General features: G+C 36.8%; 60 protein-coding genes and 2 pseudogenes (2 of these 62 only partly in view). 56 read left to right on the top strand and 6 right to left on the bottom strand.

The window, feature by feature from the left end; genetic code table 11:
* The 34 genes and pseudogenes from EQJ87_RS01730 to EQJ87_RS01590 form a co-directional block, all read left to right on the top strand.
* Positions 1-331: the 3' portion of a hypothetical protein gene (locus EQJ87_RS01730; protein ID WP_130123057.1), read on the top strand. The gene continues 929 nt to the left of window position 1, outside the view; 331 of the gene's 1,260 nt are visible here — the last part of the coding sequence; the start codon falls outside the window, past its left edge; the stop codon is at positions 329-331.
* The gene (locus tag EQJ87_RS01725) at positions 328-711 is read left to right on the top strand and encodes a hypothetical protein (RefSeq protein ID WP_130123056.1); all 384 of its coding nucleotides are present in this window, start codon (positions 328-330) and stop codon (positions 709-711) included. The genes EQJ87_RS01730 and EQJ87_RS01725 overlap by 4 nt, the downstream gene beginning before the upstream one ends.
* 261 nt (positions 712-972) lie before the next feature.
* Complete coding sequence (locus EQJ87_RS01720; RefSeq protein ID WP_130123055.1) at positions 973-1,422, top strand: helix-turn-helix transcriptional regulator; 450 nt, start codon at positions 973-975, stop codon at positions 1,420-1,422.
* A 16-nt stretch (positions 1,423-1,438) separates the two neighbouring features.
* Complete coding sequence (locus EQJ87_RS01715; protein WP_130123054.1) at positions 1,439-1,924, top strand: hypothetical protein; 486 nt, start codon at positions 1,439-1,441, stop codon at positions 1,922-1,924.
* Between the two features lie 3 nt (positions 1,925-1,927).
* Positions 1,928-2,278 carry a hypothetical protein gene (locus EQJ87_RS01710; protein ID WP_130123053.1) on the top strand — a complete coding sequence of 117 codons (351 nt, stop codon included), beginning with the start codon at positions 1,928-1,930 and terminating at the stop codon, positions 2,276-2,278.
* 2 nt (positions 2,279-2,280) lie between these two features.
* Positions 2,281-2,577, top strand: a complete 297-nt coding sequence (locus EQJ87_RS01705; RefSeq protein ID WP_223804482.1) for a hypothetical protein — start codon at positions 2,281-2,283, stop codon at positions 2,575-2,577.
* Between the two features lie 86 nt (positions 2,578-2,663).
* Positions 2,664-5,224 (top strand): annotated as a pseudogene (locus EQJ87_RS01700) (phage tail protein).
* A 15-nt stretch (positions 5,225-5,239) separates the two neighbouring features.
* Positions 5,240-5,932 carry a phage tail protein gene (locus EQJ87_RS01695; RefSeq protein ID WP_130123051.1) on the top strand — a complete coding sequence of 231 codons (693 nt, stop codon included), beginning with the start codon at positions 5,240-5,242 and terminating at the stop codon, positions 5,930-5,932.
* Positions 5,929-8,376: a phage tail spike protein gene (locus EQJ87_RS01690; protein ID WP_223804479.1), complete on the top strand. Its 2,448-nt coding sequence runs from the start codon at positions 5,929-5,931 to the stop codon at positions 8,374-8,376. Before EQJ87_RS01695 ends, EQJ87_RS01690 begins: the two co-directional genes overlap by 4 nt.
* A 179-nt stretch (positions 8,377-8,555) precedes the next feature.
* A complete protein-coding gene (locus EQJ87_RS11655) occupies positions 8,556-9,065 on the top strand; it encodes a hypothetical protein (protein WP_223804478.1) in 510 nt (169 codons plus the stop codon).
* A 9-nt stretch (positions 9,066-9,074) separates the two neighbouring features.
* The gene (locus EQJ87_RS11490) at positions 9,075-9,242 is read left to right on the top strand and encodes a hypothetical protein (RefSeq protein ID WP_190289021.1); all 168 of its coding nucleotides are present in this window, start codon (positions 9,075-9,077) and stop codon (positions 9,240-9,242) included.
* The gene (locus EQJ87_RS01685; protein ID WP_130123050.1) at positions 9,223-9,645 is read left to right on the top strand and encodes a DUF1617 family protein; all 423 of its coding nucleotides are present in this window, start codon (positions 9,223-9,225) and stop codon (positions 9,643-9,645) included. The genes EQJ87_RS11490 and EQJ87_RS01685 overlap by 20 nt, the downstream gene beginning before the upstream one ends.
* A complete protein-coding gene (locus tag EQJ87_RS01680; RefSeq protein ID WP_130123049.1) occupies positions 9,642-10,037 on the top strand; it encodes a phage holin family protein in 396 nt (131 codons plus the stop codon). The genes EQJ87_RS01685 and EQJ87_RS01680 overlap by 4 nt, the downstream gene beginning before the upstream one ends.
* A 1-nt stretch (position 10,038) precedes the next feature.
* Positions 10,039-10,959 (top strand): peptidoglycan recognition protein family protein, encoded by a 921-nt coding sequence (locus EQJ87_RS01675; RefSeq protein ID WP_130123048.1) that lies wholly within the window; start codon positions 10,039-10,041, stop codon positions 10,957-10,959.
* A gap of 126 nt (positions 10,960-11,085) precedes the next feature.
* Positions 11,086-11,502, top strand: a complete 417-nt coding sequence (locus EQJ87_RS01670; protein WP_130123047.1) for an RNA polymerase subunit sigma-70 — start codon at positions 11,086-11,088, stop codon at positions 11,500-11,502.
* The gene (locus EQJ87_RS11485; protein ID WP_190289020.1) at positions 11,489-11,641 is read left to right on the top strand and encodes an SHOCT domain-containing protein; all 153 of its coding nucleotides are present in this window, start codon (positions 11,489-11,491) and stop codon (positions 11,639-11,641) included. Before EQJ87_RS01670 ends, EQJ87_RS11485 begins: the two co-directional genes overlap by 14 nt.
* 60 nt (positions 11,642-11,701) lie before the next feature.
* Positions 11,702-12,634: a recombinase family protein gene (locus EQJ87_RS01665; protein ID WP_223804477.1), complete on the top strand. Its 933-nt coding sequence runs from the start codon at positions 11,702-11,704 to the stop codon at positions 12,632-12,634.
* Entirely contained in the window at positions 12,631-13,053 is a 423-nt protein-coding gene (locus tag EQJ87_RS11650) for a recombinase zinc ribbon domain-containing protein (protein WP_223804476.1), read from the top strand. Before EQJ87_RS01665 ends, EQJ87_RS11650 begins: the two co-directional genes overlap by 4 nt.
* A pseudogene (locus tag EQJ87_RS11810) lies at positions 13,013-14,587 on the top strand (recombinase family protein). Before EQJ87_RS11650 ends, EQJ87_RS11810 begins: the two are co-directional and overlap by 41 nt.
* Before the next feature lie 174 nt (positions 14,588-14,761).
* Positions 14,762-19,120, top strand: a complete 4,359-nt coding sequence (locus EQJ87_RS01655; RefSeq protein WP_190289019.1) for a DUF4011 domain-containing protein — start codon at positions 14,762-14,764, stop codon at positions 19,118-19,120.
* A gap of 110 nt (positions 19,121-19,230) precedes the next feature.
* On the top strand, positions 19,231-19,416 hold the full coding sequence (locus EQJ87_RS01650) for a hypothetical protein (RefSeq protein WP_130123045.1): 186 nt from the start codon (positions 19,231-19,233) through the stop codon (positions 19,414-19,416).
* Between the two features lie 284 nt (positions 19,417-19,700).
* Entirely contained in the window at positions 19,701-20,378 is a 678-nt protein-coding gene (locus EQJ87_RS01645) for a zeta toxin family protein (protein WP_130123044.1), read from the top strand.
* Entirely contained in the window at positions 20,371-20,535 is a 165-nt protein-coding gene (locus tag EQJ87_RS11480; RefSeq protein ID WP_190289018.1) for a hypothetical protein, read from the top strand. The genes EQJ87_RS01645 and EQJ87_RS11480 overlap by 8 nt, the downstream gene beginning before the upstream one ends.
* 441 nt (positions 20,536-20,976) lie before the next feature.
* Positions 20,977-21,273 carry an ArsR/SmtB family transcription factor gene (locus tag EQJ87_RS01640; RefSeq protein ID WP_130123043.1) on the top strand — a complete coding sequence of 99 codons (297 nt, stop codon included), beginning with the start codon at positions 20,977-20,979 and terminating at the stop codon, positions 21,271-21,273.
* Positions 21,274-21,342: 69 nt separating this feature from the next.
* Entirely contained in the window at positions 21,343-22,152 is an 810-nt protein-coding gene (locus tag EQJ87_RS01635; protein ID WP_223804474.1) for a GlgC family sugar phosphate nucleotidyltransferase, read from the top strand.
* A 9-nt stretch (positions 22,153-22,161) separates the two neighbouring features.
* Entirely contained in the window at positions 22,162-23,385 is a 1,224-nt protein-coding gene (locus tag EQJ87_RS01630) for a glycosyltransferase (RefSeq protein ID WP_130123042.1), read from the top strand.
* Positions 23,386-23,387: 2 nt separating this feature from the next.
* On the top strand, positions 23,388-25,577 hold the full coding sequence (locus tag EQJ87_RS01625; protein WP_190289017.1) for a prenyltransferase/squalene oxidase repeat-containing protein: 2,190 nt from the start codon (positions 23,388-23,390) through the stop codon (positions 25,575-25,577).
* 54 nt (positions 25,578-25,631) lie between these two features.
* Positions 25,632-26,783, top strand: coding sequence for an MFS transporter (locus EQJ87_RS01620; RefSeq protein ID WP_130123040.1), 1,152 nt, complete (start codon positions 25,632-25,634; stop codon positions 26,781-26,783).
* A gap of 184 nt (positions 26,784-26,967) precedes the next feature.
* Entirely contained in the window at positions 26,968-27,423 is a 456-nt protein-coding gene (locus tag EQJ87_RS01615) for a MarR family winged helix-turn-helix transcriptional regulator (RefSeq protein WP_130123039.1), read from the top strand.
* Positions 27,424-27,957, top strand: coding sequence for a GNAT family N-acetyltransferase (locus tag EQJ87_RS01610; protein ID WP_130123038.1), 534 nt, complete (start codon positions 27,424-27,426; stop codon positions 27,955-27,957).
* Positions 27,958-27,975: 18 nt separating this feature from the next.
* A complete protein-coding gene (locus EQJ87_RS01605; protein WP_130123037.1) occupies positions 27,976-28,677 on the top strand; it encodes a B3/B4 domain-containing protein in 702 nt (233 codons plus the stop codon).
* The gene (locus EQJ87_RS01600) at positions 28,649-29,917 is read left to right on the top strand and encodes an MFS transporter (RefSeq protein ID WP_130123036.1); all 1,269 of its coding nucleotides are present in this window, start codon (positions 28,649-28,651) and stop codon (positions 29,915-29,917) included. The genes EQJ87_RS01605 and EQJ87_RS01600 overlap by 29 nt, the downstream gene beginning before the upstream one ends.
* Before the next feature lie 633 nt (positions 29,918-30,550).
* Positions 30,551-30,868 carry a carboxymuconolactone decarboxylase family protein gene (locus EQJ87_RS01595; protein ID WP_130123035.1) on the top strand — a complete coding sequence of 106 codons (318 nt, stop codon included), beginning with the start codon at positions 30,551-30,553 and terminating at the stop codon, positions 30,866-30,868.
* Positions 30,865-31,167: a putative quinol monooxygenase gene (locus tag EQJ87_RS01590; RefSeq protein WP_130123034.1), complete on the top strand. Its 303-nt coding sequence runs from the start codon at positions 30,865-30,867 to the stop codon at positions 31,165-31,167. Before EQJ87_RS01595 ends, EQJ87_RS01590 begins: the two co-directional genes overlap by 4 nt.
* A gap of 212 nt (positions 31,168-31,379) precedes the next feature.
* On the opposite strand, the gene EQJ87_RS01585 is transcribed toward EQJ87_RS01590, so the two are convergent.
* The 4 genes from EQJ87_RS01585 to EQJ87_RS01570 all read right to left on the bottom strand — a co-directional run bounded on the left by EQJ87_RS01585 (position 31,380) and on the right by EQJ87_RS01570 (position 34,809).
* Positions 31,380-32,330: a CorA family divalent cation transporter gene (locus EQJ87_RS01585; protein WP_130123033.1), complete on the bottom strand. Its 951-nt coding sequence runs from the start codon at positions 32,328-32,330 to the stop codon at positions 31,380-31,382.
* Positions 32,331-32,399: 69 nt separating this feature from the next.
* A complete protein-coding gene (locus tag EQJ87_RS01580; RefSeq protein ID WP_130123032.1) occupies positions 32,400-32,951 on the bottom strand; it encodes an Asp23/Gls24 family envelope stress response protein in 552 nt (183 codons plus the stop codon).
* A gap of 21 nt (positions 32,952-32,972) precedes the next feature.
* Complete coding sequence (locus tag EQJ87_RS01575; protein WP_223804473.1) at positions 32,973-33,164, bottom strand: DUF2273 domain-containing protein; 192 nt, start codon at positions 33,162-33,164, stop codon at positions 32,973-32,975.
* A 745-nt stretch (positions 33,165-33,909) separates the two neighbouring features.
* Positions 33,910-34,809: a hexosyltransferase gene (locus EQJ87_RS01570; protein ID WP_190289016.1), complete on the bottom strand. Its 900-nt coding sequence runs from the start codon at positions 34,807-34,809 to the stop codon at positions 33,910-33,912.
* Positions 34,810-35,665: 856 nt separating this feature from the next.
* Here EQJ87_RS01570 and EQJ87_RS01565 point away from each other — a divergent pair.
* Together EQJ87_RS01565 and EQJ87_RS01560 are read left to right on the top strand one after the other, a co-directional pair.
* Positions 35,666-35,872 carry a helix-turn-helix domain-containing protein gene (locus tag EQJ87_RS01565; protein ID WP_130123031.1) on the top strand — a complete coding sequence of 69 codons (207 nt, stop codon included), beginning with the start codon at positions 35,666-35,668 and terminating at the stop codon, positions 35,870-35,872.
* Positions 35,873-36,009: 137 nt separating this feature from the next.
* Entirely contained in the window at positions 36,010-36,867 is an 858-nt protein-coding gene (locus tag EQJ87_RS01560; protein WP_130123030.1) for an aldo/keto reductase, read from the top strand.
* A gap of 110 nt (positions 36,868-36,977) precedes the next feature.
* Here the strand turns inward: EQJ87_RS01560 and EQJ87_RS01555 are convergent, their stop codons facing one another.
* Positions 36,978-37,550, bottom strand: a complete 573-nt coding sequence (locus tag EQJ87_RS01555) for a TetR/AcrR family transcriptional regulator (protein WP_130123029.1) — start codon at positions 37,548-37,550, stop codon at positions 36,978-36,980.
* A gap of 277 nt (positions 37,551-37,827) precedes the next feature.
* Between EQJ87_RS01555 and EQJ87_RS01550 the strand changes: the two genes are divergently transcribed.
* From EQJ87_RS01550 to EQJ87_RS01465, 18 genes are all read left to right on the top strand, one after another.
* The gene (locus EQJ87_RS01550; RefSeq protein ID WP_130123028.1) at positions 37,828-38,319 is read left to right on the top strand and encodes a hypothetical protein; all 492 of its coding nucleotides are present in this window, start codon (positions 37,828-37,830) and stop codon (positions 38,317-38,319) included.
* An 86-nt stretch (positions 38,320-38,405) separates the two neighbouring features.
* Positions 38,406-40,487: a leucine-rich repeat protein gene (locus EQJ87_RS01545; RefSeq protein ID WP_190289015.1), complete on the top strand. Its 2,082-nt coding sequence runs from the start codon at positions 38,406-38,408 to the stop codon at positions 40,485-40,487.
* A gap of 103 nt (positions 40,488-40,590) precedes the next feature.
* Positions 40,591-41,226 carry a hypothetical protein gene (locus EQJ87_RS01540; protein ID WP_130123026.1) on the top strand — a complete coding sequence of 212 codons (636 nt, stop codon included), beginning with the start codon at positions 40,591-40,593 and terminating at the stop codon, positions 41,224-41,226.
* 459 nt (positions 41,227-41,685) lie between these two features.
* Positions 41,686-43,008: a DUF3440 domain-containing protein gene (locus tag EQJ87_RS01535; protein WP_130123025.1), complete on the top strand. Its 1,323-nt coding sequence runs from the start codon at positions 41,686-41,688 to the stop codon at positions 43,006-43,008.
* Positions 42,990-43,526, top strand: coding sequence for an IbrB-like domain-containing protein (locus EQJ87_RS01530; RefSeq protein WP_130123024.1), 537 nt, complete (start codon positions 42,990-42,992; stop codon positions 43,524-43,526). Before EQJ87_RS01535 ends, EQJ87_RS01530 begins: the two co-directional genes overlap by 19 nt.
* A 158-nt stretch (positions 43,527-43,684) precedes the next feature.
* Complete coding sequence (gene rnr, locus EQJ87_RS01525) at positions 43,685-45,715, top strand: ribonuclease R (RefSeq protein WP_130123023.1); 2,031 nt, start codon at positions 43,685-43,687, stop codon at positions 45,713-45,715.
* A 539-nt stretch (positions 45,716-46,254) separates the two neighbouring features.
* Positions 46,255-46,542 carry an LOG family protein gene (locus EQJ87_RS11630; protein WP_223804472.1) on the top strand — a complete coding sequence of 96 codons (288 nt, stop codon included), beginning with the start codon at positions 46,255-46,257 and terminating at the stop codon, positions 46,540-46,542.
* Positions 46,526-46,822: a hypothetical protein gene (locus EQJ87_RS11805; protein ID WP_370449751.1), complete on the top strand. Its 297-nt coding sequence runs from the start codon at positions 46,526-46,528 to the stop codon at positions 46,820-46,822. The genes EQJ87_RS11630 and EQJ87_RS11805 overlap by 17 nt, the downstream gene beginning before the upstream one ends.
* Before the next feature lie 387 nt (positions 46,823-47,209).
* Positions 47,210-48,274 (top strand): histidinol-phosphate transaminase, encoded by a 1,065-nt coding sequence (gene hisC, locus EQJ87_RS01510; RefSeq protein ID WP_130123022.1) that lies wholly within the window; start codon positions 47,210-47,212, stop codon positions 48,272-48,274.
* Between the two features lie 15 nt (positions 48,275-48,289).
* The gene (locus EQJ87_RS01505) at positions 48,290-49,273 is read left to right on the top strand and encodes an ATP phosphoribosyltransferase regulatory subunit (RefSeq protein ID WP_130123021.1); all 984 of its coding nucleotides are present in this window, start codon (positions 48,290-48,292) and stop codon (positions 49,271-49,273) included.
* Positions 49,266-49,898 (top strand): ATP phosphoribosyltransferase, encoded by a 633-nt coding sequence (hisG, locus tag EQJ87_RS01500; RefSeq protein WP_130123020.1) that lies wholly within the window; start codon positions 49,266-49,268, stop codon positions 49,896-49,898. Before EQJ87_RS01505 ends, hisG begins: the two co-directional genes overlap by 8 nt.
* The gene (hisD, locus tag EQJ87_RS01495; protein ID WP_130123019.1) at positions 49,876-51,201 is read left to right on the top strand and encodes a histidinol dehydrogenase; all 1,326 of its coding nucleotides are present in this window, start codon (positions 49,876-49,878) and stop codon (positions 51,199-51,201) included. Before hisG ends, hisD begins: the two co-directional genes overlap by 23 nt.
* Positions 51,202-51,206: 5 nt before the next feature.
* The gene (hisB, locus tag EQJ87_RS01490; RefSeq protein ID WP_130123018.1) at positions 51,207-51,806 is read left to right on the top strand and encodes an imidazoleglycerol-phosphate dehydratase HisB; all 600 of its coding nucleotides are present in this window, start codon (positions 51,207-51,209) and stop codon (positions 51,804-51,806) included.
* Positions 51,807-52,421 (top strand): imidazole glycerol phosphate synthase subunit HisH, encoded by a 615-nt coding sequence (gene hisH / locus EQJ87_RS01485; protein ID WP_130123017.1) that lies wholly within the window; start codon positions 51,807-51,809, stop codon positions 52,419-52,421.
* Positions 52,421-53,137 carry a 1-(5-phosphoribosyl)-5-[(5-phosphoribosylamino)methylideneamino]imidazole-4-carboxamide isomerase gene (gene hisA / locus EQJ87_RS01480; protein ID WP_130123016.1) on the top strand — a complete coding sequence of 239 codons (717 nt, stop codon included), beginning with the start codon at positions 52,421-52,423 and terminating at the stop codon, positions 53,135-53,137. Before hisH ends, hisA begins: the two co-directional genes overlap by 1 nt.
* Positions 53,127-53,888 (top strand): imidazole glycerol phosphate synthase subunit HisF, encoded by a 762-nt coding sequence (gene hisF, locus EQJ87_RS01475; RefSeq protein WP_130123015.1) that lies wholly within the window; start codon positions 53,127-53,129, stop codon positions 53,886-53,888. The genes hisA and hisF overlap by 11 nt, the downstream gene beginning before the upstream one ends.
* 46 nt (positions 53,889-53,934) lie before the next feature.
* The gene (hisIE, locus tag EQJ87_RS01470) at positions 53,935-54,573 is read left to right on the top strand and encodes a bifunctional phosphoribosyl-AMP cyclohydrolase/phosphoribosyl-ATP diphosphatase HisIE (protein ID WP_130123014.1); all 639 of its coding nucleotides are present in this window, start codon (positions 53,935-53,937) and stop codon (positions 54,571-54,573) included.
* On the top strand, positions 54,574-55,368 hold the full coding sequence (locus EQJ87_RS01465) for a histidinol-phosphatase HisJ family protein (RefSeq protein ID WP_130123013.1): 795 nt from the start codon (positions 54,574-54,576) through the stop codon (positions 55,366-55,368). It begins immediately after the preceding gene.
* A gap of 10 nt (positions 55,369-55,378) precedes the next feature.
* Here the strand turns inward: EQJ87_RS01465 and trhO are convergent, their stop codons facing one another.
* On the bottom strand, positions 55,379-56,329 hold the full coding sequence (trhO, locus tag EQJ87_RS01460; RefSeq protein ID WP_130123012.1) for an oxygen-dependent tRNA uridine(34) hydroxylase TrhO: 951 nt from the start codon (positions 56,327-56,329) through the stop codon (positions 55,379-55,381).
* A 242-nt stretch (positions 56,330-56,571) separates the two neighbouring features.
* Between trhO and dprA the strand changes: the two genes are divergently transcribed.
* Both dprA and topA read left to right on the top strand, forming a co-directional pair.
* On the top strand, positions 56,572-57,420 hold the full coding sequence (gene dprA, locus EQJ87_RS01455) for a DNA-processing protein DprA (protein ID WP_130123011.1): 849 nt from the start codon (positions 56,572-56,574) through the stop codon (positions 57,418-57,420).
* Positions 57,421-57,667: 247 nt separating this feature from the next.
* Positions 57,668-57,671, top strand: partial view of a type I DNA topoisomerase gene (gene topA, locus EQJ87_RS01450; protein ID WP_130123010.1) — the 5' end (the start) only. It continues 2,132 nt past the right edge of the window; 4 of the gene's 2,136 nt are visible here — the first part of the coding sequence; it begins with the start codon at positions 57,668-57,670; its stop codon lies beyond the right edge, outside the window.

Genomic DNA, 57,671 nt, shown 5'->3' with positions numbered 1-57,671 from the left:
GACGAATCAGGTGAAAAGAAAGGATATCATCCAAAATCTTAAAGAAACATTTAAGCTCTATGGTATGCCAAAATTATTAGAACTTAGAACGCCAATGAAGAATGCAGCAATGGGAATTCAAGAATTAATTTCTATCTATTATGAGCTGCTACACGAACTAAAAAACTATAAGACAGTTAACATAGCGATACGAACTCAATCTAGCAAATCATCGAAAGAACCTTTAATTTACTCAATGAATGATATTATGAAACTATATAATACGATTAAAGAAATGAAAATAGATTTAAAAATTATGCTAGATATGGTGGACACTATTAGAACAGTATGACTGAAGAACGAAGTGCCAAGATAACTCTTGGTGGAGATGAATATGAGTTGATTCTGACGACAAAGGCAACGAAAGAAATCGCCAGTCACTATGGCGGTCTTGAAAACTTGGGCGAAAAGTTGCTCAAGTCAGAGAACTTTGAACTAGCCCTTGATGAGATTATCTGGCTGATTACGCTCCTAGCCAACCAGTCCATCAAGATTCACAACTTGAAACACACGGACGACAAGAAGGAAGAACTCACGACTGAGTATGTGGAGTTGTTGACTTCACCACTTGAGTTAGCTGAATACAAATCAGCGATTACGGAAGCAATGTTCAAAGGAACGGCTCGTAACATCGAAAGTCAGCTTGAGGCAAAAAACAAAGCAGGCGAGTAAGTGATGTCGAAACATTTACTCGCCTATATTATTACGGAACAGTTCAAATGGGCATGACACCAGATGACTTTTGGTTCTGCCCACTGGGACTGTTTTTAGACTTATGGGAATGCCATAAGCAGTTCACTGGTATAAGCAAACCCAAAGTCGAGATGTTCATTGATGATATTATTTCTAACGACACTTAACTTTACTCGGTAAAATTATTTGACAAAGTTAAATTTGTGTGATATATTGTATTTGTAAGTTGGAGGTGAGCTAATGGAAAACAAGAAAAATGAACGCCAATTACAAATTAATAGATTGCAGCAAAATTTATCTTCAATTCGAAAGATAGCTGGCTGGAGTGCCGAAACACTTGGCAATAAGATAGGTGTTACCAAGCAAACAATTAGCAATCTTGAGAATAAAAAAACACCCATGACGTTTACTCAGTATATTGCAATTCGTGCTATATTAGATGCAGAAATCGAAACTAATAAGGATAATGAAGCTCTACCAAAGGTGATCTCAATACTTTTGGATAGCGTGGACAGTATTGATGATAATGAGTATAAAGAGGTACAAAAATCAGTTGAAACTGTTGCTGCAACGGCATCTGGTGGAGTTGCAAGTTCTGCTTTATTGGGATTATTAGGTGCGATTTCTCCGCTTGCAGTCTCCCTTATTGGAACAGCAACATTAGTAAATTGGAAGAAATTATTGAAATAGTTAGGAGGTATTTTTTATGGGAGTACCAGAAGGACATCCGTTTTTTGGAAATCAGTATACTGATGGTGGTTATCAGCCGGGAAGTTTTTCTTATACCTTTGAACCGTTAATGGAAAAGGCAATCGATTCAGTGCAACCGATTGCTAAAAAGGTAGTTGAAAAACCTGTTAAGTTACATCGTGATTCATTAACCCATACAAAAAATAAAGCACTGAAACTAGTTAAGAATGATAAAGGAAAAGGTGCTATTATTATTGCTGGCATTACTATTGTTGTGACCGGTGTTAGTTTTATAGCTTATAAACTGTCGCATAGGAAGAAAACCCAAAATATCAAGATAGAAAATGTTGGAGTTTGTAGTCACTGTGGAAAACCACTTTTGAATTCAAGGTTTTATCCCGAGGATGAAAATAATGGCATTGATGCTTACATTCAGTGCAAATTCTGTGGCGAGAAGAACTATGCACATTATAATGAAATAAAAAATCTCTCGGAGGAATAGATTATGGATGAATTAGTAAAGAAACTTGCTGGTTTTGGAATTCCTGCAATAATTTTGCTTGTTGCAATGAGTGCAACAGGTCTTGTTGGGGCGGCAGCACTTACAGCAGCACTTGCTGCATTGGGGCCTTTTGGCATGATCGGCGGCATTGCTCTGCTCGGTGCGATTGGACTATCAGCAGATAAAATTGCAGAATTTGGTTATGAAAAAATAACTGTTCTAGTTATTAAGGAACAACTTAAGACATTTTCAAAAGAAAATATGATTCAAAAAGTTAGTAAATACCCAATTTCAAAGGGGATGAAGCTCAAGATTATAGACTATATTGAGCATACTAACGTGACAGGAGAATAATTATGGGATTATTTGATTTGTTTAAAACAAAAAAAGATGAATTATCGTGGGAAGATGAAAATACTTATAAGGGTGAGACGCCAAATTGCCCCAACTGTGGTACATCACTTACAAAGCGATATGTATTTAGTGAAATGTATTGTGAGAACTGTCGTTACGGATTAGATGATATTCCAAATGATATGGAAGATGAGTCAATTGATGTTTGCGATGCTGCTTTGATTTGGCAGTCAAATGGCAAAGATGAAGACTACACATTTGGTTATTCAGAAGCTGAATTAGAGGCTGCTTTAAGATAGTAGTCATATGATTGGAGAAGATAAGCATTTAGCAAATGAGCTAAGTGCTTTTTTCATGCCCAAAACCTGAGAGGAGGTGAATTTTTATGGCGGATAACTTTGGTCTAAAGATTGGGATTGACGGGGAAAAAGAGTTCAAAAATTCCCTCCGTGACATCAACCAATCTTTCAAGGTACTGGGTTCAGAAATGAAACTGGTATCGTCTGAATTTGATAAAAACGACAAAAGCATTCAGGCAGTTTCTGCCAGAAATGCCGTCCTCAATAAATCCATTGATGCACAAAAGGAGAAGATTTCGACTCTTGAAAGTGCGTTACAAAATGCCTCCGATAGCTTTGGCGAGAATGACAAGAGAACACAGAACTGGGCTATTCAACTCAACATGCCAAGGCACAGCTGAACGGTATGGAACGTGAACTTGCGACCAATGAGAATGCAATCGGCTCAATGGGGCAAGAAGAAATGGATGCCACGAAAGAAACCGAGAACCTTGGCGATGAACTGAAAGACACAGCTGATGAGGCTGAGAAGTCTGGAGGGAAGTTTGAGAAGTTCGGTGGTGTCCTTAAAGGCATTGGGGCTGCAATGGGAGCCGTTGCACTTGCTGCGGGTGCTGCCGCAATTGAATTAGGGAAACAAGTGGTATCAGCTTATGCCGACTATGAACAATTAGTCGGTGGGGTTGATACCCTTTTTGGTGACGCCTCAAAGACGGTTCAAAAAGCAGCGGATAATGCTTTCAAGACTGCGGGGATGTCCGCCAACGAATACATGGAAACCGTCACTGGTTTCTCAGCCGCCTTGATTTCATCTCTCGGTGGGGATACCAAGAAAGCCGCTAGTGTTGCGGACCAGGCTGTGACAGATATGAGCGACAACGCCAACAAGATGGGGACGGACATCGAGTCCATTCAGAACGCCTATCAAGGTTTCGCTAAACAAAATTATGGGATGTTGGACAACTTGAAGTTAGGTTTTGGGGGAACGAAGTCCGAGATGGAGCGTTTACTCCAAGAGGCAGAAAAGATTTCAGGTGTGAAATACGATATTTCAAATTTCGCTGATGTCACTGAAGCTATTCACGTCATTCAAACAGAAATGGGCATCACAGGAACAACAGCCAAAGAGGCAACAGAAACCATTAGTGGTTCGATTGATGGAATGCAGTCTGCCATCTCAAATCTGATGGCGGGACTAGGAAATGCCAATGCCGATATTGGTTTACTTATCGGAAATGTAGTCGAGGCTTTTCAAAATGTCCTCAAAAACATTATCCCAGTGATTCAAAATATCGTTTCAGCCTTGCCAGCGGTCATTGATGCCGTGATTGGAACCATTGGCCAGTTGTTACCAACTTTACTTGAATCTGTGACTTCATTGTTTTCTCAAGTCTTGCAGACGATATTAGGACTTTTGCCGACACTCATTCCAGTAGTGGTGCAAGCCGTCTTAACGATTGTGCAGACTTTGATTGAGAATCTTCCGTTGCTTATTAATGCTGCTTTCCAATTAGTAACGACACTGGTTCAAGGGTTTGGCGAGGCTTTGCCTGAACTGATTCCGATTACCATTCAAGCGATTATCACCATTGTGAATGGACTGATTGAAAATCTGCCCCTACTACTTGATGCAGCCCTACAACTCATCATGGGTCTGGCTCAAGGCTTGATTTCAGCATTACCGATTTTGATAGGATCCTTACCACAAATCATCACTGGTATCGTGAACTTTATCATCAGTTCCATTCCAGTCATTATTCAAACAGGAATTCAGCTCTTGACCTCATTGGTATCAGCATTGCCTGACATTATCAACGCTATCGTGAAAGCTATCCCCGTGATTATCCAAAACATCATCAATGCGGTGATTGGGGCAATTCCTCAGTTGATTGATGCAGGTATCAAACTACTCGTTGCCTTGATTGGTGCTTTACCACAAATCATCACAACCATTGCGAATGCCCTACCTCAGATTATTAACGCTATTACAGGCACGTTAGTCGGTAACATCGACAAGATTATTCTTGCTGGGGTCAAGCTCCTTGTAGCCCTAGTTCAAAACTTACCTGCCATTATTTCAGCAGTTGTCAAGGTTGTACCTCAAATTATCACGGGTCTCGTGAACGCTTTTGGTCAGTACATTTCGACAATGGGGAATATCGGACTTAACCTCATCAAGGGCTTGTGGAATGGTATCGCTGATGCCGCAGGCTGGTTCCGTAACAAGATTTCAGGTTTCTTTGGTGGAGTGGTTGATAGTATCAAGGACTTCTTTGGTATCCACTCACCATCAACCTTGTTTCGGGATGAAATCGGGAAGAACATGGCTCTTGGGATTGGTGTTGGTTTCGATAAGGAAATGACAGGCGTGGCGAAAACCATGCAAGATGCTGTTCCAACGGAACTTGATATGCCAAGCTTTGATATTGATACAGGCATCCATACAGCAATCGATAGCACCTTCTCCATGCTTGATTTAGGAGCCAAGGTGGATGCACTTACAAACATCACGACTGAAATGTTTCCAGCCTTGCTTAAAGCGATGGACATCAAGATTACCCTTGATGATGGAACATTGGTAGGTCGCCTGGCTCCTGAAATTGATAAGAGCTTGGCGGTTTTGAAACGTAGAAAATATGCTTATTAGATTGGGGGTGATAGCTTGAACGCATTTATTTTAGACGGAACAATCAATTCACGGACGGATTTGGGCTTGCGAATTACGCAAGTCCCAGTCATTCCGACAACAGAACGAGTGATTGAAAATATTGAGGTGGATGGACGAGAGGGAGATTTGACCTTACTTAAAGGTTGGAAGGATATGACGTTTTCTTTGAAAGCAGTTATCTGGGCAAAGGATGTCTGGAATGTGTGGCGAACCATCTCTCCACAAATCTTGAATGCCAAGACTATCAGCTTTTCAAGTGATCCGTCTGTTTACTATAAAATGAAAACCATTCAGGCGAGTGGGCTAACTCAAGTGCTTTCCACCATGTGGGAGTTTGAACTTGAGATAACCTGCTCGCCATTTCGCTATAAAGCAAATGTTCCACTCATCAACCGAACCTCATCAGGTACGGTGACGAATAGTGGGAATGTCTACTCATTGCCTCGAATCAAGGTATTCGGGAGTGGGACGAGGACGTTGACCATAAATGGGAAGCCTATCGTGCTGAGCTTGCAGACGGAGTATCTGATACTCAATAGCGAGTTGAAGGAATGCTTTTATGGGGACGTGGCAGCGAATAATTTGATGACAGGTGATTTTCCTGAATTTCGAGTGGGCAGCAATACGGTCACCCTTGGCACGGGCATCACAAAAGTAGAAATTGAACCGAGGTGGCGCTATTTATGATTACTCTTTATAACAAAACGGAGACCACATTCAGCCACAACGGCTTAGGTGTGCTTGACGAAAATATGATCAGTCCAGTCGTTCATGAAGAGCTGAATGGGCTTTTTTCTTTGGCGTTTGATTATCCGATTCATGCAGTGCATAGTACGGAACTCATGCCTGAAATGCTTGTCAAAGTACCTGTTCCAGAACTATCCGAACAGCTTTTTCGGATTGCGGAACGCACCGATGAAAACAACGGCTTACTGCATATTGTCGCCTACCATATCTTTTACGATTTGGCGAAAAATCTCATTGAGGATACGTTTGTCGTCAATAAAACTGGCACGCAAGCACTCAGCCAAATCCTAAATAGTACGCAGTTCACGCACCGCTTTACTGGCACATCTAACATCACAGCGGTCAATAATGCCAGAATAGTACGGCTCAACCCTGCAGAAGTCTTGCTGGATGCAGACTTAGACAACGGCTTTCAAGCAAGGTGGAGTGGCGAAATTGTTCGGGATAATTTTGCGATTGCCATGCTTACCAAACGTGGCTCGGACAATGGCGTACAAATCCGAGATAAGAAAAACCTCACAGGCTATCAGTCAGACGTAGATTATTCGTCAGTCGTGACACGCATCATGCCAGAGGGCTATGATGGTTTATTCTTGCCTGAAAAGTATGTCGATAGTCCGCTTATCAACCATTACGTCAGTCCAAAAATTAAAGTCATCAAATACGACAAAGTTAAAGTTGGCGAGGAGGAAGGGGAGTTCAAAACCAAAGAACTCGCTTACGCAGAACTTCGGAGACTCGCCAATTTAGAGTATAGCCAAAACAATCTCGACAAACCAATAGCGACTTATGAGGTAACCTTCGCACCACTTGAAAAAACGGAAGAATACAAGAATTTTTCCGCACTTGAAACGGTCAATCTAGGAGACGTGGTGTCGGTCATTCATGAAACAGATGGCTTCAACGTGTCTGCTCGCGTGGTGGCTTACCAATACGATCCTTTGATGCAAGGCTACATTTCCGTAACCCTTGGCAACACCACGCCAAAGTTTACAGATATCGGCAAAGACATCAAAAAAGTAGAAACGATCTCTAAACAGGCACAAGATGATGCTAACTATGCCCTGACAAGTGCCAACGGCAAGAACACCAACTTTTACGGGACAATCACACCAAACAATCCCAAACTAGGAGACGTGTGGTACAAGGAAAATGGCGACAAGCTAGAGATGTGGGTCTATGAAACACGTGACGGCATTACCCAGTGGTTTCCACTTCTGACCGATTTGACGCAAGAAGAAGTCAAACAAGCTGTGGCACAAGCCGAACGTGAGGCAAATGAGGCACTGGATAATGCCAATACTGCCTTTGACAAAGCGGTCAACGCCTTAAACCAATCAACAAGGACCGCCGCCCAAGTCGAAACGCTAGAAACCAAAGTCACGCAGAACACGGACAAAATCACGATCACCGCAAGCGGATTGTCAAAACTAGAAGGACGAGTCACAACTGCCGAGACAAGCATTACGGTTCAAGCAGGTCAAATCGCAACCAAAGCAACACAAACCAGTGTCGACAGTTTAACAGGTCGAGTGACAACGGCTGAAAGTAAAATCACGCAAACCGCAGACACGCTTCTTGCGACCATTTCCGAAACCCATGATGCGATTGGTACACCTTTCAAGGTCAAATCTTGGCAACAAGGAACACTCTCAACAACTGACGGTTCAGAACAAGCTGCCACCAACTACTTGCGGAGTGATTATATTGCGGTCAATACAGGCGACAAATTTATCGCCCAACTCATAGACGGGACGAGCTTGACCATGTACTACCATTATTACAAAACTCAAGCACCAAGCTATATTGGTTATGTACCAACAGCTACTCAGTATGTAGAAAGTTTGGCGATTGGGTCGTACACATCTTCGACAATTGCGGCGTATTTACTCTCAAAGGATATTGTAAACTTGTCAATCACGGCTAGTGTTTTGACCAACCCTTATTCAAGTTCAACGGACTATTTGACGATTTACAAAATCCCTTTAGCAGGTAAAGTTGCACCAAGCGTTATCACATGGAACGGGCGAAAAGATACGTCAGACAGTACGGTTTGGCTTTTCACGGGTTCATCTTGGATCAAACTGGGGGATGTCACGGCAACCGCAAACACGGTTCACTCTTGGCGAATTCCAGCAAGTGTTCAAGCTACGATCACTGAGAATGTTTATATTGCCTTCTTCTCTATCAAAAATGGGAGTTACGCAGGGATTTATAACGCCACAACCACACCTTATACACTCAGCCCCACAGGGACAGTGGACTATGTGCAAATCTCCTATACGAGTTCATCAGCGAGTGTCACAGTACCAACGAACGCCACCATGATGCGTGTGCGAAAATCGCAAGTCTCGATGCCGCGAAGATTACCACAGGCACACTAAGTGCTGCACGCATTGCGGCGAGTTCCATTACCGCAGATAAATTAGCTGCCAATATCCTCACAGCCATTACGGCAAGTAGCTCTATACGAATTACAGGCACCACCATTGGTTACTATGACGGCAATACTCTCGTCACACGGATTGACTCGCAAGGGATTACGATTAACCGTGAGGGGACATTGGTTGGGACGATTGGGGCGAACAATATCACAGGACACACAGATTGGAAAGGACTGGACTTTGACCTTGCTTACGGTGCGCAATACATGACGTGGGCACATCAAGACACCTCCGGTGGGACAAATAATATCAAACTCGCATGGTATGCCAAGAAACTTCAAAACGGCATGAGTAAAGGATTCCACTTTGATGACATTGTCTATTTTCAAGATAAAATCGGCGTGTGTTATTCAGACGGCACAGAACGCCATGTAAGACTGACTACAACCACCATTGGCAGTAGCTATGAAACCATTCAGTCAGGAGGTGGAAAGGCTGGGATTGTTTTTGCGGGCTCAAACCTATTTTTCTGTGATGATGACGTTTATGTGGATTTCGGGATTATCCGAGAAATTTGTAAGAAGTTAGCTGGGCGAACGATTGTCTTACCCAGTGCCATTGATAGCACAGGCAAGGTAACCAGTTGGTACGCAGCGCAAGCCTTTAATACGTGGACACAGTACAGTTAGGAGGAGACAATGGAAGAACACCCCAACAAAGCACTCACAAAAGAACACTTTGAACCAGAACCACCGATACAGATTGATGTGGATATGGTGGAACTTTTAGTATTAGTCGTGGACGATTTATGCGTTCAGGTCGGCGAATTAAAGGAGAAATTGAACGATGACCAAACTAAAAAATGAACGGTTGGTAGCGACACTTGATTTTTTAACACAAGTTGAACTGCCACCCAAAGCAAGCCGTGTGCGCACCAAACTCATCAAACGGCTACAAGTCAAGATTGACGAGTTGTACAAAGATGAGATTGAGCTGCTCGAGAAATTCGGTATGAAAGATGAAAACGGAACACTTGTACAACACGAGGGTTCTTTTTCTTTGGTCGAAGCAACAGCAGAAACCTATCATCAAGAAAAACAGGCACTCTTACAAGAAGCAATCAGTCTTGATGTGGCGGAAATTAAAGACAAGTTTCCAATCTTGATAGAAACCTTGGAAAACAGCGAGGTCAGCTATTCAGGCAATCAAGCTGAATTGCTTGATTTCATCTTAGAACAATTAGAAAACGAAATGGAGGAAGTAAAATGAACTTATGGCATTGGATACAAGTCAGTTTAACCACACTAGGCGGAGCGTTGGGTTGGTTTTTTGGTAACCACGAAACCATCTACGTCTTACTCGCCTTTATCGTGGTGGACTACATCACAGGCGTGCTGCTAGCGATTGTGCGAAAAGAACTCTCAAGCAGCATTGGCTCAAAAGGGATTGTCAAGAAAATCATGATTTTTCTGCTAGTCGGGATTGCCCATATCATCGACATTTATTTTGTCGGTGATCATGGCGTGATTTGCACGGCAGTGATTTTCTTTTACGTCTCAAATGAGGGGATTTCAATTTTAGAAAACGCAGTGAACTTGGGGCTACCAGTCCCAGAAAAACTGCGAGACATTTTGGCAAATTTAGCCAAGGAGGACAAATAAAATGGGTATCAGTAATCTAGCAACTAAATACGGCTTTCAAAGTTTCCCGCATTACAGCGAGGGACGAAGCGGAGCAACAATAAATAAAATCGTTCTGCATCACATGGCAGGGACAAATTATGACATTGTGCCAGGCATCTGGCAAACGAGAGAGGCATCTGCACATTACGGCATTGGCAAGAACGGCGAAATCAGAGCCTACGTGGATGAGAACAACACCGCATGGCACGCAGGCAATTGGAACGCTAACATCTCAAGTATCGGCATTGAACATTGTAATCTGACGGGCGACCCAACTTGGCAGGTGGCGCAGGCAACGATTGAAGCAAGTGCCAAGCTTTGTGCGGATATTGCCAAACGTCACGGCTTAGGCACTTTGGTTATGGGTAAGAATCTCTTTGTCCATTCCGATTTTTCAGCGACCTCATGCCCTGGTCCCTACTTGAAACCACGAGTGCAAGAAATCTGTAACAAGGCAAATGCGATAAATAATGGGACTTCCGCACCACAACCAACAAGTGGGCTTTATCGTGTCCGAAAGACATGGGCAGATGCCAAAAGTCAAAAAGGAGCCTTTAAAGATTTAACCAATGCCAAAAAATGTGCCGATAGCAATTCAGGCTACGCCGTCTTTGACGAGAAAGACAATAAAATCTATCCGTCCAGTTCGTCAACCCCAGCACCAGCAACCCCTACAAAACGCTTGACGGTTCAAATCAACGGACTCAACGTACGAAACAAGCCAAGTCTCGCAGGAGCAGTTGTGGGCACCTACAACAAAGGGGCAACCTGGACATTGCCAAAAGCAGAGCAGTTCACGATTTCAGATGACTGGGTCTGGGCGAGAGCACCGATTGGTTACTGTGCAGTTGGGCGGAATACTGGCAAAGAAGAAAGTGATGATTATATTTTCATCAGCTAAATTAAACTCCTACAAGTGTGATTCACGTCATGCTTGTAGGAGTTTTTTTGTTTTACGGCAAAAAAATATTAATAGGGGGTTTATTTTTGACGATTTTCTTTGCCTGTAACTTAGGAGGCGATGAAAATGAATCAAGAACAGAAAAACGAAATCATCCGATTACGGCAACAAGGCTTTGGCTATAAAAAGATATCTATACATCTAAGTGTATCGGTAGATGCGGTCAAGTATTACTGCAAGAAACAAGGACTGACAGGTGTAAGAGCCGCACCCCATAACATGAGCATAAACGCCTGTCGAGAATGTCATCAACCGCTTGAACAAAAAGAAAAACGAAAATTTCAAGCATTCTGTAGTCCAATCTGTCGGTTAAATTGGTGGCGAAAGAATCGATCCAAAGGCAATTTAAAAAGAGGCAAGCCCATCATCTGTCCGTGTTGCGAGAAAACAGTCAAGGTAAGTGAAAAATCAATACGCAAGTACTGCAGTCATGAATGCTACATCAAAGAACGATTCGGAGGAAAAACAGATGAACGATCGTAATGAATTACTCTATGAATTGAGTATATCAACAACAAAACAGCTCCTTGAAAATCAACTGATTTCAAAAAAGGAATACCGCCAAATCAAGGAGTTTCTCATTCAAAAATACCAGCCCATTATTCCGCAATTACTGAGGTAAATACTTGCTATTTAAGGCCTTTAGAGTGATAGATAGACGTATGAAAGGAGGAGATTCATCGTGAAAAAGATACAAAAAATCAAGGCGACTAGACCTGTCATCAAGAAACGACTACGGGTTGCCGCCTACGCACGAGTCTCCGCAGACAAAGGCAGAACGCCACATTCCTTGTCTGCTCAAATCAGCTATTACTCAGCCTACATTCAGAAAAACCCTGAATGGGAATATGCAGGTGTCTACTCAGATAATGGCATATCAGGTGGTTCAGTCAGTGCGAGAACATCATTTAAGCAAATGCTTCAAGATTGCGAAGACGGAAAAATCGATGTGATATTGACGAAGAACATCTCAAGGTTTGCAAGAAACACAGTCGACCTACTTGAAACGGTTCGGCATCTCAAAACATTAGGGGTAGAGGTAGTATTTGAAAAAGAAAACATCCGCTCCATGTCTGGTGACGGAGAATTGATGCTCTCGATTCTTGCCTCATTTGCCCAAGAAGAAATCCAAAGTATGAGTAAAAACATCAAATGGAGCATTCAAAAACGCTACAAAAAAGGCAAGCCCAATGCAAGAATTAATCTGTATGGCTATCGCTGGCAAGGGGATGACCTTGTTGTAGTGCCTAAAGAGGCTAAGGTAGTACAAGAAATCTATGCCAATTACTTCAAGCAAATCTCGGCAGAGAAAACAGCCAAAATGCTAACAGCACGAGGCATTAAAGGATTTACAGGTGGAGATTTCAAAGGCGAATCAGTTCGAAGTATATTACTTAACGTGACCTATACAGGAAATCTACTGCTTCAAAAAGAGTTTGTCGTCGATCCCTTGACGAAAAAGTCAAAACGGAACAATGGAGAGTTACCCCAATATTTGGTGGAAAATCATCATGAGGCAATCATCTCACTTGAGACTTTTCAAGCAGTCCAAGAAGAACGAGCCGACAAGCACAAGGAGTCACATCGAATTGGAGCATCAACACGAGTTGCTTGACGAGTAACATTCGTTGTGGCTGTTGTGGTTATAATTATCAAAGGCGAATTAGCAGTGCGAAGAAGCCTTATCATTTTTGGAGCTGTCGAACGAAGCAAAACAAAGGAGCAAAATTTTGTCCCTCCAAAAACATCAAGGAATGGCAAATCAAAGAAATAGCCTCAGATGTATTAGGTTTAGCAGACTTTGACGAGGAGCAATTCTCAAAAGAAATCGATCATATTCTTACAACAGAATTTCAACTAGACTTTGTTTTTCAAAATGGCAAAGTGGTGCAGCGTACATTTGAGAGACACGAAAACCCCAGAAAAGTAGAATGGACAGATGAAATGCGACAAGCACTAAGCAAAAAATTAAAAGGAAGGAAGCGAGAAAAACGTGAGCAAAAAAGTAACCACGATACCCGCAACGATAAGTAAGTTCAACCAAACGGCAATCACGCAGATGAAAAAGCGAAGAGTGGCTGCCTACGCTCGTGTGTCAACCGAGCAAGAAGAACAGCAAACAAGCTACGAGGCGCAGATTGATTACTACACGACCTACATCCAAGGTCGGGAAGATTGGGACTTTGCAGGAATGTATTCAGATGAAGGCATTACCGCAACCAACACGAAAAAGCGGATTGGCTTTCAGAAGATGATCACAGATGCCTTAGACGGTAAAATTGATTTAATCGTGACGAAATCCGTAAGCAGGTTCGCCAGAAATACCGTAGATAGCTTAACGACCGTTCGACAACTCAAAGAAAAAGGTGTGGAGATATTTTTTGAGAAAGAAAACATTTGGACGCTAGATTCAAAAGGCGAACTCCTCATCACGATTATGTCGAGTCTGGCTCAAGAAGAGTCACGTTCCATTAGTGAAAACGTGAGTTGGGGACACAGGAAACGATTCGCAGACGGAAAAGTGACCGTTCCGTTCAAACGATTCTTAGGCTATGACATGGGGCCAGACAGGAACCTAGTCGTAAACCCAGAACAAGCCAAAATCGTCAAACGCATTTATGCCTTGTTCTTAAAAGGGAAACCTTATTATGCCATAGCGAAACTCTTAACCGAAGAAAACGTTCCAAAAGCGAATCATGACGGGACACCTTGGAACGCAGGTCACATCAAAAGTATTCTGACAAACGAGAAGTACAAGGGAGATGCCTTACTGCAGAAATACTACACGGTCGATTTCTTGACCAACGAGAAGAAATAAAACGCTGGGGAGATTACCCAGTACTACGTCAAAGCCAACCATGAGGCAATCATCGATCCAGCGATTTGGGACACCGTGCAAAACAAAGTTGCTCTAAGAACGAAAGGGAAGAATCGTCTCAGTAGTGTTCGTACCTTTTCAAGCAAGATTAAGTGTTGCAAATGTGGGTCATGGTACGGCAGCAAGGTATGGCATTCGAACTCGAAATACCGAAGAGTTGTCTGGCAATGTAATCACAAGTATGAAGGCATTGGGAAATGCCAAACGCCACACAAAACAGATGATGAGATAAAAGAGATTTTTGTAGCAGCAGTCAATAAACTGCTAGACGTCCGAGAAGAAATTATTTCAAACTTCAAGGAGATGAAAGAACTACTATTTGGCATAACAGAATTGAGCCTTGAACAAGAAATACTCGAAACTCAAGTGAACGATTTCGCAGAAACCATTAACGCAGCGATTGAAGAAAATGCACGAGTCGCACTTGACCAAGTGGAATACGAGAAACGATACAACGGTTTAGTAAAACAGTTTGAAGATGCTAACGCAAAGCTAGAAGCAGTCAAAGACGAAATTCTAAAGCGAAACGTCAAGCGAGAAAACATTGAACGTTTCATTTCTGAAATCAAAAAGGTTGGCATGGTAACCGAGTATAATGAGGAACAATTTCAAAACTTGGTGGAGTGCATAACGGTTGGGCAGGAGGACGTGATTGTGCGGTTTAAGGACGGGAGTGAAGTGAGCGTTTGAAATAACGAATCGTCTAACCCTAGCGGTTAGGCGTTATTATTTTAAGCAATATAGTGATATGTGATATAATTATAACAACAGTTACATAGGGAAAGGGTTGGCTATTGGAAAATGGATATTACCCAGTTTCTTCTGTAAAAGTATCGAGGAATGAGGAAAAGGCGGGGGTTAATAATGTCAAAAGGAATGTCTTCAGGTCTGTTTGAGGAAAAGTTTAAATTATGGAATAAGAAACTACTGGATTTATCAAAACGGAATCGTTTATTGAATTATAAGCAAAGAAAGACGGGCACTTTTAAAATTGATGGTAATGTTGAATGCTTGTTCGATACGCTTGTTAATGGTGATGGCTTTTTTTATGACGTAACTCCAAATTTATCGTTAGATGAAGAACAAAATCAATTCATAAAGGATCGGACAAGGAAACTTGAATATATTCGTAAGCAAGTAAAGTCTGCTGAAGATGAGATGGGATTTAATATTGGATATGCTGCTTTTGGACTGTTGCAGTGGGCGGAGGATGATAGTTTTGGCAAACAATTAGAGTCTCCTTTAATACTAGTTCCTATTCGCATACAAAGAGAAAACTTGTCATCCCCAATAGTAGTAAGTCTGAAAGAAGATGAAGAAATATCTATTAATCCGGTAATTATTAAGAAGGTACTTGATGATTTCGGAGTTTCGATTGATGAGAACTTTACATTCTCATCAATCTCGGAAGTTTTTTTATATGTGGAAGCAATCATAAAAAAACTCGGGTGGACAATTTCTGAGACGGTCATTATAGACACTTTCAACTTCCAGAATTTAGTCATCCAAAAAGACTTAGAAGCCAATAAAGAAAATATCCATGCTAATCCATTTATTAAGGCACTAGCCGAAGAAATAGATGCTGAAGTAGAAAAATTATTTGATGAGTATAACAAAGAAATTGATCTAAAAAACGAGGACTCAAGAGAACGCCTACAAATACTAGATGCTGATTCGAGTCAGCAAGAGGCAATAAGTAGAGCAAGACGAGGAGATAGTTTTGTTCTCCAAGGACCTCCAGGAACAGGAAAATCTCAAACTATTTCGAATATCATAGCAGAACAACTCGGTATGGGAAGAAAGGTTCTTTTTGTCTCTGAAAAACAAGCAGCACTTGAAGTTGTTTATCATAAATTGCAACAAAAGGGGCTATCTGAGTTTATACTAACCTTGCATAACACAAAACAGAAAAAGGGGGACATTAGGAATCAACTTCAAAGCTCCCTGCAACTATCTGAACAGTTATATCGCTTTAAAGATGAAAATTTATCGATATACAATAATTTGAATAATGAAGCGAACCAACTAAATGAGTATGACGGAATCGTACACGATGAGAACAATAGCGTAAAAAAATCTTTTTATTTTTTGCATGGAAAACTCGCAAATGTTCTTGAAGAACAAGATTTGCTCTTTGATGTGGATAATTCAACATTGAAATTGACTTATGATTCGATGACACAACTTTTTCAAAAAGTTGATGAGCTTGGAAAATCTTATATTTCAGATACATTCAGACATAAAGAAAACGGTTGGAAAGAATTTAGAGGGGATCCGACTTATACGAAAATTACTTCAATTTCCGAATTATTTACTAAAATAAGTAAAACGATTGTTGGAAATGAAGAGTTGGAAAAAGATATTCAAACAATCCTATCAAATAAATTTAGTGATGAAGATATACAAGTTAGCATTGAGCAGTTTCGAGACTTGATTTTAAAAAAAGATGGATATTTCCCTTCAAAATGGATATCGTTAAATTTGCCAGAAGTAATTTCAGAACTTGAGAAAGTACTATCAAAACACAAGAAAAAGAAAGGACTAAAAAAATCAATATCCGATAATGAGCATAGGGTTAAGGATATTTTTGAAGATGAATTCCTCAATACTGAAAATGTTGACCAATTAGTTAAAGTTCTAAAGTATGAATATAAGTCGATGTTTAAACGACTTTTTTCGAGTGAGTATAAGGATATTTTTACAAGGAATAAGAGATTGACCAAAGAATTGAAATTAAGTTACGAACAATTAATCAGCAATGTTGAAAAATTGTCTGTAATTAAAAACGAAAAATCTGAAGTGGATATTCTGAATGCCGAAATCCTTTTGCTAGAAAGAAATTTAGCAAAAAAATTAGGGACTTCCGATGAGATTGATTCAGATCTTTTAGTGCAATGGTTAAAATGGAATAATTGGCTTTTAGAAATCAAAAGAGTAATATTCAGAGATGGTTGGTATGTACCTCTTGAAAAAGTTGAGATGATTATTGATGGATCCATTTCAATCGATTGGATAAGCCTTATGGAGTTAGTAAAGGAACGACTTGAGAATAAAAAGAATTTATTGAAGTTGAAAGATGTGTTCTCAGATGATTTCCCGAACATTAAAAAGGATCAAAAATCAATTCTTGCCTTTATTGACAACCTAGATTTTAACTTGCGCGAAGAGTTCTTCACACATAAACGTATTAAGCAAGAATTGCTTGGTAGTTATGGATTAAATGATTTTGTTTCTAAACTAGAGAAGACAGCAATCCCGTCAAGTAAGGTTCTCCCAATTTTTTTGAAGCGGTATATTCTTCTTGTTCTTGAGAATAGCCCTAATTACTCTAAAATAAGCACCTTGTCAACTAAGGAGTTGTCTACGAGAATTGCGAAATTCAAACGGGAAGACAAAAATACTTTTTCTTTGGCACGTGATCGAATTTTTAAGGAACTGGTTGATAGGTTACCTAGCGTTAATGAGAATGTGAAGGTCACTGGTGGAGAAATTTCAATATTGAAGAAGGAGATAGCAAAAAAATCTAGATTAATGCCTACTCGGAAATTGATTCAAAATTTGCCGACTTTGCTACCAAGGCTAAAGCCCTGTATCATGATGTCGCCAATTACAGTGAGCACTTATTTTGCATCTAATAAAGAGTGGGAGTTTGATTTGGTTATTTTTGATGAGGCATCACAAGTAAAGCCGGAATATGCAGTTGCTGCAATTAGCCGTGGGAAACAAATCATTGTTGCTGGGGATAGTAAACAAATGCCTCCTACTTCGTTCTTTGATTCATCTAGTGAAAATGATGAATTATCTGAGGATGAGGTTGATGTTCAAGATTTAGAGTCTATTCTGGATGAACTGAGCGTAAAAATACCAGAGACCTATTTGAATTGGCATTATCGTAGTAAAGATGAGTCGCTAATTACGTTTTCAAACCATAAATTCTATAATAATCGTCTTTACACATTCCCGACTGACAATTCTGATGTTCATAGTAATGTTAAGTTTACTTACGTTCAGAATGGTCTTTGGGAATCGAAATCAGGCAATTCTATAGAAGCTGCTGAAGTTGCAAAAGCGGTGATGGATATCGCTTCCAATTGTCCGAACAAATCACTCGGTGTAGTAGCGTTTGGTATGAGTCAAGCACGAATTATCGAAGAAAAAATACTTCAATTAAGAGAAGAGCATCCTGAGCTTGAAAGCTTTTTTGATGAAAATAGTCCTGAGCCATTTTTCGTAAAAAACCTTGAAAATGTTCAAGGCGATGAGAGAGATGTCATTATTTTAAGTATAGGATATGGAAAAGGCCCAAACGGTAAGATAAGAATGAATTTTGGGCCTTTGACTCAAACAGGTGGTGAAAGAAGGCTTAATGTAGCAGTTTCACGTGCAAGAGAGACTATGAATGTTATTTCAAGTATGAAGGGCACTGATATTTCAGTAGAGGGAACTACTAATGAGAATCGTTTAATGTTTCGAGATTTTCTCGAGTTTGCAGAAAAAGGGGTTGGAGCACTAATTGGTTACGATCTTTTTGATGAAGAATCCATTACTGAGTTTGATTCTGACTTTGAAGAGAACGTGTATGATTATTTGAAAAACAAAGGATATAATGTCCATACACAAGTTGGTTCTTCTGGGTACCGCATTGATATGGCAGTAGTCCATCCAAAAATTCCTGGAAGATATGTGCTAGCTGTCGAATGTGATGGAGCTGCTTACCACTCTTCAAGAACAGCCCGAGATAGAGACCGTTTGAGACAAGAAATATTAGAATCAAAAGGCTGGAATTTTTATAGAGTTTGGTCGACAACATGGATTCATGACAATACAAACGAAAAAAACAACCTTATAAATGCAATCGAGCAAGCTATTGAAAATTATTCTGATTTAGATGAACCCGAGTTGGCGTCAAATTCTGTTGAAGAAGAAGTCTCCAATTTAATCATGGTCTCAGCTTTCGAAGAAGAAAGTGCTCTTCCGTTCTTTTATGGAGATGTCTATGACTTCAAAGCCAATATTACAGGGTTATCAGATATAATCATGATAGTTGCTAAAAAATATGTGGGATATAAAACAATCGATTTAATGCGACACATAAACAAGGAAGTCTTTGATAAAACACGCCTAACACAAGGTTATAAGTGTGTATATATGCAAGCATTCGATTATCTGGTAAAAGAAGGAAAGGTAGATGTCTCTGGAGACTTGATTCAATCAGTGGATTAAAATAATATCAACGTCTAACCCCAGTGGTTAGGCGTTTTTTTGTACCCAAAACCCAATTTTACATAGTGTGAAACGACCAAAACCCAATTTGTTATTGTATCAAAGACAGTATGAAAATAGAAGCAACGTATAAAAGAGAAAAGGATAACTTAGAAGGAGATGAAGTAATTATTGAATGGTTTAGTTTGAAATGTGAGGGGGATTTGGCACAAAATTTGGATGATTTCCAAATCGAGACGGTGGAACATTACAGCTATACAAAAAAACTAGAGATCGTAAAACAAAAATGGAAATAATATTACCTCGAACTCCTTGCTAAGCGGTCTTTTTTCATGCTTGTTATTTTTAATAAAATTATTGAACTGTGTTTTCATATTAATCATAAGCATTTTTCTTTATGGTATAATAAAGTGGATGGAAAAAATTTTAAGCATGTAGATTTTTTATAAAATTCACGACTGACATATAGCAATTACTTTCCCTATATTTGAATACCGTACTTAATATAGGGCTTAAATTTTTAGCTCATGTTCTAAAAATATGTTAAGATAGGTATATCAAGAGATCAGGAGGGAGATAGATGGTTGAGCAGATTGATTTTCATTTGGAGTACGCAAAAAAACATAAAGATAATTTTATAGCTGATATTGTAGAAGATAAAAAGAAGCTTGAAGATAAAACTGCCGTATTTATGGCTGGAAGTCCTGGTGCCGGAAAAAGTGAAGTCGCAAGCTCTATTTCATCTATTTATCCTGATTATGTTGTAATTGATGCAGATTATTTTCGTTCAAAGTTTCCTGGTTATAATGGAAGCAACTCAAGTGAATTTCAAAAAGCAGCTTCATGGCTGGTAGAGCAATCGTTTAAATATATGGTTGAAAATGAGTACTCTTTTATTCTAGATGCAACTTTTGCTTTGATTAGCTCGAACAACAATATTAAGCGTGTCATAAAAAATAATTTTAAACCAATAATATTTTATGTTTATCAAAAACCTTTGATTGCATGGGATTTTACTAAAAAGCGAGAGAAAGTAGAAGGACGAGTTGTACCAAAACAAACGTTTATTAATGCTTTTTTTAAATCAAGAGAAAATATTATCAAAGCGAAGGCAAAGTATCCTGAAGTTGAGTTAAACATTGTGTTAAAAGACTTTAATAATAATATTTCTGATGTTCATTTTGATGCAGAAAATATTGAACTTGTTATCGCTCAGGAATATACTCGTGAAGAATTGGAGGAAAAAATTAATGACTGAAAAAGAAAAAGTGCAAGAAATAGCTAATAAGTATGGTTCGAGTTTAGGAAAACTCTCAAATGAAGCTACGGCTAAGGAAGTTAAAACTGTTTTTAAATTTTTCGCAGATGAAGCAAATCGTAAGCAACGAGAATTAGTTGGATTGAAAAACAAATAATAATTTGAAAAGCCTTGGAAGAGTATTTCATTCCCATTCTAAAAAATAGCTTGCCTATACTTGTCAAAACCCAATGCTCATAGTGCGCTCATAATATGAAAAGGTACGATAATAGTGGCGACAAACGTTGAACCACTAAGCGTTCAGGGCTTTTTTCTGTGAAATAAATCAGATGAAATTTACAATGATAGTTGTGAAACTACCTCCTAGTTTGTGAAAAATTGCCTATAATTGCCGAATAAAATACCCTTTTACCACTCCAAGAGGATGCCTCAAATTAGCCAAATGCCCTTTTTAGAGGATGCGGAAAAACAACAAAAGAGGATGAGTTATATTGATTTCTCATTTCTAACAACAATGGAATATAAATTAGTTTCATCTATTATAGAAGTATGAATAAATTATCTTGAAGAATCAAGATAAAAGTAGTAAAATAATACAATGACTATTGAACTATCAAAAAAAGCAGAAGATGAAATAAGAAGTAAAATTTTTAAAGCTTTATCAGAGCCTATACGTCTTGAAATTATCCGATTTCTTATCAAAAAAGGGACGGAAGTGAGTTGTGGAGAAATAGGCGATAATGTCAATTTAACCAAATCTGCGGCTTCTTATCACTTCAAAACTTTGAGAGAAGCAGGATTGACTTTTACTCGAAAAGAATCAAGAGAAAAATATGTTTCAATTAACCATGAACTTTTCGATCGGTATTTGGAAGGTTTCCTAGATTCACTATAAATCTAGTATTATCTTTTATATAATAGTTCAAAAGTCGTTGAACAATCGTACTAATATGAGGAAGTAATTATGAACCAGCTTATTGATGAAAATGTTGAGTGCCGTAAAAGTATTTTGGGAAATGATATTTGGATACGAGCAGAAACAAAGCTAAATCGTTCAACCATTGGCGATGATGTTTTTATCAATTTTAGGTGTCAGATTCAAGATGCTATCATCGGGGACCATACTCAAATTGCCTCTAATACAAAAATAAAATCAGCTATTATTGGGAATAATTGCTGGATTGGTTCGGATAGTTGTATCTATGGAAAAGTACATGTTGGCAATAATGTGGTTATCGGTGCTCATACCGTTGTTTCACAATACATCCCTGACAACTCAGTAGTGTACGGAAGAGATAAACTTGAAATTAAAGAAAGAAATTTTGAAAATAATGGTTTCCCAGATTTCAAACTCGCTTTAGAGAAAAATTTGAAATTGAAAAATTTAGGCAGTTACTTAAGAGAAGATGAATCGGGAAATTATATTTCTGCTGATTTCATCGGCCAGCCAAGCAAAATAGGTTATGGAAATATTTTGATTGGTAATAGCGTAACGAACGGTTTCATCAAATTTGGGAAAAACGTTAAAATTGGCAATGGAAATATTTTGGAAGGTGCAGGACAGATAGAAATTGGAAATAATTCATGGATTGGAAATAATGTGCATATTGTTTCTAATAGCCATGATTATCACTATTCAAAGCTCCCTATGACTTTTGCACCTGTCATTATTGGAAGTAGTGTGGTTATTAAGGATTCGGCGATTATTTTAGCAGGAGTAACAATTCCTGATAATACAATCGTTGATAAATCACAATTTGTTAGAAAATTTTAGAGGCTGGTTATGAAAAAGATTTTATTAGCCCCAAATCCCACAGGGACGGGGCACAATATGAGAATGCTTACGATTGCTAAAAAACTCAAAACAATAGATCCAAAGCTTGAAATTACGGTTTTACTTGGCTCAAGGCAAGATGTTTTTACTACATTATTTCAAGAAGCAGACATAAAAGTTGTTGATTTAAACCCAACAGGGATTATAGACTTCTCTCAAAGCTCTCATTTGGAAAAGAATTTGAACTGGGATTCTATGATTTCAAAATATTTTGTTCCTACATTTTTTAATGGTGATAAAATTCTTCATTATTTACAACTGATTGATGAACAAGAAGCTGATCTTTTAATTAGTGATTATAATATTAACGCTTCATTTGCAGCAGTTATGGCAGGGATTAAGACTGTTTTTGTAACAGAACGGCACAATTTTACATTAGTGGATGTTAAAATAGAAGATTTGATTTTAGGAGGCTTTACTGTTAATCAGGAAGAGATACGCTCCGCTCAAAAGGATTTGAATCGTTTATTTAAGTGGTTGGTAAAAAGCACAGATTTGATTATCACGGATAAATTATTTTTAGATTCCTTTGAAAGTGATAAATATTTACAGAGTAATCTTGAAAAAGTACATTTTACAGGTTCGATGTATCTAGAAGAACAAAGTAAAGAAAAGACATTAGATTTTGATTATTTAAAAATTGATAAAACTCTTCCTTATATAGTCGCAACTGTTAGTAGCACTACCATGTTAGCAGAAAATAAAAATAAAAATTTTGAATTTTATGAGGAAACTTTTAAAGTATTAAAAAAAGCTGTGCCTGAACTTCAAATGGTTTTGATTGGTGCCTCAGAGAAACCGCAAAAAGCAGGTGGTCTTATTAAATTGCCATACATTCCAAATTGGAAGGAGTTAATTCAAAATTCTGCTTTGCTCATATCGCATCCAGGTTGGATTACAGTAACTGAAGTTGCTTATTTAAATATCCCTACTATTTTTTATCTATCTAGTTTTATGGAATACCATGAGTTAGAAGCATATAAACGCTTAGAGGAAGTGGGAACTCCTGTATTTTCGGGTTATGATATTCCAGAATTTTGTGCTTTGATAAAAAAAGTTTTGAGCCAACAGGTTGATTTTATTGCAGCTTATCAAAAACTGACTCCAACACATAATGGCTTGACTGAGGCCGCTGAACTTATCATGAAGTTGATTGTAAATGGAGGTGAATGAAGATGGTTTATATTTTAAAAACTCTTTCGGATTACATCAAAAATAATCTTTATGATGAGTATTACGGAGCATTTTATAGTGTTGTTAATCGGGACAAACAGGATATTGTGACAGAAGATAAAACACTTCTTGATGTTTCTTTAGGTCTTCTCGCCTTTTCAAAGCAAAATGATAAAAAGATGGTTTTAACGTTGTTGAAAGATATGGAACAATTCCAAGACAAAGAAAATGGAGGATTCTATGAAATTCTTGATGGAACAAATATTAAGCAAGAGATAGGGATAGTAAAAACAATTTTCATACAAGCTCTTGCTCAATTTGCACGTTACGTTGCAGCTAGAGGTTTAGAAGATAAAATTTTGGTAAAAACTTCTTCTGAAGCAATCGAAAGAATAAGTAAACAATATATCATTAAAAACAAAGCAACTATATTAAGTCAGGATTGGAATGATGCTATTGATACCTCTATTAAGTTATTAGATGTTTCTCTTTTACTTTATATCTTAAATCAAATTGGAAGAACAGATTTGGGCAGTATATTTATTGATTTTCTCAAAGCCTTTATTGATCCTGAAAAAGGGGCATATTCTAAAATCAACGGAGATGGCACCCCTATGTTTTTTGCAGGAAAAAAGCTCCTAGATATGTCTGTAATGATTTTAGCTATAAGTGCGTTGGATGAAAAAGAACGACAAAAATTTACTGGTGTTATCAAAGACACAATTAGTTTCATTGACCGACATTACAGACATCCGTTGACAAAAGGTTTTTGGGACAAATCGGACAAAGATGGAACAATTTCAGTCAGTGTAATTAGTGCCTATTATCAAAAAAGTGAATCTCCTTTTCCAATAAAATCAATGTTAAGTCATGCAGTATTTCTTATGGCTTTGAATAAGATAGACCATTCGTCAACTAAAAGTCTTGTTGAAAGTATGAAGAAAGAAGTGCAAGAACAAATTCTTCATTTTTATGATACTAAGAATGGAGGAATAAATTTTGGCCAAGGAAATTGGTTTTCAACCCCTACAAGTCCTACGGTTCCGATAGCGAGACACGTTATGGTACCAACCTATACTAAAGGTGCCTTTTACGTGGGGAACACAGCTTACCTTCCTTTGCATGAAAAAATAACAACACTTCAACTTTTGGGTCTATTGGTTTTGGATGAAAATGCCAAGTTATTGAGCCAAAAATTTAAAAAAATAGATTATCAAAGCCATTCCTTTGATAAAAATAAAAATAGCCTTCCTTATGCTGCCACAGCAGGAAAATTGACACAGCAACATATTGATATAGAAAAATATAAAGAATGGTCTCACAAGACAATTTCTGGCTTTTCTTATGGTTTGACAGCTTATAAATCTCCTTTAGGAGTAAAATCTGATAAAACACCTCAAAATTTTTCAGCCCTTCATGTAATTGCAGATATGACATTACTTGGAGAAGAAATTCCAAATAAAAAGCAGCTAGAGACTACTCTTGTTGCTTGTCAAAATGAGGATGGAGGTTTTGCCGAACAACCTTCACTACTATCAGAATTATTCACGACATATTGTGTCGTTGCTTCTGAATTTATTTTGGGACAAGTAAACTATGATGTAAATAAATGTTTAGAGTTTGTTAGAGCCTGCCAAAACGAAGATGGCGGTTTTGGAAATTCGCCAGGTTATCCTAGTGATACTTGGCATACCAATTTTGGTGCGGTTATTCTGCATTTATTGGATGCAGAAGCAAAAGATAAAGAAAAGTTGATTCAATATTTACTGAATTGCCAAAATGAAGATGGAGGATTTTCTGTAATTCCAAACGGAGTGTCAGAAGTCTTTTCAACATTTAGATGTATTGATAGCCTGCTCGTTCAAGGAGTTGCAATCCCTCATGAGAAAAAAGTTATTCAGTGGCTTCAATCTTTACAAGACAAAACAGGTGGATTCTTATATCAAGAAAATCAAGTTGTTAGTTTTGTTGGAAGTTACCATGCGATTGGAGCTTTGTATTTACTAGGAAGCCTTCCGTTAGAAGTTGAACAAGCCCAAGTATGGCTAGCTCAACATCAATCAAGAGATGGAGGATTTTCAAGAGCTATTGGTGCACCTTCAGACACGACAGATGAAGGCTTCATTTCTATTCATGCCTCCTATATGTTAGAACAAAAAGTTGATCCTTATTGGGTTGCGCTTATTACTTAAAAAGTCCTTGAGATAAAGTAAAAAATAAAATTTAAAAGAATATAGGAGATTATAATGCGTAAATATGGATTGATTTTTTTCTTAGTCATGTTTTTAATTGGAACGGATACTTTTCTGATTTCCCCGTTACTGCCAACATTATCAAATTTGTACAAGATTAACCCAAGTATTTCTGGGTGGATGGTCAGTGCCTATGCAATAGGTTATGCCGTTTTCGCTCTCATTAGTGGCCCAATTTCTGATGGACGAGACCGTAAGAAAGTCATGTTAATTGGATTTCTTGCTTTTGCTATTTCAACCTTTTTGTGTAGTTTTGCGACCAATTTTACTCTGATGATAATTTTCCGATTTTGTGCGGGAGTCAGTGCGTCTTTTGTGACACCTCAGGTTTGGGCAAGTATTCCTGTGGTATCGCCCAAAGAAAAAATTGTTCAAATGATGGGAATTGCCAGCACTGGTCTAGCAGCATCACAACTCTTGGGAGTACCTATTGGAGCTTACTTGGCATCCGTTTCTTGGCGAGCACCTTTTTATCTCATCTCAGCATTCAGTATAGTTTTGTTGCTCATTATCAATTTTGTGATTCCAAGCCTCAATACTGCTGGACAATTAGATAAAAGCAAGGGAATTTTTGAAACTTATGCCGAAGTGTTGAAAAATCAAAAGACCGTTCAATATCTTGTGGCTTATCTGCTTTTTCAAACAGGAAATTTTGCTGTTTTGAGCTTTATTGGGACCTGGTTTGCAAAGGACTTTGGATTAAGTGTTTCTGAAATTGGAACTGCAATGATTATTATTGGCGTAGGTAACTTGATTGGTACTTTGTTTGGAAATAAACTCATTGCTAAATGGGGACTTTCAAAATCTTTATTGATTGGCCTACTCATCCTTTGCGTTTTGTATGTCATTACACCTTTTTCACCGAATATTGAGATGGCAGTTGGTATGTTAGCAGTAGTTTTCCTGCTTAATGGCTTTGTCTTCCCAATCTTTATGACAACCTTACAAAGCACAACAACGACAGCAAGAAGTACCGTGTCCTCGCTTTCAAATGCAGCAATGTACTTAGGCACGACCATTAGTGGAATTTTAGGCGGAATATTATTGACTCATTTCACAGGATTTTTCGGAATCACTACTTTTACGATCATTCTTTATTTACTAGTGCTTTATCTGTATAAAAGAAGTAAATTTTTTGCGAAGTAAATAAAATGGAACAAAGAGCCATCGTGAGTAGATGACTTGTTTTTACTCTTTTCTTACCAATTATTTGGCAAGCATTTGGAGAGTACAAATTTTAAGTTATCTACTAGATAGCTTTTTATTAAAAAATATAGTTGCAAATGCACTAAAAAAGAAGTATAATATTTTTTAACGAAGGAGATTAAAAATGGAAAGCGAAATATTAAGACAGATTGGAACAATTTCACGATCGTTAGATTCGATTAGTAACGTAGAATTTGCACAATTTGACCTAGCAAAAGGTCAATATCTTTATCTAAGTCGGATTAAAGAAAATCCAGGTATCATTCAACATCGTTTATCAGAGTTACTGTGCGTAGATAAATCTACTGCTAATAGAGCAATAAATAAGCTGGAAGAAAAAGGGTTAATCACTAAAAAAGAGGATTTAGTGAATAAAAAAGAAAAACATCTTTTTATTACTCAAAAGGGAGAGAAAATTTATCCAGTCATTATTCGTGAAAATGAATACTCAACAAAAGTTGCATTAGAAAATATTTCATCTGAAGAAATCGAACTATTTGTTGAAGTAATAAATAAAATGGCTGATAACCTCTCACAAAATTGGTTGGATGTTAAGAAGGGAGTCAGAAGAAATTATTAAATGAAAAAAGAATCAGAGATGATATTAAAAAAAGTAACCTTGAAAGATGTGCAACAATTACAAGAAATAAGTATTGAAACTTTTTCCGATACATTTAAGGATGCAAACGATGAAGCAAATCTAAAAGAATATTTAAAAAATGCATATAATATTGAGCAATTGAAATCTGAACTTTCAGATTTGGAGTCGGATTTTTATTTTGTTTACTATAAAAAAGAATTAGCAGGTTATCTAAAGTTAAATGTCTCTAATGCTCAATCAGAAAAACATGATATAAATGCTTTAGAAATCGAAAGGATTTATATAAAGACTCACTTTAAGCGTCTAGGACTTGGAAGGTATCTCTTAAACTACGCAATTAATCAGGCGAAAGAACTTAAAAAAACGAGTGTCTGGATTGGTGTATGGGAAAAAAATATAAATGCACTTAATTTTTATAAAAAAATGAATTTTGTTTACTTTAGTGAACATATATTTAAGCTTGGTAGAGAAAAGCAAAGAGATATCCTAATGAAGTTAGTAATAAATAAATAAAATAAAGGAGAAAACAATATGGGTTCTAAATTTAAAGTAGATGGTAGCTTTTGGGATATATTTCCTGATGCAAGCATAAGTGTGTTAACAATAACAGGGGTAGACAATAAAATTCGTCCAGAAATTATGGATAAAACTCAAAAGTTACTAGATAATTCCACCCTAAAATCTGAAAAATATTTAACAGAAGATACTTTTTCTTCAAATATTATCATCCAGGACTGGAGACAAGCTTTTACCAAGTTTAAAAAGAAAAAGGGAGCTCGCTCATCAATTGAAGCCCTATTAAAACGTGTAAGTCAAGGGCAAAAATTCAATTCGATAAATCCATTGGTTGATATATATAATAGTATTTCTTTAGAGTATGGTGTACCGTGTGGTGGTGAAGACTTAAACATGATTTCTGATATTATGCATTTAGGAACTGCTAACGGAGGCGAGAGTTTTATGCCTCTGGATTCAGATAAAGACGAGCCAGCATTACCAGGCGAGGTCATTTATTATGATAATGAGGGAGCAATTTGTCGGAGTTTTAACTGGCGTGAAGCACAAAGAACAATGTTAACTGAAGATACAAACAATGCAATTATGGTGATTGAAGCAATTAACGAAGAGCAACAAATTAGAGGTGAGCAAGCTATACTCGAATTGAAATGCCGCATTCAAAATTTATTAGGTGTTGAGGGACAAATTGAAGTATTTAAAAAGCCTCGAGAATAAACATATTCCTTTAATGATGAGCCCTTTTGTATCACAATTAGGGCTTTCAGTATATTTAATTGGCCTAAATTGGTTAATTGTAGAAGCAACGGGTACAACAAAACAGTTAGGAATTATACAAGCAATAAGTGGTGTCGCTTTTATCATTACTGATATATTCGTCGGAGTATTAGTTGATAAATATAACCCAAGAAGACTTATCCTTCTAACTAATTTAATATCAGCACTTGTTAATTTCGGAGGAGCGATATTTATAAGTTCCAGTCACCCACAAACTTTGCTTTTAATAATAACTACATTTTCTTTAAATATTATGTTGGCAGTTAATTATCCTTCTGTAAAAGCTTTGGTGCCTAATATCATTAAATCACATAAAACCCAAAGATTTAATGCACTCTCTAATACAATTTATGGGTTTGCTAGTATTCTGGCACCGCTGATTTGCAGTATTTTCCTTTCTTTAGGAAAGTTTTCTTTTAATCAATTTTTATTCGTAAATGGGTTTCTTTTTTTATTTGCAGCATTAATAAATAATAGAATTAAACCTCCTAAGATTTCCTCAGCAAATATACGTGGAAAATTTATAGAGAATCTTATGGAAGGGTTTAGGTATATAAGGAGGACTAGAAAGCTTATATTATTAATCTCTGCAATGGGAGTTTTTAATTTATGTTACTCAGGATTTCTATTACTGATTCCCTACTTATCTAAAAACTATTTTCGAAGCAATATTAATATATACAGTATAGCGTTACTTTTGATGTCACTAGGAGGGTTAATGGGAGGAATAAATCTTGCTAGACTAACTAAAAGTATTAGTAGTTCAAAAATGTATTTAGAATTAATACTATTTTCACTAATATTACTCGGAGTAGCGTGTTATTTTAATCAATACACTTGGTTAGGGATGATGATTGTATTTGGATTTGTTCAAGCACAATTATTTGGAAGTATACCGACGTTTATTCAAAAAGAAACGGATATGAAGTATATGGGAAGAGTTTTCGGATTAGCTTTCCTAGCGTTCGATGGCGCACAACCTCTTGGGAATCTAGTATTTTCTAATTTCATAGATGCCCTAGGCTACAAGACTTACGTTGGTATTAGTGTCATAATGCTTATTTCATTTATGGTTATATTTATTTTTGATATACAATATAACGCTTCAAATCAAAATGACCAATTAGATTCTATTGAAATAGAGGTTAATCATTTATCTGGAGGAAAAGAGAAGATATAAAATAATTAAACGTGTTAAGTATAAAATAGTAACAATTTTTGAGAAATCCACATAATTAGTTTTTGAACAGAATTTTGGAATAGAAATGAAATTGTTCATGAGTCATAGAAAATAGAGGCGTGATAGCTTTTTAAGTTATCACGCCATTTTAGTAAAATTAATGAGTAACCAATCTAAACATAATACTTAAGAATAGTCTCAAAAAACATTAGAATGTCACTGATAAATTTGATTTTCTGAGTCACTAACATTTCATTTTTTCTAAATCAACTATATGACTTTTCTAATAATCTTTGGATCCTCTCAGTTTTTTCAAAATAATCTTCAATAAAAAACTTTTCTCTTGACTTGAAGTCCACTTCAAGGTTTAAAATGAAACTATCAAGTCAAAAAGAAAGGAGCTGAGTTCGATCTTTTCGAGGTAGGAAGGAAAATAACAAGAGAGTCGCTGCGGATATGAATAGCCTCTATGATAAATTTGGGATTGAGCCTGACCCTATCCTCGTATAGTAGCTTTGCCATGAACCAACCCGCTGATGTCAATGTGAGCGAGTTCACTGTTGGACCAACCGCGCAGCCTTGGTAATTTTCGTAAATACTCACAGAATTTAATAAATAAAAAGGAGAATCAAAATGGCAGAAAAACAAACTGCTGGCCACGATCAGTTAGGATATTTCGCCCCAAAATTCGCAGAGCTCAATGATGATGTATTATTCGCTCAAGTCTGGACACGTGACAGTGAACTTTCACCTCGCGACCGTAGTCTAATAACAATCACAGCTTTAATAGCTGGCGCTAACTTTGAACAGTTAAAATTTCATATGAGCAAAGGAAAAGAAAATGGTTTGACGCAGTTGGAAATCTCTGAATCCATTACACATCTAGCTTTCTACGTAGGATGGCCAAAAGCTTGGTTGGCCTTCGCCATTGCTAAGGAGGTATGGAAATGAGCTTAATTATTAATATCATTTACCGTGGTAAGGGCGACGCTGCCCAAAAATTTGCTCAAGAAATGCTGGAATCCGGTACGGTAGCTGAAATTCGTGCTAAGTCTGGCAACTTGCGATACGACTACTTTCAACCGCTTGATGATCCAGAAGCTTTGCTTTTGATTGATGCATGGGAAAATCAAGCCGCACTCGATGCCCACCACAAAAGTCACAGGATGAACACGATAGCGAAACTGCGCGATAAATACAACTTGCGACTAAGTGTGACTCGCCTTACAGAATATACAGAGGATAAATGAGTGAATAAAATGAAGTTGATAAAGCCCTAACTCATCCAGCTATGAAACATGGCGCTAGTTCTCACATGGTGCTATTACTAGGGATCAAGCCGTTGGACTAGAGGAAGTCGATGACGCTTGTTAAAATAAAAAGAATGTAAAAGACCACGGGCCAAGCTTTCAGTGGTCTTTTACATTCTTTCAGTACTGAAAGTTCGTAGACAGTACTAGGATTACAAAAATTTCATTCTCTTCATCCAAAACCATACAGTACTACTAATTATTAACGAGATTCCAAACACTAATAGAAAACCAAAATCCATACCATCAAATGGAAGTTTCACGTTGATACCCCAGAAACCATAAATAATGGTTGGAACTGTAAGAACAATAGAAATCTCCGTCAAAGTTTTCATGATTGCGTTCAATTGGAAAGAGCTAAGATTAGTAATCATGACATCAAGATGCCCAAGATACCTATCATAAGATTTGACAAGTTTTTTCAGAGTATCTAAACTTTCTTCTAGCTGTATCGTTCCGTTTACACCATTTGTTTTAAGCTGAAGTAAGTCCTTCTCACGTTTGAAAAATTCGATTAGTTTATCATCACTATCGTAAGTTAAAGTAAGGGTAATCAAATGTTTTTTTAACTGAAGAAGATTATTAAAAATAGGTCGAATGGGCCCAGAATTACTAATTGAAGTTTCTATTGCTGTAATTTCATCTCTTATTTTTCGAGCATCATCGGACATTTTTTCTAGTGCTGCATTCATAAGTCCTATTAAACTCTCCCCGCCTGTCATTTCCTTAGTTTCATAATCCTTTAGAAAATGTAAAAGAAAGTCCTCCTTTTCTTCAGTAATGACAAAAGTAGTGGTCTGAAATTTTAGAATAATAAGAGACTTGACCATTCGTTCAATATGTTCGTCAGTTCTTTCTTTGGGGTAGAGTAGAAGAAGCGTGACAATATTTTCTGTTCCTGATTCATTTTTCGCCTCATACTTTGCTTCTTTTTCATCATAAAATAATGATTGAATATCAAGTTTATAGAGTTGCTTTAAGTGCTTAAAAAAAGTCTTCGTTGGATGGTAAAAATAGATGATATTATCGTCATTTTTATCTTTCAAATTCTTTATAGCACTTTCATCAAGTCCATCAGTTTTTAACATCCTATATTGAAACATCTAATATCCTCCTCTAGTTAAAAAAGAAGACCTCTTGAAGAGGTCTTTTAGTGTCTATAAGGTAGACAACTAGTCGACCCGCCCTTTTTCAGGAGTCATATCATCCACTTTGTCTACTTGTTTAGAAGTGAATTTACCAGTGCTTTGTCCAGCACCTACAACACGGTCTTGCACTGTGACTTCATCATCTTCTTGTTCAGCTTTAGTTTTGATATCAGTCACAGTCACATTGACTTCCACAACATCTAAATCTGTCATATTTGCCACTTCTTTAAGAATAACGGCTTTGATTTTCTCATAAATATCCGGTACGTTTTTGCCATACTCGGTGATGACTTTCAAGTCCACTGCGACTTGAGTTTTACCCACTTCCACATCAACGCCAGAAGTGACATTATCCGTATTAACTAACTTGCTCGTCAAATTAGAGAAGAAGCCTCCTTCAACCGCAAGTAAGCCATCAACGTTTTCCAAAGCATACCCTACGATTTTTTGAACCCCTTTATCTTCATAAGTCAATTCACCATTAATTTCATGGGCAGGTGCAGGTGTTGTCTTATCAGAAGGGTTAGTTTGTGTTTCTGCCATTGTGCCAAAAGGTTTCATATTTTCTTGTACCATACTATTTCTCCTTGTCTATCTTTATTTACGATTTTTAAATTGTTCGATTAATCCTGACCTTTGTAAATACAGAGCTACAAAGTCGCCTACCATGATAAAGATAAGGAGCAGAATTGTTTTCCAAAATCCACGCATGAAGAACGCAATAGCAACTAAGCCACCGATTCCCCCCCTCCGATGATTGGGTAACGATGCTTTTTCCAGTTCTTCCATCGTCTCCTCTCAAGCTACTGGGATCACTAAGGTCAGCGAAAGGAGATTAAGAATGAAGAGCATAATTTTCTTTCCAGTAGGTATAAGGTCTACTTTCTGGATTGTCAAACTTAATAGTTCATTCTAGCTAAGACAAAACATACCCTGGACACAACACTCATGACTCTAATATGTGATACCTTATAGTAATTTAGCGCATACGCTTACATTAACACTCTAACATAATAAAATGGGTGACTCAAGGAAACTGTTTTATTTTTAAGAATAATTGTTGTTTTAAGTAACTCTATATAACGTTTATTTAGTAAAAATAGGTGATTTTGTTTCCACATTATATTATCAACAACGATTGCTAGTATCAATGATAGATAATATTGGTTACCGACACCCAAAAATTCCTCCAAACTCAGTATCGAAAAAACAAAACCACTATTGAGTCCTTTAAAATATAAACACTGTGAACTAAAAGGAAAGTTTCTATTCCTTTTTTATTAAATGAAATTATTTTTATCAAGCTCATGCGGCTTAAATATGAAGCCAAATTACTTTCTGAAAAATCCAAGCACTTACCAATGGGTAACTTACAATTTTTCTATATGAGTTGCAATCTGAAGTAAGATATAGTTTTACCCTAAACCTCCTCTCCCTCAATATTTATTATTTACAAAAACAAGCTAGTCTGTATTCGATTTTTTAGTTCACTTTAAAAGAAAAAGTAAGTAGCTAGTTCTTGATTATTCATTTATCATTTCTGTTCAAGTGAGTCAAAATATAAATAATTATCTTCTAGTTTTTCTGTACAGAAGAAGCGTTGAATCCATAAGTCAGGTTCGAAAAATCGAATCATATTGGAATTTAGCTGCTTATGAGGTTTATTCATAAACGCTGGTAAACCCTCTAAAGCATCATGACCCAAAATAAAGATATTATCAGGATGATAGAAATAGTATCGTTTGATTTCTAAATTTGTAGTGACGAGCTTCTTTTGGAAAAATAATGCCTCCATAGTACGCAATGTGAGACCATGTTGCTCTTCCTGCATTATTTCTAAAATTCCATTTGTAAGCGATAGAAAATCTAAAAATTGATGGTAGGGTAAATAGCCCTTATTTTTATTACCCTCATCCCCTTCAATAATAAAAAGATTTAACGAAAGCCCTAGATTTCCTAACTTTTCTTTAAGGACATGAGCAATATTTCGCCTTCCTTTATTGCTGCCTCCAAAAAATAAATCATACTGAGGAGTTTGCGTCGTCAAATCCACACATGATTTATAAAAAGTAGAGTTATGATAAAGCCCATACTTCTTAGCTTCTATGGGATCAAAGCTGTAATAATCGTCAATGATTCCATCCTTTTTCGTGTCAGATAATAAATCAAGTTTCTCATGGGTTAACTTGTTCCAAAAGAAGAGAACTAAACGAGCGGAAGAGTATTTTTTAACTATCCTTGCATATTCAGGATTGAAACCACTATCCATAAAAATAATGAGCTGGTATCGAGAAAGTAATCTCGTGTCATTCTTATCATGTGTGGCTATCTCTTTTAACTCACTTCCTGATATTACATCTATCTCGGTCAGAGCATCAAAAAAATAAAGGCGGTTATCTTTTGCGACTAGCAGTACTTCCACATTATTAATCATATATCTTCCTCCGTATTTTGTATTACTGTAATCATATACCAAAAAAACTAAGTAATCAAAAGAATAGATTGGAAAATTTTAAATTATATATGCAATTGATAAAAAAGAAAAAGTTCAGCATACAAAAGCTATAAGGTTTTCCTTATTCCGAGAAATGGAAACAAAGAAAACAATAGTTTTTAAGCAATAGTATTCTAGAGAATATGGTAGTGTGTTCTCCAAATTCTATCAAATAGTGAACTAAATAATCAAGTTCCTTTGAATTGTAGTAGACTGTTGAGCAATCTTTACAGTGAATATTTTTAATTTCCATAATTTAGTAGTGTTTTTTTTTGGAATAATTCTTTACCAAAAGGGCTAATTTGGCATTGAAAATAGGTGGTTCTAAAATTTCTTTCATGATTTTCAAGCAGTCGAGCCATTTCGTCGTGAGAAAAAAACCTTACTGCTGTCAAGTACAGTCTTTCCTCTAAGTATATTTTTTTGATATTCGATAAAAATACATTGACAAACAGATGCTTTTTTGCTAAAATAAGTCCATTGCGGGAAAGTTAAAGAAAAATAGAAATGTTAATAATCACTCTGATTGTTATTGCAATAATTTGCTAACGACATCATTTTTCATTAATTAATTTATCAATAAAGTTATATCAATTAAAAGTTCCTTTTTTTGCTTATCGTAATAATTCGGGTGATTAGTTATATTGTAAAAATAACGAATTTTACTGGTTTTATATCTTTTGAAATTACCATCACTAATCTTGAGTATCTTTGCGGGTGTTATGGAAAAGTCACTTAGGAAGATGATGAAAATTAAATCTGAAAATGATTTAACAGTATAGGAGTTATGCTATAAATGTCAATTAAAGTACACATCGATCGAATGTTGGTAGAACGAGAAATGTCAGTGACCGAACTATCGGAAAAAGTAGGTATAACTATGGCTAACATTTCAATTTTAAAAAATGGGAAAGCTAAGGCAATCAGGTTTTCGACTTTGGAAGAGATATGTAAGGCTTTAGATTGCCAACCAAAAGATATTCTAGAGTATATTGAAGATTAAATGAGAGTGAACACTAGAAAAGTTTTAGAAGAAAGATGATAAATATCAAAAGATTCTCCACTTAGTCATATAATGTATAATTATATGACTAAGTGGAGAATGTAAGGGATAAAATATTTTAAGGAAGAATAGAAAATATGGATAACATAAAATTAAATGATGGTGTAGAGATTCCAGTTTTAGGCTTTGGAACCTTCTTAATCCCTGCCGATGGCAGCACTTATAACGCAGTAAAAGAAGCTTTGGCATCTGGAATCCGACATATTGATACAGCCGCTGCCTATTTCAACGAGAGAGAAGTAGGTAAAGCAATTAGAGATAGCGGAATAACTAGAAAAGAAATTTTTGTAACAAGTAAATTGTGGATTCAGGACTTTGGCTATGAAGGGGCAAAGAAAGCTATTGATACATCACTTGAAAAGTTAGGATTAGATTACATGGATCTTTACCTGATTCATCATCCTTATGGTGATGTTGTTGGAGCTTGGAAGGCGATGGAAGAAGCGAAAAATGAAGGAAAAATCCGATCGATAGGTGTTAGTAATATGACACCAAAAATTTGGAAAAATTTTGTACCACAGTTTGAATCGTTACCATCTGTCAATCAGGTAGAATATAATCCTTATTGTCAACAAAGAGAATTGCGCCAGTTAATGAATGAAGCAGGAGTACATATTCAAAGTTGGGGACCTTTAGGAAGCGGGAACAAAGAGCTTCTATCGGATTCAGTAATTACCAAAATTGCACATAAGTATAATAAAAATAGTGGCCAAATTATTTTGAGATTTGAAATACAAGATGAGATAATAGTATTTCCGAAATCCACTAATCCGGAACGAATTAAATCTAATATGGATATTTTTGATTTTGAACTCACTGAAAGTGAAATGATGCTGATGCGGGGGTTAGATAAAGGTGAAGGTTTCCACGATCCAGACGCAGCAGGAGTTGAAGAAATGCTACTTTCAGCAATTGATGTACATAAAAAAGACTAATTTTCCATGGTGAAGCCAGGTAGAGTCTGAAACAAAAAAAGCCCTGAATATGATATATCAGGGCTTTTTTTGATTTAAAAAATTAAAACCATATAGCAGGTTTTCTAGGATCAAAGTCGATAAGATTTTCCAATACAGTCATTAGGAGATAATGCAACAAGTTTGAGGAATTTTGTTTTAAAAATTTCCGGAGGAAGTGGAAAGGGCTGACTCAGCCAGGATACAAAGAGATCAAAAATATAACCTACAAGCAGACGAAGTAAAATTTCTGAATCTATTTGTAGTTCAGCACAAGACTCGACCACAAAAGGTTTTAACCAGTGATAATAATTACCTTGTAGCCGTTGAAACCAGCCCGTGTAGAGTGAGCTTGTGTAGATAATTCTTAACCAATCTCGTTTTTCATAAAGTGCAGGAATGAGTTCATCCGCTAGTAGTTTGAAAGGGGAAACACCAGGTGTAGGGGGGAGTTGTGTCAGCTTTTCTCTTGTACGTGTTGCGATTTGTGAATAGATATCTTCAATGATATCCTCTACATTACGATAATGTTTTTGATAAATTGCTTGACGAGATAGATTGGCCTCAGAAGCAATTTCTGTTAGGGTAAAGCTTGTTCTTTCAGGAGATCGTTGGGCTAATCTAAACAAGGCATCGATAATGACTTGACGTGTATCTAAGGGCATGACAGAATTCCTCTACTTTCTTATATTTGATTAAAAGTATAGCAAAAGAGCTCTCTAAAAAGAAATGGAATGGTAAAGAAAAAATTTACGCGATGTCAATGGCATCGATCTTTCATTTAAGTAAATAGGGATTTTATTGACGAAAAACCCTTGCTATCCTTTACACTGCGTCAATTTTTAGGGGCTAAAAAAGTATTGAATTTGAAAATAAGTTCGTGTAATATTGTTCTTGTGAAGCACAGATGAGTAAATTACAAAGGAGTGTGAGTAGAGAAATTTGAAAAGAAAAAAATATAAACTTTTGATTTCAGTGCTTGTTTTATTTTTGATAGTGGGTGGGTTTTTGTTTTATCATTTTCACTCCCAACCCAGTCGAACGTTGAGTGGGTTACCGACAGAGTACGGAACGAAAAAAATGTCGGATAAAGCCTTAAAAAAGTATGTAGATAAAAAAGTAAATGCCAATCAAGTCACCATGGAAGTTTATCCAGAAGTCACGATTAAATCTGATGGTATTAATGGCAATTTATGGATTCATAATGTTCCTATCAATAAAGTAGGACAACAGGCAACGCTATTGGATGAAAATAATAAAGAATTGACGAAAACTGGGTTAATAAAGCCTGGTTATCAAGTGGATACCGTAAAGTTAAATAGAAAATTGACGAAGGGATTGCATAAGGGAACGATAAAAATAACCTTTTATGATTTGAGTAAAAAAGAAAAAGTAGGACAAGAGGCAATTGAAGCGCAGATTGAGGTGGAGTAAAGATGAGAAGAGTCAAGATAATGAGTTTGGTAGTCCTAGGTTTTGTGAGTGGTGGGGTTGTTTATACTCAATGTACAAAGGCGGAAATGTTAGAGAAAGATCAAATGGCTCAAGATGTACCGGCAACTCCAACGTCTGGGACTACAGTATCAGAACCTACTCGTGGTGATTTAGAAATGAAAAATTCTTCAACACTTTCAACCTCTCAGAGTAGCGCTAAAAACTTGGAGCCAGAAAAACCTTCCGTCTCTTCAACAACTTCGACATCAAAAACTATTTCTAAGAGTTCCGAAACAAAGGAATCCACAGCCTCTAGTGTTGAAAGTAAAAGTACCACAACGCAAGCACTTCCAGAAACAAGGGATGCGAGTTTTGCTGGGAATGGTTGGCTCATGTCAATAGGAAGAAATTTTGCAGGAAATTCTGGTGATAAGGATGTGTCACTTTTAGATCGAAAAACTTCGTGGAACTTTGAATATTTAGGTTCAGATATTGATGCTTATCGAATTAGTGAAGGTGATGAAAGTTTAAGGATTTTCTGGGGGAAACTAAAACGCGTCAGTGGAAACAACCGAAACTCTAGGGAAGCATATTGGAAATTCGTTCGAGTAGCAGGGGGAGTGAAGATACAAAATGTTGCTTATTCATCAGATTGTTTATCTGTTACCTATGAAGGATATGGTGGTCAGGTCACATTTTCTGGCTGGAAAAACTTAAGTTCACAAATTTGGAACCTTAGTAAATCCAACTATGATTATGCTCAAAAAATATTTTATGTTCCGGTAAATACGAAAAAAGCGATTGATAGTGGTAATGCTAATGGGGGTACAGTTTGGTACAGTAATAACTCAAAAGTAGAAGAAGGTGAGTTACTCCACCTGACACCCATTAGCGATGATTTATCTTTAAAAGAGTATGTCGCGAAGCGAGGAGACGAAGAAATTAGAAGAGTTTATGTGATCCCAGTTCAGTATAATTTTGTTAACCAAGTGAACTTTTCAAAGTATATTGATATCAACTCACCAGTTAAAAGTTGGGTGCTCCCTGAAGAACTTACAATTCCTGCGTCGGTCCTTCGTTACAATGAAGACACTGAATTATTTGAGAAGTATCGAATTTCTTCTATTAATGACAAGGCTTTTGAAGGAGCATCTATAAAAAAGGTTACTTTTGATGATAAGCTAGACTATATACGACCTCGAGCTTTTGCTTCAAGTGCTCTTGAAGCGATTAAAAATATTTCTTCAGGAACCTGGTTAAGTAAAGAAGCTTTTACTGGGACACATATTAGGGATATTGTCACGGATGATCCAGAAAAATTTGCAAGAAATACCTCAGAGACTGTTTTTAATAATTACAAAAATCAGAAAATGACGGTTTGGAAAAAAGGAGGAAAACAGACATTTACCTCTTCGTATGGTTCAGAAGTCTTGTCAAGTTATAATCTCCACGAAAAGGCAAACCTATCTCTTTCGTTGAATGTCTCATACCCAGAGGGAACTCAACTTCGTTACCCATTAGATGAACTCACGACAAGTTTTAAAGATGCGGAAGACTGTTGGCAGTCTTATCACACTTATCAGTGGTATAAAGATGGGGTGAAGCTGGCCAATCAAAATACTCCGATGCTTAAGCTAACTTCTTTGAAAGCAGCAGATTCTGGAAGTTATTATGCGATGGTAGATGGTCAAAGAGTAGAAGAAGGAAAAGATATCAAAGTTAAAGTTAAAGTTGACAATACAAATCCTAGCTCACCAGAACCTGCGAATCCCGATTCATGGATTAATGTCAGTTTACCGGTCAACCTAGAGTTTCATTCTGCTTCCAATGATTATGCGAAAATCGAAGGAAAGCCTGAAAAATTTGTCAACCATTCAGGCAGAGGTGTGAAAATTGTAGTTTCTAGTATCTCTGGACAAGGTGATTTCAAAGGGATTGAAAATTTAAGTCTGAGCGCATTAAAAGGGAGTTCTGTTGATTTGAAAAATTTTGAAAATGGCAAAGAAGTAGAATTGGTAACCTTAGGAAATGTCACAAGTTCCACAAATAGTTCGTTGATTAATATTAATGGAAGTATAGATACTCATGTTAAACAGGTAAGCAAACATCGGATGAATCTCGTGCTTAAGTTCCGTCCTCTTAATCAGAATGGGAAACCCTATTCATAAGATCTCGAGGTCTTGTAAAGTTGTTAAAACGGTATTGGAGTCTTTTTTAAAGGCTTGAATATATAAAAATAAACCCGTCCATTAGGACAAAAGGAGAAAAATCATGAACAAAAAATTGGTTAGCTTAATGTGTGTTGGAATGCTCACAGCTTCATTGGGTGGAAATTTGATATCCTCTGCTCAAGCAGATGTTGTCAAGGATCCCGCAAGCAATACCCAAACTATTGATAATTCCATTGGGACGCCAACGAATACAGCAGATGTGGATGTGACAGGGACCGTAGGATTTGATAATACCGATCCCAATTCGCCAGAACCATCAAACCCAGATGCTTGGTTAAATATTCAAGTTCCAACTTCAATGGCATTTTATTCAACGGCTGCGTCTAACTACGAAAAAATTGACGGTGAAGCAGGGACAATTAAAAACCTCTCAGGGCGTCCTGTTAAAGTAGAAGTTGCAAGTTTTACAGGTAAAGATTTAACTGGCGTTTCAGCTTTAAGCCTTAAAGCTGAAGGGAGTAACGGGAAAGAAATCAACTTAAAGAACTTTGTCTCTGGAGAGCTGATTACACTTGACGGTAAAGATACAACGGCTACTCCATTTGTTGGTGAAGCAACTTCAAAATTAGCAATTGGAGGACAAGTTGATAAAACTGTGAAGGGCTCTCATAAGTCAGAAAATAAATTAGTATTTAAATTCACGCCTCTCAATCCAAGTGGTCAACCTATTTCTTAATTTCTTTTAAAGTGTTGTATTGGAGGAGAGGAGTTGGATGATAATTCTAAGAACTGTTGTTATTCTTTCGATTGTGGTGATTTTAGGGAGTAGTTCTGGTTCCTTAATCGCGAGTGCATCAAGTGTGGAGCCATCCGTTTCTGAAAGGAATAGCGTCTTGGTAATAGGAGATATAGAGAATCCGCAAGAAAATCAAGGAAGTTGTAATTCTCCAAAGATTCTTTCTAAAAAGGTGTCAGTGAATAGGAATGTTGGGAGTAACCTCCTAAAGAAACAAAAGGAATCTTGCCACGCTTGGGGGAAGGAAAAGATCGTCTCTTCTTAGTTAGTTTAGTAGTCCTTCTATTCTTTCTCGTTTTAAAAAAGTTAGAATGGGATAAACGACGTTAAGTGTTTAGAGGGAGATGCTTCTCTCAATTTTGCATCTCCCTTTTAGCTGTTATTTGGGAAGGAGTGAATATGAAAAAAATATTTAAAAAAGATAATGTGTATGAAGCTTTTAATAATAGGTTAGATTATATCATGAAATATTTTAACCATCTTATCGTTTCTTTTTCAGGTGGTAAAGATTCTGGGTTAATGTTGGAGTTAGTTAATGCTTACTATGTGAAACATTCTTTGGATAAAACAGACATTAAAATTTCTGTTTTCTATTTAGATTATGAAGGAAATTACCAACAAACAAAAGACTATGTTCAGCGCTGCATGGGAAAATATCCAAACTTTGATTATTACCATATTTGCTTACCAATTTCAGCCTCTTGTGGTGTGTCAATGTATCAAGCGTCATGGCTACCTTGGGATCCAGAACATCAGGAATTATGGGTGAGTGAAATTCCAGAACAAGCCATTTCTTTGGAAAATCATCATTTCCCATTTTTCGAAATTGGGATGTTGGATTATGAATTTCAAACCAAGTTCTGCCAATGGCTTCATCATGAAAAAAGAGCAAGAAGAACAGCAGTCCTTGTTGGTATTCGTGCTCAAGAAAGTCTAAACCGATATACTGCCATTACCCGTGATGAAACTTTCTCTAAGTTTGGATTAATTACCTATAGCAGACGTATTGCTCATAATGTCTTCAATTTTTATCCCATGTATGATTGGTTATTTGAAGATGTTTGGGTAGCCAATGCCAAATTTGGGTTTGATTATAATCATTTATATGATTTATATTTTCAAGCAGGTGTTCCCTTTAAGTATATGCGTGTTGCCAATCCCTTTCATCAGTGTGGAGTTCAAGCATTAAAGTTATATAAAGCGATTGAACCGTTGACATGGGGCAAGTTAGTTGGGCGGGTTAATGGAGCAAATTTTGCAGCACTCTATGGTGGAACAAGCGCTATGGGGTATCATCGCATCAGTATCCCTCCAGGGCATACTTGGAAAAGTTATGTGGAATTTCTTTTAGAAACACTACCAGAAACCACTCGAAATATTTATTTGAAAAAGTTTAGAAGATCTCTTGAATATTGGACGGACTTAGGCGGTGCGCTCCCCATGGCGATTGTTCAACTCCTTGAGAAGAGCTCACTAAAATTTGAACGGTTGGGTCCTCCTAAAAATAAGCGAAATTATAAGCAAGACTATGAAGTCATCCGTTTTTTAAAGTATCCAGACGATATCCCTATTCAAAAGTTCAAGATGGTCCCCTCCTATAAAAGAATGTGCATTACAATTCTTAAGAATGATACTTCGTGCTGCTATATGGGATTTAGCCCTACGAAGGATGAGTTGCAACTGAAAGAAAAGGTGATTGATTTATGGAAGAAAACTTTATAAGTCCCGTTTATAAAATAAGACAAGTTCCTTTTTCAAAAATTCAAGCGAATAGCTATAATCCTAATGTTATGGCCCCGCCTGAAATGGAATTATTGGAACGTTCGATTATAGAAGATGGTTATACAATGCCCATTGTTTGTTATTATCTTGACGAGAGCGATCGCTATGAAATTGTAGATGGTTTTCATCGTTATAAAGTGATGCAATCTAGTGATGCAATTTATAAAAGAGAGCAAGGTTTCTTGCCCGTAACAATAATTGATAAACCCTTGTCTTATCGTATGGCTAGCACAATTCGTCATAATCGAGCACGAGGGACACATTCGGTAGAAGGAATGGTTGGTATTGTGGGACAATTGGTTGAGCTAGGAGTCAGTGATCAATGGATTAGTGATAATATCGGGATGGACAAAGATGAGATATTAAGATTAAAACAGGTTAGTGGTCTAGTATCTTTATTCAAGGGAAAAGAATTCTCTCACTCTTGGGAAAGTGGAAACAGAGAGGAAGGAATGTAGTGAATATAAATAAACTCGTAGACAAATTATCTACGAGTTTATTTGACTTGCTTTTTCATCAACTCAAATAAACGGTTAAGAATTCTAAAAAAATAAAGAAAATGGCAATTCATTCATTTTAATATTCGATTATTGATTGCTGAATATGTTATGATAGAATGAAACAACTGGAGGAAGAAATAACTATGGTTCAGCTATCAGAATTAGCACTAGCACTTAATCAAACGGAAAGTAAAGGAGTATTTTCCAAACACCCTAAAGGTTTTGGGTTTGTTCATCCAGAAGATGCAACAGATAAATCGAATGATATCTATATTGGTCAAAAGGATACTAAATTTGCAATGGACGGTGATAGTGTTACCGTTAAAGTCACTTATCCTAAAACAGAAAAACGTGGTGCAAGCGGTCAAATAATAAAAATCAATGAACGGTCAGTCATTGATACAGTTGGAACATATCGTTCTTTATCGAATCGACAAGCCAAAAGCTTAGGATACAAAGGAAGAATCGAACTCTTTAATGATAGAATTTCTGAGACACTTTACATAAAGCAACCCTTACCAAATGTTCAGGAAGAAGATGTAGTGAGTGTTAAAGTTACTCAATACCCAACAGATACCAAATCATTTGAAGGAAAGATTACTAGTATTATTGGCCATAAGGGTGAGGTTGGTCTTGATATCTTAGAAGTTTTATGTGCCATGAAAATTCCACAAGATTTTTTGCCAGAGACTCTAGCTGAAGCTGAGGCATTTTCTGAGGAATTAACTGACTCAGATTTGCAAGGTCGTGAAGATTATCGGGATGAGCTTACCTATACCATTGATGGAGAAGATTCCAAAGATTTGGACGATGCCATTCACGTTAAAAAATTATCAAATGGACATTTTGAATTAGGAGTTCATATTGCTGACGTTAGTCATTACGTTACTGAGGGCTCTTCTTTAGATGAAGAAGCCTATTCACGCGCCACATCAGTTTATGTAACTGACCGAGTTGTTCCTATGTTACCTGTTAAATTGTCGAATAATTTATGTTCACTTAATGAAGCTCAAGAACGACTAACGATGTCTTGCCTGATGGAAATTGATGACAAAGGTAAGATTGTTAGTTACAAAATATCACCGTCAGTCATCAAAACAACTTATCGAATGACTTATAATAATGTCAACAAAATGATTCATCAAGGACAAGAAGGTCATAGAGAAGCCCTTGAAAACTTCTCTAAAATTGCCGATTCGATTAAAGTGGCCGTTGAACTTCATGAAATTCTTGAAACAATGCGAAAAGACAGAGGTATGATTGAATTTGATGAGAGTGAAGCAAAAATTATTTTAGATGAAAAAGGTCATCCAATTGAAATTGTAAAACGTGATCGTGATACTGCAGAACGAATGATTGAATCGTTTATGTTGATGGCAAACGAAACTGTCGCTCTTGATTTTCAAAAGAAAAAATTACCTTCTTTGTATCGAGTTCACGATAATCCTAAGGAAAAAGCTTTTGCTAAATTGATAGAAGCTGCTGCTAATGCTGGCTTTTCCTTGAATTCAGATTCTCACCAAGCCATTAATTTCTTTGCTGATGAGATTAAAGGAACAAGTTCTGAAAAGGCATTGACCTATCAACTTCGACATACGATGTCAACAGCGGTTTACTCTGAAAAAAATACAAAACATTTTGGGCTCGCAGCGACTAACTATACGCATTTTACAAGCCCAATTAGACGTTATCCTGATTTAATTATCCATCGTTTGTTACACTTATATCCATCAGATCATTCTAATCGCACAAAGGAAGAGTGGAAAGAGCGACTACCTGAAATTGCAAATCATTCATCAGAAATGGAACATCGTGCGGTTGTTACTGAACGAATAATTGATGCTATGAAAAAGGCAGAGTATATGTCAGATCATATTGGTGAGGTTTATACAGGGACAATCACTGGCGTTCAAAAATTTGGTGTTTTCGTAGCTTTAGACAATACTGTTGAGGGGTTGGTTCGAGTGCCTAACCTACACACTGGTAGCCCAGAAGAAATCGAGTTTGATGAGGAGTTAAGTATTTTTACAGGTAAAAAATCTGGAATAGTTTATCAAATAGGAAAAGAGATAACCATTCGAGTAATTGCAGCAAATAAACGAAAAGGAACCGTTGATTTTGAACAAATCATTTCTGACAAAACCTAGCAAATTGCTAGGTTTTGTCTTATGCTTTATCATAAAACATTCATTTAAAAAATGTTAGAACGAATAAAAAAAGAGGCCGAGTATTTGAAAAATTGGAACATAATCCAACCTTGTACAACTACTATAAAGATTTAAATAAAAGATATGAACAATAGTTTGGTGCCTTTGGTGTGTGTCCTAAAATCCAAATTGATGGTGATCGTTATGATTTTGTAGAGGATGAGAAGGCAAGAACATACGTTCTGAAACAAATCAAGGAAAAACTAAAGAAATAGAAAAGGAAAATTAAATATGAATGTGACCGTATTTTTATCAGATTGAGATGGAAAAAATCCAATACATCAAATGAGAAGTCAACACTTAGGAGAACTGTTAATTTAATCAGGACATCGGCTTGTCTACGGAGGGTCACAAGAAGGATGTATGGACGTAGTTTCACAGTCAGTATTAAAAGGTTATCGCTGTTTATACTGAGGGGATTCTTCCTTTAGAGCCACCAAGACTAGATGCGACAGAACTGTATATGGCTAAAACTATGGATGAACGTGAACGTAGACCTAAGGGAAGTTTTTATTATCCTGCCTGGAGGATTTGGGGCAATAGAAGAAGCTTTCCAACTCTTAACAGAAATGTCAATTGGCCAAACAAACATACGACCCGTTATTTTTATTGGAAAAGATTTTTATCACTCATTATTTGAAATAACTAAAGTTCAAGTTGAGGAGGAAATGTTGAGTTTGGAAGTTGTTGAAGTAATATATCTTGCAGAAACAACAGAAGCAGCCCTGACATTACTAGGAGAACTAAAACATGAACAAATTATTTAATAAGCCAGTAAAAGTGTATTTAACTGGACCATTCTTTAGTGAAAATCAGATAAAGAAAGTTGAACTTCTTGAGAAAACTTTGACAAATAATGTGACCTTTTTGATATTGCAGATCTTAAAGTTCATAAAGCGCAAAAAAATGGAAGTATCTCAAAATAAGCTGGAGGAAGCTAAATCAGAATTATATAAGACCTTTGCAACGTATATCAGAAAATATAAAGATGAATTTACTAAGATTTTGGATGAGGATGCATTATTAAACTTAATAAAATATTTTTAGTTTATCCTGTTCAAGTTTTTTTAAAAAAATAAGTAATATTCAGTAATTAGTTATTGACAAAACGATGTAATAGTATTATAATTCAGATAATTAAAAATTTACGAACAAGAGATGAAAGAGTAGTCTTTACAAGTCAGCAACAGAGAGCCTTGGTACTGAAAAAAGGCCTGACTTTTCTAGATGAACCACACTCATCGTTGTCTTTCTTACTTTTTATTAAATGAAAGTGAGCGTTTGCAGCGTTATCGCTTAGGTTTTTATTAAAAAACCCTTAGAGGTTACTTTTGTGAAAAAGTAACGAACAAAGGTGGAACCACGACAAATCGTCCTTTAAGCTCAGTGCTTTTAGGCGTTTTTTTATTTTTACCCATATTGAAAGGAAAACTTATGACTTGGCAAGAAAATCTTCGTACAGTAACGCCCTATGTTGCAGGTGAACAGCCCAAAATGATTGATATGATTAAGCTGAACACTAATGAAAACCCCTATCCACCATCGCCGCAAGTGCAGCAGACTATTGAAAGTTTTGCTAGTGAACGTTTACGACTCTATCCAGATTCGGATGCTAACGAGTTAAGAGAAGCACTTGCTGATTACTACCAACTTAAACCTGAGCAAGTTTTTTTAGGAAATGGCTCTGATGAGGTACTTTCACTCAGTTTTCTCACCTTTTTTAATAGTTCAAAGCCCCTGCTTCTACCAGATATCAGTTATTCCTTTTATCCAATTTATTGTGATTTATATAGAATTCCTTATCAAGAAATTCCAGTGGATAAGAATTTTAAACTAAATATTCAAGATTATTTCCAAGAAAATGGTGGGGTTGTTATCGCAAATCCTAATGCACCTACAGGTTTATCTCTCGATTTAAAAACGATTGAAACACTACTTAGAAACAACACCGAAAGTATTGTCTTAATTGACGAGGCCTATATTGATTTTGGTGGGGTAAGTGCTATTCCACTCTTAGAGAAATATGACAACTTAATTATAGTCCAAACTTTTTCAAAGTCCCGTAGTTTAGCAGGGATACGCTTAGGGATTGCTTTAGGTAATGCTCTTACAATTTCTCATCTCTATGATGTTAAAAATTCGTTCAATTCCTATCCACTAGATCGTTTAGCTCAAGCGATTGGCTTAGCTAGCTTAAATGATGAGCTTTATTTTAGACAAACAGTGTCTAAAATCATCGCTGAGCGAGAAAGATTTAGTGACGTCTTGCGACAACTTGGTTTTAGTGTGACTGATTCAAAAACAAATTTTGTTTTCGTCAAACCACCTTTAGGTACCGCTCAAGCACTCTTTGAAGCATTGTATGAAGCCAAAATTATCATACGTTATTGGAATAAACCTAAAATTTCTGACTGGTTACGAATTACAATAGGCACAGAAAAAGAAATGAATGAAATTATAAAGTTTTTAAAGAAGTATCTTCAAAAATTAGAAAGGTAAATCCATTAAAAAATCATGAATAAAACCAATTACTCTCTCCCTGAAGAAGCCGCTGAAATGACCTTGCAGCAAGTTCGGCAACTTCGGCGTATTGAACAACAGCTTCGTGACATATTTGGGAATAGTTCCTACCAAGAAGTCATTCCTCCAAGTTTTGAGTATACAAAGCTATATACAGAATTACAGCATAAAGACTCACAATTCAATCAAGAAAAAATATTTCAGTTTATCAATCATGAAGGAAGAACAATCAGCTTACGTTATGACTTCACCATCCCACTAGCACGCACTTATGCTCAAAATAATAAAAGTGGCGTAAGTCGCTATTCCTATTTTGGAAAAGTTTTTCGAAAAGAAAAACGTCATAAAGGTAGGCGTACAGAAGCTTATCAGATTGGAGTTGAACGATTTGGGGGAGATTCTCAAACAGCCGAACGGGAAATCTTTCAGCTGGCTTTAGAAACGACGAGTCAGTTAGGTTTAGATAAGATTATTTGGGAAATTGGTTCCGCCTCCTTCTTTTATCAACTTTATCGTCTAGTTGGCGAAGCGCCAGAATTTACTGAAATTCTCTCCAAGAAAAATCTGAGTGGAATGATCGAATTCATTGAAATTCATAAATTCTCACCAGCTCTTAATCAGCTTTTAAAACACTTATTGATAAAGAACGATTTAGAGAGTCTGAGTGATTTGGTTGAGGCAACGACAGACCCTTTACTTATCTCAGCTTTTAAAGAACTTGAACAAAGGGTTCAAGAAATTTCTATTCAAAGCAGAGTTCAAATTGATTTAGCCATGGTACCTAGCATGGACTATTATACAGGATTGATGTTCAGTGCCTACTGTGAAGCGGTCAGCCAACCTATCTTGTCGGGTGGCCGTTATGATCAGCTATTAGCTCATTTTGGGGAAAATACTGTAGCGATAGGATTTTGTTGTCATCTGGACAATGTTTTAAAGGCTTTAGAAAACCAGGAAATAGAGGTGAAAAATGATTAAAATCGCAGTGACTAAGGGAAGGATTCAAAAGCAAGTCACTCAGCTCTTAGAAAAAGCAGGGTACGATGTTGATCCAATTGTTAGTATGGGACGAGAATTACAAATCACCACAAAAGATCATTTACAGTTTATTTTTGGGAAAGCAAATGATGTTATCACTTTTTTAGAACATGGCATTGTGGATGTTGGGTTTGTTGGAAAGGATACTTTAGACGAAAATGATTTTGAAGATTATTATGAACTGTTAGATTTACAAATTGGTCAATGTATATTTGCTTTAGCTTCTTATCCCGATTTTTGTGAAAAAAACTTCCAGAGACGTAAAAAAATTGCTTCTAAATATCCTCAGGTAACAAAAGCTTATTTTGCCCAAAAGCAAGAAGATGTTGAAATCATCAAACTAGAAGGTTCAGTTGAATTAGGTCCCGTGGTTGGCTTAGCTGATGCCATTATTGATATTGTTGAAACGGGGAATACTCTTCGTGCTAATGGGTTAGAAGTGATTGAGGAAGTTAGTAAAATCTCAACACGGATGATTGTAAACAAGTCAAGTTTCAAATTTAAAAAAGAAAAAATAGTAGAAATGGTGGAAAAATTTAAAAATGCTCAAGAAAATCAACAATAATGGCAATATAAGTCAAATTGCCACAAAATTTCAAGGTCGTAAAACTAATGTTTCTGAAGAAGTTAATCAAATTGTTCAAAATATTGTCGATGATATCCGAGCTAAAGGAGATGAGGCACTTTTTGATTATGCTAAAAAGTTAGACGGCTATAAGCTAACCAAAGAAAATCTGACGGTTACTCCAGCAGAACGTGTGGCAGGATTAGAAAAAATTGATCCTGATTATCTTCGGATACTCCAACGTGCTAAAAAGCAAATCGAAGAATTTCACAAACATCAATTAGGTAATTCGTGGACGACTTATAAAGAAAATGGGGTTATTATGGGCCAGATTGCTCGCCCTTTAGAAAGGGTAGCTTTATATGTTCCAGGAGGTACAGCAGCCTATCCTTCAACAGTGATTATGAATGCGGTCCCTGCTTTGTTGGCGGGGGTCGAGGATTTGGTTATCATCACACCAGTCAAAGCTGATGGATTAGTCAATCCTAATATTTTAGCTGCTGCTGAGGTTTGCGGGATTAGCACAATCTATAAAGTTGGTGGAGCACAGGCTGTTGCAGCTGTTGCCTACGGCACCTCTTCTATCCCAAAGGTGGATAAAATTGTTGGACCTGGGAACCTCTTTGTCGCTACTGCAAAAAAAATCTGCTATGGGATAGTTGATATCGATATGATTGCTGGGCCTTCGGAAGTTTTGATAATTGCTGATGAATATGCAAATCCAAAATATGTGGCTGCTGATTTAATGGCGCAAGCTGAACATGACAAATTAGCCTCCGCTATCCTCGTCACAACGTCTGAAAAGCTCGTTGTTTTGGTGAATAAAGAGTTGGACAGACAGGTTAAAAGTCTTGAACGTCGCGAAATCATTGAATCTTCTATCGAGAATTATGGTGGAGCAATTCTGGTTGATACACTTGATGAAGCATTTGAAGTTTCTAACCAGCTTGCACCCGAACACTTAGAAATTTTAACTCAAGATTCACTTGCTCAGCTTCCAAAAGTTAAAAATGCAGGATCTATTTTTCTTGGTGAGTATACTCCAGAGCCACTGGGAGATTATATGTCTGGAAGTAACCATGTTCTGCCTACTGGAGGGACTGCAAAGTTTTATTCAGGTTTAGGTGTTTATAGCTTTGTAAAATATTCAACTTTTAGTTATTACCCTAAAGCTATTTTAGCGACTTTTAAAGATGATGTCGAGGCCTTTGCCGAATCAGAAGGATTGACAGCTCATGCTAACTCTATCGCTGTAAGATTCGATGAAGCGGATGAAGCGAAGAACACAAACAAAGGAGAGTGATTAAAATGCGTACAGCAAGCTTAAATCGTCAAACTAAAGAAACTCAAATTAGCCTTGAGCTTAATCTTGATGGGACAGGTAAAGCAGACATTTCAACAAATATTGGATTTCTAGATCATATGCTCACCTTACTTGCTTTTCATAGTGATTTTGACCTTTCTCTGGTGGCTCACGGAGATCATGAAACTTTAGGCATGGATTCTCACCATGTTATTGAAGATGTCGCGATTGCTATTGGGAAGTGTATCAATGAAGCATTGGGAGAGAGGCTAGGAATTCGCCGTTATGGTAGTTTTACAGTCCCAATGGATGAAGCTTTGGTGACCTGTGATTTGGATATTAGCGGTCGTCCTTTTCTTGTCTTTAATGCTGATGTATCGACCAATCCTAAACTTGGGGGTTATGATACTGAAATGACTGGAGAATTTTTCCGAGCTTTAGCTTTCAATGCTGGAATTACACTCCATTTGAACGAGCATTATGGTCAGAATACTCATCATATCATTGAAGGAATGTTCAAATCAACTGCGCGTGCTCTAAAGATGGCTGTTAGCATTGATAAAGATAAGATTGATTTAATTCCCTCATCGAAAGGAATATTGTAAATGATTGTAATTGTTGACTATAATGTGGGAAATTTACAAAGCGTCCAAGCAGCTTTTGAGCGCTTGGGTCAAGAAGTCATTATTTCACGAGATATTTCGCTTATCAAGGAGGCTACAGCACTCGTTCTCCCTGGGGTTGGTGCTTTTCCTATTGCAATGAAAAATTTAGAAAGTTTTCAGCTGATTGATCTCTTAAAAGAAAGAGCAGAAGCTGGAATTCCAATTTTAGGGATATGTTTAGGAATGCAGGTTTTATTCGAGATGGGTTTCGAGATGGGGGAAACCAAAGGCTTAGGGCTTTTACCTGGTGAAATCCGTCCAATTAAAACAAATGAGAAACTGCCTCATATGGGGTGGAATCAGCTAAAGATTACTCAAAATAATCCAATCACAAAATATTTAGAGATGGATGATGAAGTTTATTTTGTTCATTCCTATCAAGCTTTTGTAAATCCTCAAGAGTTGATTGCTTATGTTGAATATGGTGAGGCAAAGATTCCTGCGATTGTTGGCCATGGAAAAATAATTGGTTGTCAGTTTCATCCTGAAAAGAGTGGGCTTATTGGTCAAAAAATCTTAAAAGCTTTTTTAGAAGAATTAGAGGAGCAAAAATAATGGAAATTATTCCTGCAATTGATTTACAAAACGGTGAGGCGGTAAGACTTTACAAAGGAGATTATGAAAAGAAAACAATTTATAGCCGACAACCAGAAGAACTTGCTCAAAAGTTTGAAAAGTTCGGAGCAAATTACTTACATCTGGTAGATTTGGACGGTGCAAAATCAGGACGACCAGAAAATCAAGCGACTATAGAAAAAATTAAGCAGTTAACCCATTTAAAAATTGAAATAGGCGGTGGGATACGAACGCTTGAAACAATTGCTTTCTATCTTGAGGAGCTCAAGCTTGATCGCGTGATTTTAGGAACTGCCGCATTAGATACTCAATTTCTCAGTGCCGCCCTTATGCGTTATGGAGCGAAAAAAATCATCGTCGGAGTGGACATTAAAGATGGCTTCGTTTCAACATCAGGTTGGTTAAAAACGAGCCAAATTCCGTATTTAGATTTTTTAAAGGAACTTGAACATTTGGGAGTGAGCAAAACAGTTATTACAGATATTTCTAAAGATGGGACATTAACTGGTCCGAATTTTACTCTTTATGATCAAATTGCCCAAGAAACAAAACTAGAGTTTATTGTTTCGGGAGGAGTAAAAAATAGTGCAGATATTAAAAGGGCTCGTCTATCAAACTTTTCAGGCATTATTGTTGGCAAGGCCTTTTATGAAGGAAAATTAGATCTACAAAAGGAGTTTGAAAATGTTGACTAAACGAATCATTCCTTGCTTAGATATCAAAAATGGTAAGGTAGTTAAGGGTATCAATTTTGTTGGCTTACAAGAAATTGGTGACCCTGTAGAGTTAGCGAAACTCTATGAGCAACAATGTGCTGATGAAATTGTTTTTCTGGATATTACAGCAAGTTTTGAAGCGCGTGATATTATAGTGGGATTGATTGGACGTGCCGCACGTGAACTCTCAATTCCCTTGACAGTCGGAGGAGGAATTCGTTCTCTTGATGATTTTAGGAAAATTTTACAAAATGGGGCAGATAAGGTTTCTATAAATAGCTCAGCGATTGCCAATCCTCAACTTATCACAGAAGCTGCTCAAGAATTTGGGGTTCAATGCGTTGTTGTTGCGATTGATGCAAAGCAGCGATCTGACGGCGGTTATGATGTGTATATCAAAGGAGGAAGGGAAAATACCGGACTTGATTTAATTGAGTGGGTCATTGAATGTGAACGACTTGGTGCTGGAGAAATTCTTCTAACTTCTATGGATAAGGACGGAACAAAATCTGGATATGACATCGCCATGCTAAACGCCGTATGTCAGGCGGTCAATATTCCTGTAATAGCGAGCGGCGGTTGTGGCTCAATTTCAGATATTGTTGATGTTTTTAAAGAGACCAAGAGTGATGCCGCATTGGTCGCAAGTTTATTTCACTATGGAGAAGCGACCGTCAAGGAAGTTAAAGATGCATTGATTAAGGAGCAGATACCTGCACGTCATTTATAAAAGTTCACATAATATTATTTATGTAAAATAAATAGAAAGAGACATTATGAAACCAGATTTTGAAAAACAAATCCTCATTCCAGTAATTGTGCAAGATTATCGCACCCAGCAAGTCCTTATGCTTGCTTATACTAACGAAGAAGCTTATGAAAAAATGCTTGAGACAGGAGAGACGTGGTTTTATTCACGTTCTCGTCAAAAACTTTGGCACAAAGGTGAAGAGTCTGGACATTTTCAAAAAATCAAGGGAATCCGGCTGGATTGTGATCAAGATACTTTGCTTATTTTTGTAGAACAAATCGGGAATGCTTGTCATACTGGAGCATATTCTTGTTTCTTTAATGAAGTAAAATCATTTGACGAACGCGATATTTTTCAAGCACTTGAAGACATGGTTGAAAATCGCAGATTATCTCCCATTGAAAAGTCTTATACAAATTATTTACTTGACCAGGGAATTGATAAAGTCCTCAAAAAGGTTGGAGAGGAAGCAAGTGAAGTTATTATTGCTAGTAAAAACCCAGACAAGGAAGAACTTATTGGGGAAATGGCAGATTTACTTTATCATCTGTTTGTTTTAGGAAATATCTATGGTGTGACCCTTGAAGAAGTAAAAGATAAACTTCGAGAACGTCATCAAAAATCACAAAATAAAAAAGAATTTCATACAAGGACGGCTGATTAGATGAAAAAAGTAGATTATCATTTGCATTCTTATTTTTCAGCAGATAGTCAGGAAAATCCACGTACTCATATTTTAGAAGCATTAAAATATGGGCTTGACGAAATTTGCTTTACTGAACATCGCGATTTTTATTTTCCTGATATGGCGTTTGACTTGGATGTTCCGGCTTATTTTCAAGAGTTGAGTGCTCTGCAAGCTGAGTTTTCGGGACAAATCATGGTAAAAATTGGTTTAGAAATAGGCTTGGATTTGCGCTTTAAGCAGGAAATTGAGGATTTTGTTAGTAACTCGGCCTATGATTTTGTGATTGGTTCTGTGCATGAAATCAATGATATTGAAGTTTATGATGATACATCTTACTACACAAATAAATCGAAAAAACAAGCACATTTAGAATACTTAGAGGCTGTGCTGGCTTGTGTCCAAAACTTTGACTGTTTTAATGCACTTGGACATTTGGATTATGTTGCACGGTACGGCCCTTATGCGGATAAATTCATTCAATTTGATGAGTTTTCCGAGTTAATTCATCAAATTCTTCAGGTGCTTAGTGATAAAAATAAGGCATTAGAAGTGAACACTCGCTTGTTCCAATATCCTGAGACACAAAAATTCTATCAATTTCTTATTGAAACCTACAAAAATTGTGGTGGAAAATGGATTACTCTAGGAACAGATAGTCATCTTGCAAAACGTGATTGGATAAGTTGGACTTTAGCCCAAAATTTAATCAAATCAAGCGGTTTTACTGAGCTAGCTCTTTTTTCAAAAATGCAAGTTGAAAATATTCTTTAATAAAAAAGCCTTAAAAGGCTTTTTTATGTTCAAGTCGAGCGTTGATTTCATCCGTGGATAGATGATGGCTTTGAATATAGCGATTTTTGGGATGAATACGACACTCATATGAGCAAGCACCAAGATATTGTGCTTCATTTTCTTCAGAAGCAAGGAGTTGCCGATTACACTCTGGATTTGCACAATTGATGTAACGTTCACAAGGTGTTCCGTCAAACCAATCTCGACCGACAATTACTTTTTCTTTTTGGTTGATGGGGACAGCGATTCGGCTATCAAAAACATACATTTGTCCATCCCACAAATCCCCTTGAACTTCAGAATCCTTGCCATAAGTTGCAATTCCACCGTGGAGCTGGCCGACATCTTTAAAACCTTCTCGAACTAGCCAACCTGAGAATTTTTCACACCGAATTCCACCTGTGCAATAGGTTAGGATGCGTTTCTCCATAAACTCTTCTTTATGATCCTGAACCCATTGGGGGAGGTCCCGAAAATTTTTGATGTCCGGTCGAATAGCACCACGAAAATGTCCTAAATCAAATTCATAATCATTTCGAGCGTCAATAACAATAGTATTTTCATCGAGCAGTCCTTGTCGAAATTCTGTTGGAGTGAGATAAGTACCTGTTAGCTTTAAAGGATCAATATCATTTTCCAGATTTAAATTAACGAGCTCAGCACGATAACGAACGTGCATTTTTTTGAACGCGTGTTGATCAGTTTCATCGATTTTAAAAACAGTTGAAGCGAAACGAGAATCAGATTTCAGTAAGCGAATATAGGCGTCTGTTTGTTCAATAGTTCCCGATAAAGTCCCATTTATGCCTTCGTCAGCGATTAAAATTCGTCCTTTTAGCCCTAATGCTTTGCAGTCTGCTAAATGTTGTTGCGCAAAAAGGGCCCCATTTTCGATTGGGACATAGTGGTAATATAATAAAACTCGATACTCTTGAGTCATGAAATTCTCCTTAAGTCTATTGATTACAACGAAATCTCTTTTAATTTAACCTTTTAATACCTTGAAATGCAAAGATAAAGCTTGTGTTTTTTTGAACAAATTATAGAGAATTTGCTGACGGAATTAAAAAAACATTTCGTCAGTAAATTTTCTAGTTACAAAAGCAATTTTTTAACGTATAGAAGTATGAGAAGAATAGAGAAATCACTGACGTATTTGTCAGGCAGTATCTTGGAGGAACAATGATTACAAATTTTGATTTATATCGCTGGAAAAATGCAGGAATGACTAATCTTGGTGTAAATAAACTTTTAAAATTTTATACAAAACACCAGACAAAACTTACTCTGCGTCAAATGGCACAAATCGCGCAAGTGAAATCAGTTGCTGATTTTATTGAACAGTACAAAAGTCAAGATGTAAAAAAATTGCGGGAAAACTACAAAAAATTTTCATCAATTTCTATACTTGACAGTGCTTACCCGGATCGTCTTCGCCAGATTTACAATCCCCCTGCATTACTTTTTTATCAAGGAAATATCGAATTACTAAAATATCCTAAACTTGCTTTTGTGGGTAGTCGTGCATCTAGTTCGTCAGGTATTCTATCCGTTCAAAAAATTATAAAAGAACTCAAGCAAAGTTTTATTATAGTCAGTGGACTTGCGAAGGGCATTGACGCAGCCAGTCATATTTCAGCAATAAAAAGCCAAACACCCACTATTGCAGTTATCGGAAGTGGTCTGGATGTTTTTTATCCTGCGGAAAATCGTAAGCTCCAAGAGTATATGGCTCAAAAAGAATTGATTATCACAGAATATTCTCCGGGAGAAAAACCACTTAAATACCACTTCCCCGAACGTAATCGAATCATCGCTGGTCTTTCACGTGGTGTGGTTGTTGTTGAAGCAAAGTTGCGCAGTGGCAGTTTGATTACCAGCGAGCGTGCTCTTGAAGAAGGGAGAGACGTTTTTGCTATTCCTGGCAATATCACTGAAGGTTACTCGGATGGTTGTCATCATCTGATTCAACAAGGAGCCAAACTAGTCTATCAGGCACAAGATATCTTAGAAGAATATTTTTATCAATAAATTGTCTTCAAAGCCCGTTATATAACGTTGCTCATACTTTTTGCGTAGTCAAAATATATCAAGTTTTCCTATAAGAAAACGAAATAGCTTGACATATTATCAAAAAGTCTTTATCATGAGAGAGTATCCAATAATCACCTGAACAAAAAATCTCAGAAATTATTGCTTTGATTCTCACAATTTGCCTTGATTAAGTTCCATTTGGTAAGTTAGAGTTCAAACTAAACTATGATATTAGGACAAAAATATGC

The organism is Lactococcus sp. S-13, from assembly GCF_004210295.1.
Classification (GTDB): domain Bacteria; phylum Bacillota; class Bacilli; order Lactobacillales; family Streptococcaceae; genus Lactococcus.
The sequence above is the reverse complement of the archived record's forward strand: the minus strand, read 5'-3'. Positions and strand labels throughout refer to the sequence as shown.

Bases quoted from the DNA above. Each gene is read 5' to 3' on its own strand.
- EQJ87_RS01725 (WP_130123056.1), top strand. From the start codon at position 328: ATGACTGAAGAACGAAGTGCCAAGATAACTCTTGGTGGAGATGAATAT.
- EQJ87_RS01720 (WP_130123055.1), top strand. From the start codon at position 973: ATGGAAAACAAGAAAAATGAACGCCAATTACAAATTAATAGATTGCAG.
- EQJ87_RS01715 (WP_130123054.1), top strand. From the start codon at position 1,439: ATGGGAGTACCAGAAGGACATCCGTTTTTTGGAAATCAGTATACTGAT.
- EQJ87_RS01710 (WP_130123053.1), top strand. From the start codon at position 1,928: ATGGATGAATTAGTAAAGAAACTTGCTGGTTTTGGAATTCCTGCAATA.
- EQJ87_RS01705 (WP_223804482.1), top strand. From the start codon at position 2,281: ATGGGATTATTTGATTTGTTTAAAACAAAAAAAGATGAATTATCGTGG.
- EQJ87_RS01690 (WP_223804479.1), top strand. From the start codon at position 5,929: ATGATTACTCTTTATAACAAAACGGAGACCACATTCAGCCACAACGGC.
- EQJ87_RS11490 (WP_190289021.1), top strand. From the start codon at position 9,075: ATGGAAGAACACCCCAACAAAGCACTCACAAAAGAACACTTTGAACCA.
- EQJ87_RS01685 (WP_130123050.1), top strand. From the start codon at position 9,223: ATGACCAAACTAAAAAATGAACGGTTGGTAGCGACACTTGATTTTTTA.
- EQJ87_RS01680 (WP_130123049.1), top strand. From the start codon at position 9,642: ATGAACTTATGGCATTGGATACAAGTCAGTTTAACCACACTAGGCGGA.
- EQJ87_RS01675 (WP_130123048.1), top strand. From the start codon at position 10,039: ATGGGTATCAGTAATCTAGCAACTAAATACGGCTTTCAAAGTTTCCCG.
- EQJ87_RS01670 (WP_130123047.1), top strand. From the start codon at position 11,086: ATGAATCAAGAACAGAAAAACGAAATCATCCGATTACGGCAACAAGGC.
- EQJ87_RS11485 (WP_190289020.1), top strand. From the start codon at position 11,489: ATGAACGATCGTAATGAATTACTCTATGAATTGAGTATATCAACAACA.
- EQJ87_RS01655 (WP_190289019.1), top strand. From the start codon at position 14,762: ATGTCAAAAGGAATGTCTTCAGGTCTGTTTGAGGAAAAGTTTAAATTA.
- EQJ87_RS01650 (WP_130123045.1), top strand. From the start codon at position 19,231: ATGAAAATAGAAGCAACGTATAAAAGAGAAAAGGATAACTTAGAAGGA.
- EQJ87_RS01645 (WP_130123044.1), top strand. From the start codon at position 19,701: ATGGTTGAGCAGATTGATTTTCATTTGGAGTACGCAAAAAAACATAAA.
- EQJ87_RS11480 (WP_190289018.1), top strand. From the start codon at position 20,371: ATGACTGAAAAAGAAAAAGTGCAAGAAATAGCTAATAAGTATGGTTCG.
- EQJ87_RS01640 (WP_130123043.1), top strand. From the start codon at position 20,977: ATGACTATTGAACTATCAAAAAAAGCAGAAGATGAAATAAGAAGTAAA.
- EQJ87_RS01635 (WP_223804474.1), top strand. From the start codon at position 21,343: ATGAACCAGCTTATTGATGAAAATGTTGAGTGCCGTAAAAGTATTTTG.
- EQJ87_RS01630 (WP_130123042.1), top strand. From the start codon at position 22,162: ATGAAAAAGATTTTATTAGCCCCAAATCCCACAGGGACGGGGCACAAT.
- EQJ87_RS01625 (WP_190289017.1), top strand. From the start codon at position 23,388: ATGGTTTATATTTTAAAAACTCTTTCGGATTACATCAAAAATAATCTT.
- EQJ87_RS01620 (WP_130123040.1), top strand. From the start codon at position 25,632: ATGCGTAAATATGGATTGATTTTTTTCTTAGTCATGTTTTTAATTGGA.
- EQJ87_RS01615 (WP_130123039.1), top strand. From the start codon at position 26,968: ATGGAAAGCGAAATATTAAGACAGATTGGAACAATTTCACGATCGTTA.
- EQJ87_RS01610 (WP_130123038.1), top strand. From the start codon at position 27,424: ATGAAAAAAGAATCAGAGATGATATTAAAAAAAGTAACCTTGAAAGAT.
- EQJ87_RS01605 (WP_130123037.1), top strand. From the start codon at position 27,976: ATGGGTTCTAAATTTAAAGTAGATGGTAGCTTTTGGGATATATTTCCT.
- EQJ87_RS01595 (WP_130123035.1), top strand. From the start codon at position 30,551: ATGGCAGAAAAACAAACTGCTGGCCACGATCAGTTAGGATATTTCGCC.
- EQJ87_RS01590 (WP_130123034.1), top strand. From the start codon at position 30,865: ATGAGCTTAATTATTAATATCATTTACCGTGGTAAGGGCGACGCTGCC.
- EQJ87_RS01585 (WP_130123033.1), bottom strand. From the start codon at position 32,330: ATGTTTCAATATAGGATGTTAAAAACTGATGGACTTGATGAAAGTGCT.
- EQJ87_RS01580 (WP_130123032.1), bottom strand. From the start codon at position 32,951: ATGGTACAAGAAAATATGAAACCTTTTGGCACAATGGCAGAAACACAA.
- EQJ87_RS01575 (WP_223804473.1), bottom strand. From the start codon at position 33,164: ATGGAAGAACTGGAAAAAGCATCGTTACCCAATCATCGGAGGGGGGGA.
- EQJ87_RS01570 (WP_190289016.1), bottom strand. From the start codon at position 34,809: ATGATTAATAATGTGGAAGTACTGCTAGTCGCAAAAGATAACCGCCTT.
- EQJ87_RS01565 (WP_130123031.1), top strand. From the start codon at position 35,666: ATGTCAATTAAAGTACACATCGATCGAATGTTGGTAGAACGAGAAATG.
- EQJ87_RS01560 (WP_130123030.1), top strand. From the start codon at position 36,010: ATGGATAACATAAAATTAAATGATGGTGTAGAGATTCCAGTTTTAGGC.
- EQJ87_RS01555 (WP_130123029.1), bottom strand. From the start codon at position 37,550: ATGCCCTTAGATACACGTCAAGTCATTATCGATGCCTTGTTTAGATTA.
- EQJ87_RS01545 (WP_190289015.1), top strand. From the start codon at position 38,406: ATGTTAGAGAAAGATCAAATGGCTCAAGATGTACCGGCAACTCCAACG.
- EQJ87_RS01540 (WP_130123026.1), top strand. From the start codon at position 40,591: ATGAACAAAAAATTGGTTAGCTTAATGTGTGTTGGAATGCTCACAGCT.
- EQJ87_RS01535 (WP_130123025.1), top strand. From the start codon at position 41,686: ATGAAAAAAATATTTAAAAAAGATAATGTGTATGAAGCTTTTAATAAT.
- EQJ87_RS01530 (WP_130123024.1), top strand. From the start codon at position 42,990: ATGGAAGAAAACTTTATAAGTCCCGTTTATAAAATAAGACAAGTTCCT.
- rnr (WP_130123023.1), top strand. From the start codon at position 43,685: ATGAAACAACTGGAGGAAGAAATAACTATGGTTCAGCTATCAGAATTA.
- EQJ87_RS11630 (WP_223804472.1), top strand. From the start codon at position 46,255: ATGAACGTGAACGTAGACCTAAGGGAAGTTTTTATTATCCTGCCTGGA.
- EQJ87_RS11805 (WP_370449751.1), top strand. From the start codon at position 46,526: ATGAACAAATTATTTAATAAGCCAGTAAAAGTGTATTTAACTGGACCA.
- hisC (WP_130123022.1), top strand. From the start codon at position 47,210: ATGACTTGGCAAGAAAATCTTCGTACAGTAACGCCCTATGTTGCAGGT.
- EQJ87_RS01505 (WP_130123021.1), top strand. From the start codon at position 48,290: ATGAATAAAACCAATTACTCTCTCCCTGAAGAAGCCGCTGAAATGACC.
- hisG (WP_130123020.1), top strand. From the start codon at position 49,266: ATGATTAAAATCGCAGTGACTAAGGGAAGGATTCAAAAGCAAGTCACT.
- hisD (WP_130123019.1), top strand. From the start codon at position 49,876: ATGCTCAAGAAAATCAACAATAATGGCAATATAAGTCAAATTGCCACA.
- hisB (WP_130123018.1), top strand. From the start codon at position 51,207: ATGCGTACAGCAAGCTTAAATCGTCAAACTAAAGAAACTCAAATTAGC.
- hisH (WP_130123017.1), top strand. From the start codon at position 51,807: ATGATTGTAATTGTTGACTATAATGTGGGAAATTTACAAAGCGTCCAA.
- hisA (WP_130123016.1), top strand. From the start codon at position 52,421: ATGGAAATTATTCCTGCAATTGATTTACAAAACGGTGAGGCGGTAAGA.
- hisF (WP_130123015.1), top strand. From the start codon at position 53,127: ATGTTGACTAAACGAATCATTCCTTGCTTAGATATCAAAAATGGTAAG.
- hisIE (WP_130123014.1), top strand. From the start codon at position 53,935: ATGAAACCAGATTTTGAAAAACAAATCCTCATTCCAGTAATTGTGCAA.
- EQJ87_RS01465 (WP_130123013.1), top strand. From the start codon at position 54,574: ATGAAAAAAGTAGATTATCATTTGCATTCTTATTTTTCAGCAGATAGT.
- trhO (WP_130123012.1), bottom strand. From the start codon at position 56,329: ATGACTCAAGAGTATCGAGTTTTATTATATTACCACTATGTCCCAATC.
- dprA (WP_130123011.1), top strand. From the start codon at position 56,572: ATGATTACAAATTTTGATTTATATCGCTGGAAAAATGCAGGAATGACT.